This is a genomic window from Sorangium sp. So ce834 (genome assembly GCF_051521425.1).
Classification (GTDB): Bacteria; Myxococcota_A; Polyangia; order Polyangiales; family Polyangiaceae; genus Sorangium; species Sorangium cellulosum_D.
In genome coordinates this window covers 2,133,844-2,190,300 of the sequence record NZ_CP150351.1, presented here as the reverse complement: position 1 = coordinate 2,190,300, position 56,457 = coordinate 2,133,844, and the positions used below count along the sequence as shown (strand labels likewise).

Sequence of the window (56,457 nt, the reverse complement as noted above, 5' to 3'; positions counted from 1 at the left end):
GTGCTGCTCGACGAGGTGGAGGCGGACATCCACCTGACCGATCTTTTCCGGAAGAAGTTCCATGCGGAGGACATCCGCGCCGAGGGCTTCACGTTCCGCATGCGGCTGCTCGTGGATCCGACGAGCGAGCGCGATCTCGAGGCGCCGCACATCAAGGCGCTCCCCCCCATCCCGGAGTTCACGAACCCTCCGCTCAAGCCGGAGCTGCCGCCGAAGCACGATCTCGAGAGCTCGGACGAGGGATACAACCTCTGGACCGTGCACCTGGAGCGCGTGGACACGACGCTCAAGGAGGTCTGGATCCAGCAGGTCCGGTACGCCGGCGGCGGCCGCGTGCGCGGGGGGTTCTACTACAAGCCGCTCCGCTCGGTCCGCGTCGGGCCGGTCGCGCTGGAGCTCCGTTCGGGCGAGGTCCACCTGGCCGACCGCGTCGTCGCGCGGGTCGACGCCGACCTCGACGTCACGATGAACACGTTCGATCCGCGGGACATCGAGGGGCTCGACATCTTCGACACCACCTGGGCGCGCGTGCGCCTCGACGCCCAGCTGCCCGGGCTCGATTTCATCCACTTCTTCACCGGCGAGGACGGAGGGCCGCGGATCGAGGACGGGAGCGGAGGGCTCCGGGCGAACCTCGTCGTGAACCGGGGCAACGTCGAGCCGGGCAGCTCCCTCTCGTACGGCACGAGCCACCTCGCGGCCTCCGCCGGGTCGCTCCGGGCGGCCGTCGCCGCGGACGTGGATCTCCGCGTCGACGAGCGCGGGCAGGCGCGCCTCGCGGTGGCGGTGCCCCGGGCGACGCTCGAGCGCCCTGGCAAGGGGCTGCCGCCCATCGTGGTGGAGCGGGCGAGCGCCGCCTTCGACGCGCCGGAGCTCCACCTCATGCGGCTCCCGCCGGGATTCTCGTCGAAGGTGGAGGTCGTCGCCGCGGCGATCCCGGACCTGCGCTGGCTCAACCCGGACGACGCCGGGCCGGACACGCCGCGGTTCACGGGCGGCGCCGCGTTCGTGCGGAGCAGCCTCGAGGTCGACCCGCTGGGCCGGGGGACGGGGGCGCTGAGCCTCCTGCTCAAGCAAGGGGCGCTCGCGTGGAAGGAGACGCGGGTGAAGGGCGACGTCAAGGCGCGCCTCTCGCTCGACGCGGCGAACCTCCTCGGCCCGACGGCCAGGCTCGGGAAGAGCCGCATCGAGATCGAGGACCTCGCGATCGAGCACGAGGGCGAGGCGTTGCCCGGCTGGTGGGCGCGCATCGACGTCGACGACGCGAAGGTGGGACGTGGCCTGATGGAGGCGGCGATCCGGCTCGAGTGCAAGGACGCGCGGCCCGCGGTGGCGCTGCTCGACGCCGAGGACGCCATCCCCGGGTGGGCCGCGGGGCTGCTCACCATGGAGGGGCTCAAGGCCTCGGCGACGGTGAGGCGCAAGGAGAGCGACGTCGATTTCAGGCTGCTGGAGGCGCAGGGCGGCAACCTCGCCATCCGCGGGCGGCTCACCAAGTCGGACGGGCAGGAGCCGCTCGGCGCGTTCCTCGTGAAGAGCGGCCTGCTCTCGGTGGGGATCGACCTGGAGCGGGACGGGGCCGGCGTTCACCCGCTCGTGGGGGACGACTGGGTGAACGAGAAGATGGCCGCGCTGGGCCGGTGAGGCGCCGCCGGGCGCGCAGCGGCGTCGCCCGGCTATCGTCCCCTCGATCGCTCGGATCAGCGGATGTAGCGATTGACGATGTTCTCGTACAGCTCTTGCTGACCGCTCGTGAGCTTGACCTCGCCGCCGGCGTTGCCGATCTCGGCCAGCTGCTCCAGCGTGAGCTTCCCCTGCTCGAACTCCGCGCCCTTGCCGTTGTCGAACGACGCGTAACGGGTCTTGCGCATCGACTCGAGCGGCGACTTGCGGATCAGGTCGTCGGCGATGATGAGCGCGCGGGCGAACACGTCCATGCCGCCGATGTGGCCGTGGAAGGTGTCGATCAGATCCGTCGAGTTGCGGCGGCGCTTGGCGTCGAAGTTCACGCCGCCGCCCTGGAACCCACCGCTGCGGAGCAGGATGAGCATCATCTCCACGGTCTCGTTGATGTTGTAGGGGAACTGGTCGGTGTCCCACGCGTTCTGGTAGTCGCCGCGGTTCGCGTCGATGCTGCCGAGCATGCCGGCGTCCGCGGCCACCTGCATCTCGTGCTCCATGGTGTGGCCGGCGAGCGTCGCGTGGTTCGTCTCCAGGTTGAGCTTGAAGTCCTTGTCCAGGCCGTGCTGGCGCAGGAACCCGATCACGGTCTCGGCGTCGAAGTCGTACTGGTGCTTGGAGGGCTCCATGGGCTTCGGCTCGATGAAGAAGGTGCCCTTGAAGCCGCGCGAGCGCGCGTAGTCGCGCGCCATGGTCAGGAAGCGGGCGAAGTGCTCCTTCTCGCGCCTCATGTCCGTGTTCAGCAGGCTCATGTAACCTTCGCGGCCGCCCCAGAACACGTAGTTCTCGCCGTTCAGCGCGATGGTGGCGTCGAGGGCGTCCTTGAGCTGGGCGCCGGCGTAGGCCACCACGGCGAAATCCGGGTTCGTGGAGGCGCCGTTCATGTAACGCGGGTTGGAGAACAGGTTCGCCGTGCCCCACAAGAGCTTGATCCCCGACTGCGCTTGCTTCTGCTTGGCGTACTCGACGACGCTCTGGAGGCGGCGCGACGTCTCGGCACGGCTGTCGCCCTCCTCCACGAGGTCGATGTCATGAAAGCAGTAGTGCGTCACGCCGAGCTTGGTGATGAACTCGAAGCTCGCGTCCATCTTCATGCGAGCGCGGCTCAGCGCGTCCTTGCCCTCGTCCCAGGGGAAGTTGATCGTCCCCGGACCGAACGGATCGTGCCCACGACCACAGAACGTGTGCCAGTAACACACCGCAAACTTGAAGTGATCCTTCATCGCCTTGCCGGCGACGACGCGATTGGCGTCGTACCACTTGAAGGCAAGGGGGTTGTCGGACTCGGGCCCCTCGTAGGGGATCTTGCCGACGCCAGGGAAGTACTCTTTGTCTCCAATCACAACGGTCATAACCGGATCTCCAGCTCGTGGTTTGCGTGTGCCTACGTTCAGAGGGCGCTCTCGGCGACGGGGGCCGCGAGGTGAGCCCAAGGGCTCTGGCCTCGGGGCCAGGGGGGAGTCAGGTTCGCCACGTCCAGGTTGGGCCTTCCAAGCACGCTGAGGTAGTTGTGGCTCCGACTCTCCGCACGTCAAGTGAACCGCCGACGCGCGTCAGTTGCACGCGTAGTGGATTTTGTCGGCTAGCAATAACATGGTGACGGGTCGGTGGCTAGGGTCGGCGCCGGCGTCTCTGCCGCTGACCAAAGCTAGCTGAGCCGGAGGCCGCCCGCAGCCATCCCGCGAAACGATTCCGATGGCGCTGTAGCGCCGCACACCTCCACGGCGAGCGGCCGGCCGTGCCGACCCCCGCTCGCCGCAGGAACGACGCGGGCGGCCCCCGATGGAGCGCAGTGTCAAGACGGATGCACCTCGAAGCCGGGCCGGCGCGAGGCGGAGACCTGGAGATGGAGGCGGGGTCAGCGGTCGACGCGGTAAACCGCTTCGCGCCCTACGACGACGACGTGGCCCTCGTCGACCGCGAGCCCATCGGCGAGGAGGAAGCCGGACGCTGTCCTTCGAGCGCCCGTGCCGTCCGTCTTCACCTGCCACAGCTCCACGCAGCCAAAGCCTTGAAGCCAGTAGACCGTATCACCGCTCACGGCGATGGAGGAGGGCTCGGGGTCCGCGTTCGGGACCCTCTCGATGTCGTGGAGGACGTCGATGGCGGCTGCGCCGTCGCGCCACCGGTTGACGGTGTGGAGGCTTGTGTCGGTCCAGAAGACGCTCTCGCCGGCCGCCGCCATCGGCCCGCCGAAGAACACCTTCGCGAGCGGCTCACGGGTGCCGCCTTCGCGCGGCACCCGCTCGAGCTGCTTCGTCTGGAAGTCGAGCCAGTACAGCGCGCCGTCGTGGCTGATCATGCCGAGCGGGTGGCCGCTCGGCACCAGCGCCTCGGGGGCGCTGCCGCCAGCCAGAGCGACCTTCCAGATCGCCTGCGGGTCGCCTTGATCGTAGTAGGCGTTCGTGGCGTCGAGCGCGAGCATGGCAGGAGGGAGGATGTCCTCCGCGAGCACGGTCGAGGCGCTCAGGCTCGTCACCGGCGCGGCGAGCAGGCGCACGTTGCGTTGCGAGCTCAGCGCTTCGGTCCAGACGAGGGTGTCGCCGACGATGGCGTGTCGTCCGCTGGGCAGGTCCCCGAGCGTCTCCGCGGCGCCGCCGGCGACCGGCACGCGCAGGAGCTGGTAGTCCGCGCTGAAGTACACGTACCCCCCCGAGAGAACGCTCCCTTCGATGGATTCCACGGCATCGTCCGTGCGAAACAGCGCCACAGCGCCGCCAGGGCCGACCTCGCCGGGCTGGAGGTCGAGGATCTCGCACTCCCACCGCCCGCCTCCGCCCTGCGCGCCGGCGCCGCCGCCCCCGTCCGCGCTCCCGCCCTCCCCTGGCGCGCCTCCGGCGCCCGCGTCCCCGCCCGTTCCGCCCGGCGGATCCCCCCCATCGGACCCGCAACCCAAAAGCGCCAGCGCCACCAGCACGGCGCCGGCAGCCGCCGCCGCGGTCTGCATCGACACGACCATGTTCACCTCACCTGCCGTGGTGTACGGCCATCGCCTCAGGACACTTCCTCGAACCGGCGAATACACACAGCGTACCAGCGACCCAGCCCGGCGCGCGTGACCGGGCCGTCATCGATCGCGCATGGCAAGGAAACGACCAGCGCCTCGGCACAGTGCCGGCTGACGAATCATGTGCTGCTCATGTGCTGCTGACGACGAACCGCGCCACCGAACCAGCTTGCCTCTCCTTGTCTCCCTCGTGACATTCCTCGTCACCCTGGTCGCGTGCAACTCGAGATCACGGACGGCGGCGGCTCCGGCGGCAGTGGCACAGGTGGCACCGGCGGCACCGGTGCCACGGGCGGCTCCGGCGGAAGCGGCACCGGCGCCGGCGGCGGTGACCCAGGCGGCGCCGGCGGACCAGCCTGTGAGGCGCACGAGCCCAGGGTCTTCGCGTGCACCGACATCGACCTCCCGGAACGGGAGGACCCGAGCGGCTGCAACCTCGGCCTCGCGGTCGTCAGCGTCGCGCCCGCGCCCTGAGCGCCCGCCCCGCGCTCGGGGCACGGGCGAGCCATGCGCGCGTCAGCTCCCGGAGATCCCCGGAGCGGCGAGCGCCCGCGCCTTTGCGAACAGATCGGGGCGCGCCAGGTCGTGGGACCAGCCCTCCGGGTACGAGGCGACCGCCGAGGGGCGGCCCCGCACGCGGCGCTCGTAGGCGTCGAGCGCGGGATGACCGGCGAGCGACAGCCCGCGCCGCTGCATGTAGGCGAGCACGGGACAGAACGCGCAGTCGGCGAGCGTGAAGGCGTCCGACGCGATGAACCGTGTCCTCTGGGCTCGCGCCTCCCACAGCGCGAGCTCGCGCTCCACGCCCGCCAGCGCGCCCACGATGGCCGCTCGCCGGTCCGGCGACAGGGCGTCCGGGCCGGCCTCGAACAGGCTCTCCAGCGGGTCGTAGACGCACGCGGTGGCCTCGGACTCCTGCGCCCGGGCGAGCGCGCGGGCGAGCGCGCGGGCGAGCGCGCCGGGCTCGGCGGGCGGCGGGAGGAGCGGCGGGTCGGGATACCGCATCTCCAGGTACGTGAGGATCGCCAGCGACTCGTTCATGACGGTGCCGTCGGGCTCGACGAGCACCGGGGCCTGGCCGCGCGGATTGAGGGCCAGGAACTCCGCGGCGCGCGTCTCGCGGGGCTCGCGCATCACGCGCAGCCGGCGGGGCTCGAAGGCGAGGCCCTTCTCGCGCACGGCGAGGAGCACGCGCCAGCTCGAGATCGAGCCGTTCACGAAATACACCGCCCGCTGCGCGCTCATCGGTCGCCTCCGGGCTCCTGCAGCGTGCGAAAATTGAGCGCCTCGAAGCCCGCGCGGTACGCGGCGGCGTCGAAGGCGGCGTCGATGTTCTCGGCGCGGAAGAGCTGGAGCATCCGCTCTGCCTCGGCGCGCTCCGCGGCCTCCCGCTCCGGCCCGGGGAGCGCGGACCGGGCCCCGGCGCGCGCCTCGGCCTCGGCGCGATCCGCGGCGGGCGCGCCGACGCCCCAGACAGCGCCGGTCGCCGGATCGTGAAACGTGCCGATATGCCGGAAGGTGAGCGAGATCCGCGACGCCCGGTCCTCGCCCTCCGCGTCGCCCTCCTGCCGGATGGCGTGATAGAAGCGGCGGTTGGTCTCCAGGTCCATGACGAGCAGCGAGCCGTGCGGCAAAGGGACCTTCTGGACGGCATCCCCTTCGGCGGCGCGCTTGGGCCGGAGCACCATGGTGCGCTGTCGTCCGAGCGAGACGTTCACGATGAACGACGGGCGCACGAGGTCGAGCGTCTTGTCGGAGTGCTCGCCGATCCAGTCGCGCCCCGTGCGGTAAAGCTGGAGCAAGCAGTGGTTGAGCGGGTGCCCGACGCGGCGCTCGACCTCCCTGCGGATGCGGTCGACGGCGGGGGTGAAGGCGCCGAGCTCTGGCTGCTCGTCGACCGGGTGGCGGTAGAGCGGCGCGGCGCCGTCGGGCGCGCGCTCGCCCTGGATCGCGACGAGGCGCGGCACCTCCCCGCCGCGGTGGAGCATCGTGGTCCACGCGACCTCGCGCTCGACGGCCTCGAAGGCGCCCGCGCCCCCCGCGAGGCTCTCGTCGAGGGCGCCGCACCACAGCGCCGTCCCGCCCGCGCCGATGCCGGCGACGCGCACCGGCCCGGGCCCGTCCGAGAGCAGGCCGGCCCAGCGGCGGCGCCGGCCGCCCAGGCCCTCGATCTCGCGCAGCGCCGCGGCGTGCTTGCCCGCGGTGCTCGCCGCGGTCGCGTCCTCGAGGACCTCGACCTCGAAGCCGAGCCGGCGCGCGTCGCGGGCGGCGGCGAGGACGCACACGTTGGTCGCGACGCCGCACAGGATCACCGCGGTCACGCCCGCCTCCTCGAGCCGGGCGCGCAGATCGGTGTCGCGGAAGGCCGAATACCAGCGCTTCTCGACGTGCCACTCCGCGGCCCCGGCCGGGCGCTCGGCGCGCACCGGGGCGAGCGCCGGGAACAGCTCGGCGCCCCACGTGCCGCGGGCGCAGCACGCGCTGCCGGTGTGCGTCTGCCCGCGAAGCGCGTCCAGGGGCGCGTCGATCTCGCCGTAGGCCGAGGTCACCCACACCACGGCGCGCCCCTGCGCGCGCGCGGCGCGCACCAGCCAGGCCACGCTCTGGGCGAGCTGATGCGGATCGCAGTGCCGCTTCGAGAACGCGCCCCCCTCCGCGAGAAAGTCGTTCTGCATGTCGATGACGAGCAGCGCCGTGCGCGCCGGGTCGTTGGGGAGTGGTCGCTCTCTCACGTCCTTGACCTCCTGGTATCACCTCGCCGGTCGGCCGACCAAGCGCTCCGGAGCGCGGCGCGCTGCGAGGCGGCCGCGTCGGCGCGCGGAGGCTCGGTGAAGCGACCGGCGCTCTGCTGGAGGGCGAGGGCAGCTCGCGTCGGCGCGTGCAGCCTCATCAGGGTGCGATTCTAGAAAAAGCGCCCCCGCCGGACTCCCGGTTCGGCTACACCCACGAAGGATCCCGATCGAACCCCCGCGCCTGGCCGCGCGGCCCCCGCGCGGCGCGTCTTTGGCGCACCACCTTGAGGAGGTCTGAACATGGCTCACGTACTGGCAAGGCTCACCGGCGCCACGCTCGAGGACGTCAAGCAGCAGCTGGCGGCCGACGCGGCCAGCCACGCCGAACAGGGGATGCACCTGGAGCACATCTGGACGAACGACGACGATCCCAGCGACATCCTGTTCCTCCTCCGGGTCGACGACCTGAGCCACTGCAAGCAGCTCATCAGCCGAGTCCACGCCGAGATCCATCGGGAGGACCCGAGCGCCAAGCTACCTCACATGACGTTCCTGAAGGAGGCGTGAGCGGTCACTCCCCCTCACGACACGCGCACGCGCAGGAGGAGGGGCCCTCCGTGAGCGTCCCGTCGGAGCCCCAGATGCAATATCTCCAGCCCACGGGGCTGAGGCCACAGACGCCATCGAAGCGATGGAGCTCGACGGTCCCGCCGACCTGGCGGTACAGGAGGGGCAGGCCGTCCTCCTGCCCGCACTCCACGCTTCCGGGGCATCCGCCGGGGCCGCCGCGCGGTGTCGCCAGGCAGCGGTGCTCCTCGGTCAGCGCGTCGCAGGACGCGCCGTCGGGGCTCACGGACACGAGCTCCCAGGAGCAGAGTTGGACGTCATCGTCCGATGTCCGAGCTTCGCAGTCTTCCCGGGACAGGCGCTCTTCACAGGGCGTCCGATCCGTTCCAGCGCCGGCGGCGGCGCTCGTCGACCCGGCGGCGGCGCTCGTCGACGCGGTGCCGGCGCTCGCCGCTTCGGGCGCGCCCCCGGCGCCGTCGTCCTCGGGGCCGCCCGACACGCTCGACGTGCAGCCGAGGAGCGACAGCGCGGCCAGCCCCAGGACCGCGCCTGCCCCACGGCTCAGCCGGATGCTGCCGCGCTGGAGCGCCCGTGAGCACGGCGCGCCTCGGTTCGTCGTAGCTCCTTGTTTCATCGCCTCGTTCCTCCGCAGCGCACTCCCGGTCAGCCGGCCTGCCGGCCGTGCGTTCTTGCCAGCGGAGCACGCCGGGCACCGGATGGCTCCGGCGCCCGGCGATGGGCTCGACGCGAGGCGCCGTCGCCTCGTCAGACGCGCCAGGGAGAAGAGTGCGACGAGGCCGATGTGGGGGGCAGAGATCGACCTCGTTTCGCCGAAGTTGCAGCCGCTCCCGGCGGTCACGGGCGTGTCGCTGCCGGTGCCAGCGCCCGCGCTCGTCGACGCAGCGGTCGACTCGCCCCCGCCCGCTCCGCCCGCGCCCGCGCTCGTCGACGCAGCGGTCGACTCGCCCCCGCCCGCTCCGCCCGCGCCCGCGCTCGTCGACGCAGCGGTCGACTCGCCTCCGCCCTCTCCACCAGCTCCCGCTCCGCCCGTGCCCGCGCTCGTCGACGTAGCGGTCGACTCGCCTCCGCCCTCTCCACCAACTCCCGCTCCGCCCGTGCCCACGCTCGTCGACGCAGCGGTCGGCTCGCCTCCGCCCTCTCCACCAGATCCCGCTCCGCCCGCGCCCGCGCTCGTCGACGCAGCGGTCGACTCGCCCCCGCCCGCTCCGCCCGCGCCCCCGTCACCTGCTCCGCCCGCGCCCGCGCTCGTCGACGCAGCGGTCGACTCGCTCCCGCCCGCTCCGCCCGCGCCCCCGTCACCTGCTCCGCCCGCGCCGCCTGCGCCCGTCGCGCAGGCGCCAGCGTCGCTCGGTACGCCGCTACAGATGCCGTCATCGCAGCTGTCGGCTTCCGTGCAGGCATTGGCATCGTCGCACGCTGGACCCGTGAGCAGCGTACACTCTCCCTCGATGGCCGCGCCGGCGGCGATGGAGCACGCATCGCACGGGCCTGCATCGCACGCCGAGGTGCAGCAGACGCCGTCGACGCAGAAGCCGGTCGCACACTCCGCAGAGGAGCCGCAGGGAGCTCCGCCCACGAAGAGGCGCTCGGCGCTCGCGGAGATCTCTCCGTACATGTAGGGCGCCGGCGGAACGGTGCCGCCCGCGATGAGCACGCTGCCGTCGAGGAGCGCCGTCGCCGAATGGCCCGAGCGCTCCACCGACAAGGACGGTCCTGCCGTCCAGCGGTCCGTCGATGGGTCGTAGAGATACGTCGCGTTCGAGTATTCCCTGTTGTAGTAGCAATCTCCCCAGGGGGCGCAGTTTTCGTAGAATTCCTCCATGCCTCCGGAGACGAGCACGCGTCCGTCCTGCAGGACCGTCACCGCCCGTTCCTGCAGGGGGAGGTTTACGCGGCCCTCCGCGTCCCGAGGCGCCCGCAGCGTATTGGGCAGCCCAGGGACGAAGCTCCACGTGTCGGCGGCGGGCTCATAGACTTCCACGTTGCGGTCGGCCATCCCGTAAACCGCAATCGCGAGGACCCTCCCATCAGGGAGCAACGTCACCTCGTAGTCGTTCCCCTCGCCCATCTCCGCCGCGGGGGTCCAGGTATCGTCTGTCGGGTCGTAGATCGCCGCCTGGTTGGTGTCATAGAGGTTCGTCGCCGTGACCAGGATCTTCCCGCTCGGGAGCAGCGTCGCCGAATCACAGCACCCCTCGAGCCCCGGCGCGGCCCCGACCGTCCAGGTATCGGCGATGGGATCATAGAATTGAACGCCGTCCGCGCCGGGGATGACGACCCGCCCGTCAGCAAGCAGCGGAGCATCATGTCCCGCCCTCCAATGGGGCAGGGACGCGACGGCCGTCCAGGTGTTCGACGCCGGATCGAAGACCTCCGCCGTATCGACGGGTGCGGCGATGCGGCGCGAGGTCCAGCTATAACCGCTGGTGACGAGCACCCTGCCATCCGCGAGCAGCGTGACCCCGAAGGCGGATCGGTCGTCCGTCATCGCGCCCGCAGGGGCGAAGGTGTCCGTCGCCGGGTCGTAGATCTCCGTGGAGCCCACCCCGCCGTCTCCGTCGATGAGGAGGACCCGCCCGTCCAGGAGGCGAACGGCCCTGTGATTGAAGCGCGGCCGGGTCATCGACCCTGCCGCCGCCCAGCTCAGATGGCTGAGCCGCGGCGCTCCCGGCCCAGCCTCGAACGCGAGCGCGGCCGACGCACCGTCGACGCCGAGCCGCGTGGGGACAAGCTGCCCGCCAAAGGCGCCATCAAGCCTCGCCACCGCCTGTCCCGAAAACGCCCCTGGCGGCGCGGCGTGCGCCTCCGAGCCGTCGTCACCCGCAGCGCAGCCGAGGCTCGCCCCGAGCGCGACCAGCAGGACGAGCGTCGCGCTGCCCGGCGCAGCGCGCCGCGCGGAAGCCCGCGCCGGCGCCGGACGAGCGCCACCCTCGTGCTCCTGCGCATCGACAGGGCTTTCAGCGCAAGCCGGTTGGACGGCTCGATCGTGCTCCCAGCGGGCTCGGCTTTGACCCATCGCGATCTCCTCAAGCCAGGCGATGCCCGATGTTCCCCGCCAGGCACCGCGATTGCAATCCGGTACGCGACGCTTCGATGCCGCGCGCAGCCGAGCCATTCACGTCGAAAAGCTGCGCCGCGCAACGTCCACCGCGACAATGCTCGCCGAGGGCGACAGCGCGGCTCAAAGCGCGCGCGTCAGCCCTCGCCCGAGAGCACCGCGGCGATCGCGGCGCGCTGCCCGCGCGGCCGCCCGGCCGCGTCGGCGTGGGCCATGTCGAGGGCGGCCAGCACCGTCGAGAGCGTCGTCTGGTCCAGCACCGACGACGCCTCGATGGCGTCGAGGTCCTCTCCGACGAAGTTCTTCGGGCACGCGTCGATGACCGGCAGCGCTCGCCCGCCGGACGGCGCGAACCGGATGGGCAGGCCGTGCGTGCGGCAGATGAGCGGCCGCGCCGCGTAGAGCGCGCACCTCCCCTCCCCGTCGAGCGCCGGGCACACGCCGGGATCGCCCGTCCGCGCGCGGCCGGCGAGCGCCGCGCGATCGGCCTCGGGGAGCGCCGCGAGCGCCTCGCGGAGGGCGTCGGCCTCGATCGACGTCACCGAGAACCGCCGCCGGCAGCAGTCGCTGCACCCCGTCGCGCACGCCATCCGCCCGCCGTGGCGCGCGCTCGCGTTCGCGAAGAACGCGTCGACCTTGGCGAAGAGCTCGCGGAGGCGATCGAGCGGCCGGGGAGTCACGCGCCGGGTTCTAGCACCCGAGCCCCCCGGCGCCCTCGCCAGGGACAGGGAATCGTCCGGCAGGGACAAGGGCCGCGCCGGCTGGGACAGCGACCGCGCCGGCTGGGACAGCGACCGCGCCGGCTGGGACAAGGACCCGGGCCGGACACGACCGAGGGAGCTGCCGCCAGGGACAGGGACGCCGGCGTCAGGGACAGGAGCGAGCGGGCCAGGGACACCGAGCCGCTCGCAGGGACGCGGGGGAACGCGCCAGGGACACCCGGGCCGGCGCTCCCCTGTCCCTGGCGCGACCAGGAGAGCGCACGATCGCCCCGGCCCCGCCGCCCAGGCGCGCCGGCGCCGGACGGGATCGAGGCAGCACGCTCGGGTCGACCTCACCCCGGCTTCAGGGATCGATGCGGAACGGATAGCCGTCCACGGCCACCACGATCGGCTCGGCGCCGGGCGCGCCGCGCGGGCGGACGGCGAGCACGTGCGCTCCCGCGTCGTCGAGCGCGGGAGGATCGCGGTAACCGAACTCCTCGCGGCGTACCTCCCCCTGCGCGTTGAGGAACTCGCATTCCCATCCGACGACGATGCCGTTGTGACGCTTCTCCCGGAGGTCGCGCAACGGGAGCAGCACGACCTCGGGGGAGCTCGCAGCGCGGCGAAGCGCGCGGAGCTTCGACCAGGTCTCGCCCACCAGCTTGAGGCCCAGCACCAGCAGGACGGCGGCGAACCCCGCGCTCCCCGCCGCGATCAGCAGCCGCGGTGTCCTCAGGGCGGGCTCCGCGCTCGTCATGAGCTCGCCCCCGCTCCTCCGTACCTCGATGTCCGGCGACACCCTCGGCGCCCAGGCGACCAGGTAGCTCACCTCCTGCTCCTCGCCGTCGACGCGGAAGCTCACGACCACATCGGTGAGATAGTCGTCGGTCCAGGCGGTGTGGCCGTGAGGCGCCACGGAGACGAGGCCGTCGACGGCCACCGGCTCCGCGGCGGCCCAGCGGTCCGGCTGCGCGAGCACGTCGCGAGCGATCTGGAGTGCGCCCACGCCGGCGATCGCCATCACCGCGCCGTTGAGCGGCGCCAGGAGGACCACGGTCGCGAGGGCGATCAGGAGATAGCGCGGCCGGAGGCGCAGCGCGCCCCGGTCGAGGCGCCGCCGGAGCTCCGCGAGCGGCAGGGCAGCCGCGGCCCGCCGCGCGGCCTGCGCGTCGGCGCGGCGGATGACATAGCCGACGAACCCGACCGCGAAGCACATCGCGGCGAGGCCGAGCAAGGTCCAGGCATCGACGCGCGCCTTGCGCGGACCGTCCCCGAGCGACAGCACGAGCGCGTCCTCGTCGGCCGCCTCGGGCAGCCCCCGGTCCACCAGCAAGGAGCGCTGTCGGCCCGTCAGCGAGCCGAAGGCGCCCGTGAGCGGCTGGCCGGGCGGCGGACACAGCGGCCCGTCCGCGCTCACCAGGGCCACGACCTCGCCGAGCGAGGGCGCGAGCAGACGACCGTACCGCGTGCCTGCGAGCTCCACGCTCCCTTCGCACGAGAACTGCGCGTCGGTCAGCTCCACCCACACAGCCTCCGTCCGGGCGCGGCGCAGCGCCTCCGCCGCGCTGAGCCGCACCGGCGCGTCCCCGAACGCCGCCACCCGCTGCCACGCCCGGACCGAGAGCACGCCGAGCGTGATGCCGGCGATCAGCCCGAGCGCGACGCCGATCCAGGGCCGCCGCTTCAAGCCTCCCGCGATGCGGTTGTTGACGTCGCTCACGCCGATGCTCCTCCGAGGGTGGCAGGCGCGCCGGCCAGGCCCCCCGCGCTGCCCGGGCGCAGCGGCCTCGGCTGGGCGGCCGTTTCAGCAGTTGAGCCGGATGCGCTCCCCGAGCAGCTTCACGTCGTCGTTGGGGTAGTCGTCGACCGGGATCACGCGCGCCGGCTGGCGCTCGCTCGGATCGCTCATGAGAAACCAGGAGGTCGCAACGCGAGCCCGAAGTCAAGCGCCGCGCAGCGCGCCCCCGGCGGCGCCGCGGGAAAGGTGCGTGTCGCCAGGGCGCCTGCGCAGCAAGACGTTCTCTCCCAGGGCCCACATCTCGGCTCCGCTCCCGCGCACCTCGAACAGGGTGCCCCACGTGCCGGACGCCTCGCCTCGCCAGGTCCGGCCGCCATCCGTGGATCGCAGGAGAGCTCCGCCCATGCCGCACGCCCAGAGCGCGCCGCCCTCGTCTCCCCAGATGCTCCTGAGGCTGCCGGAGACCTGGGCCAGCACCTCCCAGGTCGCGCCGCCGTCCCGGGACCGCAGCACGTCGCTGAGGGTCATTCCGCCGACCGCGAAGAGCTCGTCGCCCCTGCCCCAGATCGCCGACAGATCGCGGGAGCTGCCGCTCTCGACGGCCTCCCACGTGGCGCCGTCGTCGACCGTGCGGACGATGGTGCCGCGGCGGCCCACCGCCACGGCGAGCCGCTCCGCCCCTGTCCAGACAGCGCTGAGACGCTGCTCGCGCGGGGCCTCCAGCGCGATCCATCGGTATCCCTCCGCGCTCAGGCGGCAGACCCGGCCATCGAGGACGGCGAACGCCCTCCCTGCGCCCTGGCCGTGCACCGAGGAGCCGCCGGGCGTGCCCGTCACGTCGAACCAGCGATGTCCGCCGTCCGTGGACCGGATCTGCGCGATGCCGCCGCCGACGGCCAGGATCTCCTCGCCGCGAGCCCACACCGCGATCAACGGGCCGCCGTCCTCGTAGGCGCTTTTCTCCCACGTCTGTCCGCCATCGCGGGTCCACGCGACGCTTCCACCGTCGCCCACCAGCACCACCCGCCCGGGTCCCTCCACCCAGAGCCCTCGGAACTTCCCCCGGACAGGCACCTTCTCCCAGGGGCCCTCGAGCGGCGCGTCCCCTGCCTGGACTGGCACCTTGGCGAAGCTCTTGCCACCATCGGTGGATCGGAAGGCGGGGCCGGCCCCAACGCACCAGATCGAGCCCTGGTCGTCGCCCCACAGCGCGTGACGCTGCTGATCGGACCTGAGGGAGGGCCGCGTCCAGGTGCGGCCCTCGTCCTCGCTGACCGCGAGGAAGCCGCCATCGCCGGCCGCGATGGCCTGGCCGGCGGGGCCGAGCCACAGCGCCCGGATGGAGCGCCCGCTCCCGGTGGAATGCGATTCCCAGGAGGCGCCTGCGTCCCGGCTCGTGTGAATACGGCCGTCGCCGTCGCCCACGGCCACGATCCCCCCTCGTGCGCAGAGCGCCCGCGGATGCCGGCCAGGGATCTCGCGGCGTACCCACGTCGCCCCTTGCAGGGTGGCGAGCTCTCCTTCGAGCGCGAGCGCGAGGAAGCGGCCCTCGGCGTCGACGGCGGCGGCCTCCAGGCAGAGGTCCTCGAGGCCCGGCCCGGCTTCCCAGGTCTGGCCGCGATCGCGCGAGCAGAGCACCGTCCCGCCGAGCCCCACCGCGATGCCCTCGCCGTCTTCCCGCAGGGCGACGCCGCGCAGGTCCGCCTCCGCGCCGCAGCTCACGTCGGTCCAGCTCCGCCCCTCATCGCTCGAGGACAGCAGGGTGCCGCTCTGCCCGGCGGCGATCAGCGCCGGACCGGCGCCTGCGAGCGCGCTCAGATCCTGGCGGACGGGCGTCTGCATCCTTCTCCAGCGCTGGCCGCCATCCTCCGAGCGCAGCACGTGCCCAGCGGAGCCCGCGATGATCAGAAGGCGACGTCGCCCCCAGACGGCGCTGTGCCAGATGCTCATTCCGCGCAGGATACCAGGTCCGGCCGCAAGAAATCCGGCCCGGGATGACCGGGCGTCTGCGCGGCTCCGCGGCGGCGTCGCGCGGGAGGGGTTGGCGACCACCGACGGCGTAGTTCACATGTTCACGAAGCCACTTCAAGCGATCGAGGTAGTCGACAGCATCCTTACCGACGACCGTGGCGGGCACCCGTCGCTCCGTCAGCGGCTGGCGCAGCTCCTGACGCGTCATACGAGAGGTTTTGTGGCTCAAATCCTCTAGCGACGTCTGGTGGTCACGCACAGCATCGCGCAGCCGGCATGATAAAGTCAGGCATCGAGGCAATATGGCAATGGAGCGACTCGCACATCGCTCCCGAACGCGCGGCGAGGACAGGCGCCAGCCACGCGCCGGCGCGCGAGGTTGTGCGCTGTAAACCACGAAATCATTGACGCTTATTCCTGCCCTGCCTCATCGTCACGGAAATCCTGGCGAGCTCCCTGACACCCGCGTCTAGCAGTCGAACACCCCGGCCCCCCGCTCGATCTCGCCGAACGGATCCACGAGCGCGCGCACGAGCACGCGCGCCGGCGCGCTCTCGATCCCCGCCGCCGCGCGCCACGTCGCATAGCGGAGCTCCCCGAGGAGCGCCCCGGCGAGCGGCGTGTAGACGAGATCGAGCGCCGAGGGGCGGACGCCGTTGGCCTCGTAGCCGTACTCCCAGAGGTGGGTGCCGGCGATGGCGAAGGCGACCGCGGCCGGCACGCCGAATCTGCAGCTCCGCGCCCTGAAGTAGATCTCGCTCCCGAGCAGGCCGTGACCGATCACGTTGATCGGCCACGGGTCGTGATCCCATCGAAACGCGGGCTGATCGGCGTCGAAGAGCGGCGGCTTCGTGAACGCCTCGCCATAGTGGTATCCCCAGCGCTCCAGGCGGAAGTCGGCGAACGGATCGGGCCACAGCACCGCCTCCACGCTGCGGGTCACCGTGAGCACGGCCAGCGTGTGCACGATCGGCGGCGTCCAGGCGGGCTCCGCGCTCCCGGCCGCGACGGCGCGAGGCCGCGCCCCGGGCGCGCCGGCCCGAGGCGCGCGCCCCGGGTGGGCGGCCGGTCCGGCCGGCGGAGCGACCGAGGGCGCCTGCGGAGCGGCCGAGTCGACCGGCGGAGCCGTCGACGGCGGAGCCGTCGTGACCGGGCCGGCGCACGCGGACGAGAGGACGGCGAGGACAGCGGCGGCGTAAAGGCGGATCGAGGCCATCAAGACAGCGGGCGCGGCGCGCGCGAGGAGCGCGGCGGCCGGACGCGAGTCTAGCGCGCCAGCGACCCCGGCGACGCGCCGTCCTCGCCGTCGACCCGGGCTATCCTCCCCGCCCATGGCCGGGATCATGATCGTCACGGGCGGCAGCCGCGGGATCGGCGCCGCCACGGCGCTGCTCGCCGCGCGGCGCGGCTACGCGGTCGCCGTGAGCTACCTGCGCGACGAGGGCGCCGCCGCCAGGGTCGTCGACGAGATCCGCGGCCGCGGCGGCGCCGCCCTCGCGATCGCCGCCGACGTGAGCGCCGAAGACGACGTCGTGCGCCTGTTCCAGACCGTCGACGGCGCCCTCGGCCCGGTCACGGCGCTCGTGAACAACGCCGGCGTGCTCGACCGACAGGCGCGCCTCGAGGACATGACCGCGGCGCGCGTGCAGCGCATCCTCGCCACCAACGTCGTGGGCAGCTTCCTGTGCGCGCGCGAGGCGGTCCGGCGCATGTCCACGCGCCACGGCGGCGCCGGAGGCGCCATCGTGAACGTCTCGTCGAGGGCGTCGCAGCTCGGCTCCCCGGGCGAGTACATCGATTACGCAGCCTCGAAGGCCGCCGTCGACACGCTGACGATCGGCCTCGCCAGGGAGGTCGCCGCGGAGGGCATCCGGGTCAACGCCGTGCGGCCCGGGATCATCGCGACCGACATCCACGCGAGCGGCGGCGATCCAGGGCGCGTCGAGCGGCTCCAGGCGAGCCTGCCGCTCGGCCGCGCCGGCACCCCCGAGGAGGTCGCGCACGCCATCCTGTGGCTCGCCTCGAGCGAGTCCTCCTACTGCACCGGCACCATCCTCGACGTGGCCGGCGGCCGCTGAGCCGCTCCGGTCCGCCGCTGAGCCGCTCCGGTCCGCCGCTGAGCCGCTCCGGTCCGCCGCTGAGCCGCTCCGGTCCGCCGCTGAGCCGCTCCGGTCCGCCGCCCTCCCCACCCGACCGCCCTCCCCTCAGCGCCTCCCGCCCGCCCCGATCGCCTCGCCCACCACGGCCGCGAGCGTCCGCGCCGCCTCCCCCAGCGCGGGCTCCGCGTGCGCGCCGAAGCCCAGGATCAGCCCCGGCGCGCGCGACGCCCTGGCGCGCCCCGCCGCGCCGCGCGAGAGCGGCATCGCGTCCACCCCCCGCGCCGCGAGCGCCCTCACGATGGCCACGTCGTCCGAGCCCTCGGGCAGATCCAGCGTCAGCACCGAGCCGCCCGCGGGCGCGCGCACCCGCACCGCGCCCGGCAGCACGCGCCCGAGCTCCGCGAGCACGAAGTCGCGGCGGCGCCGCGTCGCCTGCTTCAGCTTCCGCAGGTGGCGCGCGAAATGCCCCTCGTCGATGAAGTCGGCGAGCGCGGCCTGCAGCAGGTACGGCGGCGACCGCGTCGACGCCGCGCGCACCTGGGCCACCGCGCGCACCAGCGCCGGCGGCACGATCATGAAGCCGAGGCGCAGGCCCGGGAACAGCGAGCGGCTGAACGATCCCACGTGGATCACGCGGTCGTTCACGCCCTCGACGTCGAGGCCGAGCAGCGACGGCAGCGGGGAGCCGTCGAACCGCAGCTCGCCCTCGTAGTCGATCTCGACGACCACCGCCGCCGCCCCGCCGGCCCAGGACAGCAGCTCGATGCGCCGCGGGAGCGTGAGCCGCGCGCCGGAGGGGAACGCGGAGGCCGGCGACACGAACGCGACCCGCGCGCGCGGCGCCCGGCGCGCCCCGACGTGCACCCGCAGCCCCTCGTCGTCGACCGGGACCGCGATCGGCCGGGCGCCCGCCATGCGCACCGCCGCGCGCAGGGCGAGCGGCCCCGATGCCTCCACCCACGCGGCGTCGCCCGGGTCGAGCAGCGCGCGGCAGCAGAGGTCCAGCGCGCCCTGCGAGCCCTCCGTGATGAAGACCTGGTCGACCGTCGCGCGCACGCCGCGGGCCACCGCGGCGTGGTGGAGCACCGCGCGCCGGAGCAGCAGCGCGCCCCGCGGATCGTGGTGGAGCGCGCCCTCGGCCGACATCGAGCGGAAGCGGCGCGCGAGGCACCGCTCGAAGATGCGCCACGGGAGCAGCTCGAGATCCGGCAGGCCGACGCCGAACGGGCGCGAGCGCGGCCGGCCGCCGAGGAGCGCGTCGAGCCGGTCGGGAGGCACCACCGCCGCGAGCCGCCGCGCGCTCCGGGACAGCCGCGGCAGGGCCGCCGCGGCCTGGGCGCGGGCGGAGCTCGGCCCCGCCGCGCGCACCGGCACGTGCGCCACGACCGGCGCCCGGCGCGGCCGGACCAGGACCGTGCCGTCCGCCGCCAGCACCTCGTACGCCGCGACGACCGTGTTGCGCGACACGCCGAGCTCCCGCGCGAGCTCGCGCGACGACGGCAGCATGTGGTCGGGCTGGAGGACGCCCTCGAGCACGGCGCGGCGCAGCTGCTCGACCAGCTGGGCGGCCAGCGTCGCCGGCGCGCCGCGCTCCAGGCGGAGGAAGGCGTGGGGGGCGTGGGAGCTCTGGGGCGCTGGCACCATCGAAACCGGCCGCCGTGGCACTTTCCAGGGTGCCAGGTCCGGGTCACGGTGTCCACGAGGAGCCCGCCATGCCGACGCCGACGCCGACGCCGACCGATGACGACGACGACGACGACCTCACGACGCCGGCCGCCGCGCGAACGGAGCCGGCCATCGGTCACCGGCCGCGGGCGCCTCGTCGGCCGCGGGCGCCGGAAGGCGGCAGGACGGGCGAGCTGTCGTCGCGCATCGCGCGCCGCGCGGCCGAGGCGCACGAAGGCCAGCCGCTCGATCGGCTGCTCGCGGAGGGCCTCCCGGGCAACGAGCTGACCACGCTGCTGCTCCATTGCCTGCGCCAGCGCGCGCTGCGGCGGAGCTTCGCCGAGGTCCTCGACCACGCGGAGCGGGCGCCCATGACCCACGCGTCGGCCGCGGACGCCCGGCGGATCCACGCCTTCGACGCGGCGGCGTACGCGGCGGCGGCGGGCTTCGAGGCGGTCGATCTCGCGCCGGTCGGCCCGCTCGGCGCCACGGCGTGCGCGGGCGTCGAGCCGAACAACGTGCTCGCGACGGTGCGCTTCGCCGAGGTCGCCGCCGACCCGACCACCGGGCTCGCGCTGCACGCGGCGCGGCGCCGGCGCGAGACCCGGGGCGGCGAGCCGCTGCGCCTCTGCGCCAGCCAGCGCGTGCTGCGCATGCAGCCCACGAAGCACCCCGGCTTCACGCCGCACTTCCGCCTGTTCGCCCTCGTGACCGCGGCCCGCTCGCCGGGCCGGAGCGAGGACGACGCGTGCGAGCGGCGCGCCCTGCTCGAGCACCTCGTCGTCTGGGCCGACCTCGTCCGCGCCCTGCCCGCGGCCGGCTTCCGCGCGGCGGGCCTGCGCGTGGTCCTCTCCGACACGGCCGTGGTCCGGGCGTGCCTCGGCGCGCGCGGCCTCGACGCGGACGCGCTGGCGCAGCGGGCGAAGGCGCACGAGCCGGGCTCGTCGGAGGCGGCCCTGCGCGAGGCCTCCGTCGACTTGCCGCGCGCCGCGGCGGATTACGTGGGGGCGGCGCGGTCGCTCGGCCTCGGTCCGGAGCCCGTCGCGCGCGCCGAGCGCTGGGTCGCCGAGGTGGGCGAGCCGCTCTCGCGCGCGCGGCCGGAGGTCGAGATCGTCTACGATCTCGCGCGCTTGCAGGGGCTCGGCTACTACGCCGGGCCGTTCGTCCAGCTCGTGGTCCGGCGGGACGACGGCCTCGAGCTCCCGCTCGGGGACGGGGGCGCGGTGCCGTGGCTCGGCGCGCTGCTCTCGAACCGCCGCGAGCGGATGGTCGCGACCGGCATCGGGACCGAGATGGTCGTGAAGCTGTTCGATCGCTCCGCCCCCCGAGCCGGCGAGGCTCGATCGGAGGAACCGACTCCATGATCATCGAGACCCCCTCCCTCACGCTCCGTCCCTGGACCGCGGCCGACGTGGACGCGCTCGTGAAGAACGCGGACGACCGCCGCATCTGGGCGAACCTCCGGGATCGCTTTCCGCACCCGTACACGCGCGCCGACGCCGAGGGCTGGGTGGCGCTGTGCGCCTCGCGCGCGCAGCCGGCCGAGGCGCTGGCGATCGTGGTGGGCGGGGAGGCGGCCGGCGCGATCGGGCTCGAGCGCCTCGGCGACGTGCACCGCTGCACCGCCGAGATCGGCTACTGGCTCGGCGCGGCCTACTGGGGCCGCGGGCTGGCCACCGAGGCGGTGATCGCGCTGACGCGGGCCGGCCTCGAGCAGCTCGGCCTCGAGCGCATCCAGGCGGGGATCTTCGACTGGAACCGCGCGTCGGCCCGCGTGCTCGAGAAGGCGGGTTACGCGTTCGAGGCGCGGATGCGCCGGCACGTGGTGAAGGACGGGCGGGTGGGCGACGTCCTGCTCTACGCGCGGGTCCGGGAGGAGGCGCCGGCCGGCGAGCGGCGATGACGCGCAGGGCGCCCCGAGCGGGGCTCGCGTCCCGACGGGCGCCTCACCCGCCCGCGCGAGGGTCGCTCTCCGCGGGCAGCGCGGGCGCCTCCTCCGCGGCGGACGCCCGATGCGCGGCGGGGTCGGCGAGCGGGAGCGTGACGTAGAACCGGGTGCCGCGCCCGACCTCGCTCTCCACCCAGATGCGGCCTCCGTGCGCGTCGACGATCCCCTTGGCGATGTAGAGCCCGAGCCCGGTGCCCCGCTCCTCGTACGCCTCCACCTTCCAGAACCGCTCGAAGATGCTCGTGAGGTCCTCGCGGGGGATCCCCTGCCCCGTGTCGACGACGGCGAAGCGGGCCATCCTCCCCTCCCGGTCGATCGAGAGGGTCACGCGGCCGCCCTGAGGCGTGAACTTCAGCGCGTTGCCGACGAGGTTCGACAGCACCTGGAGCACGCGCCCGCGCTCCGCGAAGATCACGAGCCCGGGCGCGTTCACGCTCTGCTCGAACCGGACCTGCTTGGATTCGGCGAGCGGCCCGAACAGCTCCAGGGTTTCGCGCAGGAGATCGTCGGCGGCGCACGGCGCGGGCGTCACCGAGAACTTGCTGGCTTCCATCGTCGCCGCGTCGAGCATGGTCCGGATGAGCTGCTCCATCCGCTTGGCGACGTTCTCGATCGACTCCGCCTGCTGCCGTACCTGCTCGGAGTCGGCCGCCCGCCGCAGCCGCGCGGCCTTCAGCGTGATGGCGCTGAGCGGGTTGCGCAGGTCGTGGGCCACGATGCCCATGAGCTCGTCGCGGGCCGTCACCGCCCGGCCCGCCGCCTCGCGCGCCTCCCGCACCTGGTGGTATAGGTTGCCGAGGCGCTTCGTGAAGTACCACGCGATCCCGAGGCCGGCCGACGCCAAGAGGACCAGCAGGCCGTACAGCCGCAGCACGAGCTGAGCTCGCTCCGCCCGCTCACCGGCATAGGCAGCCTCGATGGCAAACTCCTTGTGATCGATGAGGCGCTCGAGGGAGCGATAGAGATCTCGGCGCAGCGGCCGCAGCTCCTCGTCGAAGCGGCGCGCGATCAGGCCCGCGTCGCCGGTCCGCTCCCGGGCTGCGAACAGGTCTCTCTGAAACAGGAAGAAGCGCCCGGCCTCCGCCTCCACTTCCGCGACCAGCTGGAGAGCCGTCGGGCTGAGCGACTGGGCGCGGAGCGCGCGGATGTTCTCGCGAAAGCGCGCCTTGGCGTCCTCGGCCTCGTCGAGGAGCTCTCGATTTCCAGAGATGAGGTAGCCCCTGCCGTGAGACACGATGAGCTCGGTGGTCCACCGGAGCCGCTCCACGAGGGTGATGTTGCGCTCTTGCGCGCTCAGCCACTGGGTCTGAGCGTCCGCCACCGACGAGAACCGTCGAATGGAGAACGCCATGCCGATCGCCAGGATCAGGGTCAGGATGGCGTAGCCCCTCCTCGCCGTGGCCTCGAAGCGCGTCCGCGTCGGCATGACCGAGGTTCCTCCCTGCTCTCGACGGGGCCAGCGGGCCCAGCGGATCGAGAGGGCCCTCGCTCCTTCGTGGCTGGCCCCTCTCAAAAGCTAGGCCGGACGGCGCGGGGAGCAAGCTGCCCCCGGGAGCCGCGCGCCATGACGCTCCTGCGCGGGCGGCCGAGCAGGATGGCTCGGCCGCCCGGCGTTCGCGCGCGAGGGCGGTGACAAGGGTACGTTCCTCGGTGTAAAGATCACGCGCCATGGCCGACCGAGCCGCCAACCGGGTCCGCGAGCGGCGCGAGGCGCGCGGGCTGTCGCAGATCGCGCTCGCGGAGCGCGCCGGGCTCACGCGGCAGAGCGTGGGCGCCATCGAGGCGGGCCGCGCGACGCCGGCGGTCGACGTCGCGCTGCGCATCGCGCGCGCCCTCGATGGCCAGGTCGAGGACCTCTTCGGCGCGCCGGGCGCGGCGGCCGCCATCGCCGCCGAGCTCGACGCCCCGGCGGCGTCGGGCCGCGCCGCGGTGGCGCGCATCGCGGGCCGCTGGGTGGCCTACCCGCTCGACCACGACGCGGCGCGGACGGCGGCGGACGGCATCGTGACCGGCGAGCGGCGCGGGAAGGCGGACGTCGAGCCCCTCCGGGCGCTCGCGGAGGTCGAGGACAACGTCGTCGTGATGGGCTGCGCGGCGGGCCTCGGGCTGCTCGCCGACCGGCTCAACACGCGGCCGGGGCCGGGGCGGTTCCTCTGGTTCCCCCGGTCGAGCACCGCGGCCCTCCAGGCGCTCGGCCGGCAGCGCGCCCACGTCGCGGGCGTCCACCTCGTCGACGCGCGCACCGGCGAGGCGAACGTCGCCGACGTCCGCAAGCTCGGGCACGCCGAGCCGATCGCCCTCATCACGCTCGCGCGCTGGGAGGCGGGCCTCGTGGTCCGCCGCGAGGACGCGGCCCGGATCCGCGGCGCGGTCGATCTCGGCCGCCCCGGCCTGCGCCTCGTCGGGCGCGAGGCGGGCGCGGGCGCCCAGCGGCTCCTCGAGCGCGAGGTGCGCGGCCACGGGCTGCCGCTCGACCTCGCGCGCAGGCCGCCGCTCCGGGCCGCCGGCCACCTCGACGTCGCGCGCGCCGTGGCCATGGGCGCGGCGGACACCGGCGTCGCCACGCGCGACGCGGCGATGGCGTTCGGGCTCGGCTTCGTCGCCCTGGCCGAGGAGCGCTACGACCTCGCGATCCCGCGCGCGTCGCTCGCCGACGCGCGGGTCCAGCGCCTGCTCGACGTGCTCGTCTCGGGCGCGTTCCGCCGCGAGCTGTCGGTCCTCGGCTACGACGTCCGCCCGGCGGGCGAGCGGGTCGCGGAGGTGCGGGCGGCATGACGGCGCGCGCGGGGCGGCGGCCCCCAGGAGCCTTGCGGATGAATCTCGTCCGACGACAGCTGTTGCGCGCCTTCCCGCGCCTGGTCCTCGCGGCATGCCTCGTCGCCCTCGTCGGCTGCGGGCGCTCGGAGCCGACGCCGGCCCCGCGCGAGGACAGGCTCGCCGTCTTCGCCGCGGCTTCCCTCCGGGACGTGTTCACCGCGATGGGCGAGGACTTCGAGCGCGCTCACCCCGGCGTCGAGGTCACGTTCAACTTCGCCGGCACCCAGGAGCTCCGCACGCAGCTCGAGCACGGCGCCGCGGCCGACGTGTTCGCCTCGGCCGATCAGCGCCACATGGAGGAGCTCGTGAAATCCGGGCGCGCCGTGGGCCCGGTCGCCTTCGCGCGCAACGAGCCCGTCCTCGTCGTCGCGCGCGAGAGCGCCGGGACGATCCGGGGGCTCGCCGACCTCCCCGGCGCGGCCCGCATCGTCATCGGCGCCCCGGAGGTCCCGATCGGCCGCTACACCCTGCAGATCCTCGATCGCGCGTCCGCGTCCCTGGGCGCGGACTTCCGCGCGCGCGTCGAGGCCAAGGTCGCCTCGCGCGAGCTCAACGTGCGCCAGGTGCTCACCAAGGTGCGCCTCGGCGAAGCGCAGGTCGGCGTGGTCTACCGGACCGACGCGCAGCCGGCGCAGGAGGGCGTGACCGTCGTGGCGATCCCGCCCGAGGTCAACGTCATCGCCGAGTACCCGATCGCGGTCGTGGCCGGCGCCGCGCACCCCGGGCTCGCGGCCGCCTGGGTCGACCTCGTGCGCTCGGAGGCCGGGCAGAGCGCGCTGCGGCGCGCCGGGTTCCTCGCGCCGTCCGGGGGTGGATCGGGCCCGTGAGCGCGCGCCTGCGCGCGGAGCGGGGCGCCCTGGCCGCGATCGGCGCGGTCCTCGTGGCGTTCCTCGCCGTCCCGATCCTGGCGCTGTTCGTGACGGCCACGGCGGCGGACGTCGAGCAGGGGCTCCGCCACCCCCTCGTCTGGCCCGCGCTGCGCCTGAGCCTCGTCACCACCGCGGCCAGCCTCGCCCTCGTGGTGGTCCTCGGGACGCCGCTCGCCTGGACGCTCGCGCGCGCGCGCGGGCGCCTCGCGCGCGCGGTCGAGACGGCGGTGCAGCTGCCCATCGTGATCCCGCCCGCGGTCGCCGGGGTCGCGATGCTCCTCGCCTTCGGGCGGCGCGGGCTCCTCGCCGGCTGGCTGTATCCGGAGGGGTGGTCGGTGACGTTCACGACCGCGGCGGTCGTCGTGGCCGAGGTGTTCGTCTCGGCGCCGTTCTTCGTGCAGGCGGCGACGAGCGCGTTCCGGCGGGTCGACCCGAAGCTCGTGGTGGTGGCGCGGACGTTCGGCGCGTCGCCGCTCCGGGTGTTCTTCCGCGTCGCGCTGCCGCTCTCGGCCCCGGGGCTCGTCGCCGGGGCGGCCATGAGCTGGGCCCGCTCCCTCGGCGAGTTCGGCGCGACGCTCATGTTCGCCGGGAACCTGCAAGGCCGGACGCAGACGCTGCCGCTCGCCATCTACACGGCGCTCGAGTCGGACATGCGCGCGGCGCAGGCGCTGTCGATGGTCCTCGTCGTCGTGGCGTTCGCGCTGCTCCTGTTCGTGCGGGCCGCGGCGCGGCGCTCCACCGGGCGCGGCGAGGCGGCGCCGTGACGGAAGCGGAGGGGCTGCGCGCCCGCGTGACGGCGCGGATCGGGCGCCTGCGCATCGACGCGGAGATCGAGACCGGAGAGGGGACGCTGGCCCTCGTCGGGCCCAACGGCGCGGGGAAGACGAGCCTGCTCTCGCTCTTGCTCGGCGTGCTCCCCGTGGACCGGGGGCGGGTGGAGATCGGGGGCGCGGTGCTCCTCGACACGGCGGCCGGGATCGACGTGCCGGTCGAGCGGCGCGGGATCGGCTACGTGCCGCAGGACTACGCGCTGTTTCCGCACCTCAGCGTCCGGGAGAACGTCGCGTTCGCGGTGAGGAGCGATCCATCGCGCCGGCGGGGCGCGTCCGTCGACGCGCGGGTGGACGCGGTGCTGCACGACCTCGGCATCGCCGAGCACGCAGGCCGCCGGACCGAGGCGCTGTCCGGGGGCGAGAAGCAGCGCGTGGCGCTCGCGCGCGCGCTCTCCGTGAGCCCGCGGGCGCTGCTGCTCGACGAGCCGCTGGCCGCGCTCGACGTCCACTCCCGCCGCGAGGTGCGGGCGTTCCTCTCGGGGTACCTGGAGGCGCTCGCCCTCCCGACGGTCGTCGTCACGCACGACGCGGCGGACGCGCGGCTCCTCGGGCAGCGCATCGCCGTGCTCGAGGCGGGGCGCGTGACGCAGGCCGGGACGTGGGAGGAGCTGGCTGCCCGGCCGGCGTCGCGCTTCGTGGAGGAGCTCGTCGCGTCGGCGCGCGGCGGGAACGAGTGACCCAGTCGATGCCCTGAGCCACGGCCGACCTCGGAAAACGAGCTGCCGCCCGCGCGCCGCTCCGTCAAAACGAGACGCCCAGGCTGAGCGCGCCCAGGGCTTGAGCGACGATGGGCGCGGAGCGCGCCTGGTCGACGGCGATGACGGGGCGCGGGAGGAGCGCGAGACAGGTGAGCTCGAAGCCGAGGCTCACGCTCGGAAGAAAGAAGAACTGGGCGTTCAGCCCCGCGTCGGCGGCAAAGAAGAAGGATGCCTCGCTGCGCCCCACGAGCGGCAACGCGACGTCGCCGGTGGCCTGGAGGTGATAGGCGCCGATGCCGAAGAGCGGCCCCCACTCCCAGTGAGGACCGGCAGCTGCTTGCCCGAGGTTCCAGCTGGCCCGGAGGAGCGCGAGCTCCTGGCGCACCTGGGCGGCGCCGCCTCGTGCACGGAACTCGGCGCCGAAGAGGGGGCCGCCCAGGAGCAGGCCGAGACGGAAGCTCTCGTCGAGGCGATAGTGCGCCCCGATCTGCACCCCAACGCCGCCGCCGACCGGAGGCGTGAAAAGGACGAGCCCGCCCGTGCGCACCTCGAAGCGGGGAGGCTTCTGGGAAAAGCGGAGCACCTCGGGGGCGGGCGGCTGCGCCTCGACGCCGAGCACGTCCCGCGCGGGGGTTTGGCCCGAGCCGAGCTCGAGCAGGCTTGCGCGCAGCAGATCGACGGCGCGCACGGCGAGGAGCATCGGGCCATCGCTCGAAGGGTCGATGAGGAGCTTGCGCGTCGTCGTCTTGCCCGTCACGCGATCCACGATGCACACCTCGGCGGCCGTGCCGCTGCCGTCGCGGCTCAGCGCGACGGCCGCGAAGGCCTCGCTCTCCTGCGCCTTTCGCTCGAGCTCCTCGGCCCCGGGCGGGCGCGCGGCGCTCCCGAGCACGATCACCTCGAAGGACTGCAGCTCGAGCTCGGCGCAGAGCCGTCCGAAGGCCTCGAAGAGCGCGGCGTCACGCGGGGGCGGCCGCACGACGAGCACCCGCTGCGCCCAGGCCAGTCGAGGGCAGACGAGCAGCAGCAGCAGGACGAGGAGCGTTCGCGCCCGCTGGACCATGGATCAGGGCTGCGCGGCGAGCTGTCGGGCCGTCGTGGCGTGGACCCCGCTCGGAAAGAGGCGCAGGTACTCCTGCGCCACCGCGCGCGCCGCGGCGGGCCCCTCGAGGATCTGGACCGTGCGCATCTTTCCCGCGAGCGCTTCCGCGGCGAAGGGGCCGCTCGGCGCCTCGCGGAGCGCCGTCTCGTACCAGGCCCTGGCGCGCGCGGCGGCGCCGCGGCTCTCGTGCAGGCGCCCGAGCAAGAAGGCGGCGCGGCTCCCTGCGGCCTTCGCGTAGCGCGCGCGCAGGGCGAGCAGGGCCTGCTCGGCGAGCTCGCCCTGCCCCACATAGCGAGCGGCGTCGGCCAGGGCGTTCAGATCGGCGGCGTCACAGGAGGCGAGACAAGCCTGCTCGCCCCGCGCCGCGGCCTCCTGGACCACGCGCCGGAACTCGCCCTGGGAAACGAGCTTGGTCCAGGACGGTCTGCCGCTCGGCGGGGCGGCCAGCGGCGCCGGATCTCCGGAGGAGCTCGGCTCCGGGGAGCTCGCGGGCTCCGGCGGCGCCGGCGCGACCTCGGCTCCCTCTCCCTGCGCGGCGGGAGGCGCGGGCTCGGGGCCGTGCGCCGCGGTGTCGCTGACGAGGAGCGTCCTCGCCGACGCGTCCCCCACGAAGCGCTGCCCCGCGCGCACGCTCACGGCGCCGAAACCGGCGTAGCCCTCCACCTCGACCGACCCCTCGTGCAGGATCACCTCGAGCCGCTCGCGGTCGGCGTCCCAGCGGAGCTCGAAGCGCGTGCCCGTGACGCGGACCGCGAAGGGACCCGCCACGAAGCGCCAATCGCTGTGACCGGTGTGCGTGATCTCGGCGTCGACTCGGCCGCGTTCGACCGAGATGCGGGCGCCGCTCTCGTTCTTGATCTCGTCGATGCGAAGGCGCGCCCCTGCCGCCGCCCGGATCAGCGTCCGATCGGAGAAGGTGATGGCGGCCGGGTGATCGAGGGGCACGCGCACATAGCCGCTCTCGTCCTCCGCCCCTTCAACGACATAGTCGAGGCCTCGCTCCGGCAGCCAGAGGAAGAGAGCGAGCAACACGCTCCCGGCGAGGGCGAGCGGCGCTGCCCAGCGCACGATCGCCCGCGGCTTGCTCGCGCGAGCCTGCTCCTCGTCGACGCGGCGCAGGAAGGCGGCGCGCGCCTCGACGCGCTCCGCCTCGCTCAGCCGAGCGGCGCGCTGCAGGAGCTCCGCAACGGGATCGAGCTGTCGTCCGGGGTCGCTCATGGCCAGAGTCCTTCACGCTGAGACAAAAACTCCTGGAGGGCTGGCTCACGCGCCTTTCGCAAGAGCTCACGTGCGCTCTCGAGCTCCCGGCGCAACGTCGATTCGGACACGCCGAGGGCCGCGGCCGTCTCGAGCATGTCGAGGCCTTGCACGTGGCGCAGCACGAAGGCCATGCGCCGGCGCGTGCTCAGCCTGTCGAGCACGCGGTGGAGAGCGCGGAGCACCTCGCGATGCTCGAAGTCGACGCGCTCGAGGGCGCGCTCGGGGAGCTCCCCGCTCGGGGAAAGGCCCACCCAGCGGCGTATCTTGCGCTTCCGGATCTCGAGCGCCGCCTGCCGCGCCGCGATGGTCGCAAGATAGCCACGGAGGGCCTGCCCGTCCTGGATGCGCGCGGCTCCCTGGATCAGGGACAGGAAGACCTCCTGGACCAGATCTTCGAGGCTTGTATCGGGGCCGAGGGCGCCATAGAGCACACCTCGCACGAGGCCGGAGTACCTATCCCAGATGACGGCCATGGCCTCGCGCTCTCCCGCGGCCACGCCGGCGACCAGGCTCGCGTCCGACCGCTTCTCGGCGGGAAAGCGGGCCAAGGTGGGCACCGGCGGCGGTGGGACGGAGCGCGTGGGGTGAGCCACTCCCTCCTAGTTACTTAGGGGCGTCTCGACCCGCCAGAAAAAATTCGCCCGCTGCCGGCCCGCGGGATCGGCGCAGGAAACTCGGAGCATTTCGCTTGCGCTCCACGGCATGGCCCCCCAGCTTTGCCTCGTTCCTTATGCGCCTCTCCCGCAGCACCTGGGTCCTCGGAGCCGCCGCGCTCTCGGCCGCGGCCTCGGGGTTTTCCTGTGAGGACCAGCTCATCCAGACGGCCACGCGGCTCCCGGGGGACGCGGGCCTCGGCGGCAGCTCTCCTTCCCTCACGGATCTCGCTTGTGAGGGCGAGCCGCCCGACAACGAGCTCCCTCCGGGCGCCGCCTTCGGGGAAGGAGAGGAGCTCGCGCCGTCGCCGCTCGTCAACGAGAGCTATGGTGCGCTCGAGGGCCCCGGTCTCTCCATCGCGGCGCGCGATGCCTTCCGCGTCCATCTCAACGGTGCTCTCATCGCCGTGAGCGAATCGGCGCGCGCCCCGCGCTTCGTGCCCCTCTCCTTGCTCCCGGGTGAGAACGTGATCGCCGTGAGCGTCCATGCCGCCGCGGGGATCCCCGCGGCGCTCGTCCAGCTCGACGAGCTCGAGCGCAGCTACGGGAGCGGCAGCGACTGGAAGCTGAGCACGGCGCCGGAAGGAGGCTGGACGGCGCCTGGCTACGACGACAGCGGCTGGACGGCCGCGCGCGAGCTGGGGAGCGCTGGAGATCTGCCGGGCTGCGATCCCGGGGGTTCCTTTCCATCGAACACGACGGCTCGCTGGATCGGGCCCGCGCCCGGGACGAGGGGGCCCATCGCCCTCCGAAAGGTGATACGGGTCGAGCCGGTCGGCTTCGGCGAGGGCACCACCGGGGGCGCGGGTGCGACGCCCGTGCTCGTCTCGAGCTGGGCCGATCTCGAGAGGCTCGCCCGCTCCGACGAACCGGCTGTGCTCTTGCTCGCCGAAGGCATCCACGACTTCCGCCGCGAGGGTTCGGACGTCGTGGACATCGAGGTCTGTCCGAGCGCCTGCTCGGAGGATGCCGAGAAGACGCTCTATCAGGTCCTCACCGGGGACGCGACCTGCGCGAGCCCGCTCGTCGGCGCGACGCGGGACGATCGCATCCTCCGCTTCGGCCCGAACAAGACGCTGGTCGGGCTCGGACGCGGCGCGGCGCTGCCAGGTGTGACCATGGCCCTCGACGAGAGCCAGAACGTCATCATCCGCAACCTCGCCCTCTACGATCTGAACGCCGGCCTGCTCGAAGCGGGCGATGCGTTCACGCTGACACACCCCTCCAGGGTCTGGATCGATCACGCGACCGTCAAGTGGATCAGCGACGCCTTTACCGACATCCTCGCGGGCACGAGCGCGGTCACCGTCTCCTATGTCCACTTCGACGGGAGCAACGAGGCCGAGTGCGGCGGCCGCGAGCGCTGGGCCTCCACGATCACCGACTCCGAGGTGACGATGCACCACTGTCGCTTCGATGAAACGAGCACGCGCGCCCCCCTCGCGGTCGGATCCCAGGCGCGCGTCCACCTCTTCAACAACGTGTTCTCGAACATCTCGGAGTGGGCGGTCGGCTCTTCGTGCGAGGGGCAGGTGCTGCTCGAGGCGAGCGTGTTCGAGAACGTCGAGGCAGCGACGCGGCGCTCGACCTGCAGCGGCTCGACGGCCATCGGGCTCCTCCTGGCCGTCCCTGGCTCGAACCTCTACCGCGACGAGAGCGGCGTTCACCTGGGCGGCGGGGGCGAGGAGCCAGCCGATGACGTCTTCACGCCCCCCTACGACTACGCGCCCGAGCGGGCGAGCGACGCCTTTCCCCAGGTGATCTCCCGCGCCGGCGCGGGAGGGCCCTGGGCGCTGCCGCTCGCGCGCGAGTAGCGCCCGCTTTTTTTTGACGGGTCCGGCCTCCCTCGAACAACCACCCGTCGTGTTTCCCTTCAGCGCGCTCTTCCGCCATTCCGGCAGCAGTCGAACCTTCCACCATCGTTCACTCGGGGCGGTCGCGTGGATCTGCACGGGCCCTCTCGCTCTCTTTGGCTCGTTCGCCTGCTCGAGCGAGCCGAACGCCGACCCCCTGGCCTCCGCGGCCGGAGGCGGCGCGTCCGCCGCATCCGGCGGGCCATCGAGCGGCACGACCGCATCCGGCGGGCCATCGAGCGGCACGACGGGGAGCGGAGGCACGGTGTCGTCCGGCGGCTCGGGAGGCGCTGGCACCGGCGCGAGCGCCGGCACGGGCGGCAGCTCGGGGACCGGCGGCGACGGCGGCGGCGGTTCAGGCGCAGGTGGCTCGGGCGGCGGCGGCGGCGCGTCCGACTGCAACAGCGTGACAGGTGGGCCGCTCGTGGAGGTGAACCGGGATGGCTCGGGGGATTTCACCTCGGTTCAAGCCGCGATCAACAGCGTCGCCAGGTCGAACACGACGCCCACCGTGATTCGCATCGCCCCTGGGACCTACGCCGAGAAGCTCGTCGTCGACCGCCCCCACCTGACGCTCTGCGGCCAGGCAGGCCGGGCGGAGACGACCGTGCTCACCTACGGCGACAGCGCCAGCACCTCGAACGGCGCAGGGGGCACGCTGGGCACCTCGGGGAGCTTCAGCGTCAATATCTCCGCGAGCGACGTCTCGGTCGAGAACATCACCTTCGCCAACAGCACGGGCCCAGGCATCCAGGCGGTCGCTCTCCTCGTCTCCGGGAGCCGCGTGCAGTTCCGTCGCTGCCGGGCCCTCGGTTACCAGGACACGCTCTACGTGAAGAACGGAACGCAGTACTTCAGGGACTGTTACATCGAGGGCAGCGTCGACTTCATCTTCGGGGGTGCCACGGCCGTCTTCGAGGACTGCACGATGCACAACGCCGCGGGCGGGTCGGCGATCACGGCGCCGAGCACGGACGAATCGAGCCCTTTCGGGATCGTGTTCCTCGGAGGACGGGCCACGGCGGCCGGCTCGGTCAGGTCCGGTTCGGTCGCCCTCGGTCGCAACTGGAGGCCCTACGGCGCGACCGCCTACCTCGGGACCGAGCTCGGCGCGCACATCGCGCCCCAGGGCTGGGTCCGCATGGGCGACAACACGCTCGCGACCGCGCGCTTCGCCGAGTACATGACCACGGGACCTGGCGCGAAGCCGAGCGAGCGAGCCCCGGAGTCCAGGCAGCTCGGCGCGGCCGAGGCTGCGCGCTACACGGTCGAGGGCATGCTCGCGCCCTGGAGGCCCACGTTCGCGGACTGAGCGCGCCTGTCATCGACCCTCGTCACCCGAGACCAAAGAACGATCAAAGAGCGATGAAGCACGACCTCTTCGCCTCCTTTCTCCTCGCGCTCTCCCCTCTCGGCCTCGCCCTCGCCTGCGGGACTTCGGAGCCCGACGGCCCGGGAGGCATCGACTCGCTGGCAGGGGGAAGCGGGAGCACGGGCGCGACGACGGGCGGTGCGGCGAGCGGAGAGAGCTCGGCCGCCGGAAGCTCGGTCACGGGTGGAGATCCGAGCCCCGGAGGCACGGGGGGCGGCGGATCGGCGAGCACCTCGGGGGGAGCGGGCGGCGGCGAGCCGAGCGCGGGGTCGGGTGGTGCGGGCGGCGACGGAGCCGGAGGCGCGGACGGCGCGGTCGACAGCGAGGGTTGTCCCCTGACCCTGGAGGGCTTTGCCAGCGTGAGCGGCGAGGGCCAAGACGGGACCCATGGCGGACGAGACGGAGAGACGGTCACGGTGACGACGCAGGCCGATCTCGAGAAGTACGCCGGCGCGTCCGAGCCCTATGTGATCCGGGTCCAGGGAAAGATCACGATGTCCCCCAGGGGCAAGGAGATCTCGGTCGCGTCGGACAAGACCATCGTGGGCGTGGGCGCGACGGCCGAGATCTCCCAGGGGGGGTTCTTCCTGGGGAGCGGCGTGCACAACGTCATCCTGCGGAACCTGACCATCGGGGACACCTTCGTCGAAGGAGACTGGGAAGGGAAGACGCAGGACTTCGACGGGGTCCAGATGGACACGGCCCACCACGTCTGGATCGACCACTGCCGCTTTCACCACATCGGCGACGGCATGATCGACAGCCGCAAGGACACCTCGTACTTGACGGTGTCCTGGAGCATCCTGAGCGATCACAACAAGGCGTTCGGGATCGGCTGGACGGAGAACATCACCGCGCAGATGACCATCCACCACAACTGGTTCCGCGACCTGAACCAGCGCAACCCCAGCACGGACAACGTGCTCCGCGCCCACCTCTACAACAACTGGCTCCAGCGCATCAGCTCCTACGGCAACTACGCGCGCGGCGGCACCAACATGGTGCTGGAGAACAGCGTGTTCGACACGGTGAACCGTCCGCATTATTATGACGACGGCACGCTGGTCGCCGCGGGGAACATCTACCGTTCCACCTCGGGGGACAAGGAGTCGAGCGGCTCCACGTATTCGTTCTTCGATCCGAGCGACTTTTACGAGTACTCCCTCGATCCCGCCGACCAGGTCGAGGCCCTGCTCACCAGGTGCGCAGGTCCGAGGCCCGAGCTCGGCCTTTGAGCCGCCCGCGGCGCCGCTCTCCGCGAGGACCAGCTCGGTGACGCGGATCTGCGCGCGGAACGCCGGATCCGTCGGGGATCGCGGCCGACCGGCGAGCGAGGTCACGCCCTCTGACGACGAGCCCGGAGCGGCTCGGGCGCGCCTCCTGAGGCGGCCTTCGGACGGCCGCCGACGAACGCCGCCAGGTGCTCGCCGGTGAGCGTCGACTTCGCCGCCACCAGGTCGGCCGGGGTGCCTTCGAACACGATCCGCCCGCCGTCGTGGCCCGCGCCCGGCCCGAGGTCGATGATCCAGTCGGCGTGCGCCATCACGGCCTGGTTGTGCTCGATCACGATGACCGACTTGCCGGCGTCGACCAGCCGGTCCAAGAGCCCGAGCAGCTGCTCGAGGTCGGCCAGGTGCAGCCCGGTGGTCGGCTCGTCGAGCACGTAGACGCCGCCGTCTTCGCCCATGTGCGTCGCGAGCTTGAGCCGCTGCCGCTCGCCGCCCGACAGCGTGGTGAGCGGCTGGCCGAGCCGGAGGTAGCCGAGCCCCACGTCGGCCATGCGCTGCAGGATCGCGTGCGCGGCCGGCGTACGCGCCTCGCCGGCGCCGAAGAAGCGGGCCGCGTCGTCGACCGACAGGTCGAGCACCTCGGCGATGTTGAGCCCGCCGAGCCGGTAGCCCAGCACCGACGCCTGGAACCGCCGGCCTTCGCACTCCTCGCAGACCGTGGCGACGCCGGCCATCATCGCCAGATCGGTGTAGATCACCCCGGCGCCGTTGCAGGTCGGACAGGCGCCCTCGGAGTTGGCGCTGAACAGGGCGGGCTTCACGCCGTTGGTCTTCGCGAACGCCTTGCGGATCGGCTCCAGCAGGTCGGTGTACGTCGCCGGGTTGCTCCGCCGCGAGCCGCGGATCGGGGTCTGATCGACCGACACCACCCCTTCCCGGCCGCACACCGAGCCGTGGATGAGCGAGCTCTTGCCCGACCCGGCCACGCCAGTCACCACCACCAGCACGCCGAGCGGGATGTCGACGTCGACGTTCTTCAGGTTGTGCGTGCGGGCGCCGCGCACCTTGATCACCCCCGATGACGTCCGCACCGACGGCTTCAGGGAGGCCCGATCGTTCAGGTGGCGCCCGGTGAGCGTGCCGCTGGCCCGCAGCCCGTCGACGGTGCCCTCGAAGACCACCTTGCCGCCGGCGGTGCCGGCGCCGGGGCCGAGATCGACGACGTGGTCGGCGAGCGCGATCACCTCCGGCTTGTGCTCGACCACGAGGACGGTGTTGCCCTTGTCGCGCAGCCGCCGCAGCAGGTCGTTCATCCGCTGGATGTCGTGGGGGTGCAGCCCGGCCGTCGGCTCGTCGAAGACGTAGGTCACGTCGGTGAGCGACGACCCGAGGTGGCGGATCATCTTGGTGCGCTGCGCCTCGCCGCCCGACAGCGTGCCGGACGGCCGGTCGAGGCTGAGGTAGCCCAGCCCGATCTCCACGAACGAGTCGAGCGTCTCCCGCAGCGTCGCCAGGAGCGGCGCGACGGACGGCTCGTTCAGGCCGCGCACCCACGCGGCGAGGTCGCTGATCTGCATCGCGCAGGCGTCGGCGATGTTGATCCCCTTGATCTTGGAGGACCGGGCGGCCTCGTTGAGCCGGGTGCCTCGGCACTCGGGACAGGTGGTGAAGGTGACCGCGCGCTCCACGAACGCCCGGATGTGCGGCTGCAGCGCGTCGACGTCCTTCGACAGGTACGACTTCTGGATCGACGGGATCAGCCCTGCGTAGGTGAGGTTGATGCCGTCGACCTTGATCTTGGTCGGCTCCTTGTGGAGCAGGTCGTGCAGCTCCTTCTTGCTGAACTTGCGGATCGGCTTGTCCGGGTCGAAGAAGCCGCAGCCCCTGAAGATGCGGCCGTACCAGCCTTCCATGCTGTAGCCGGGGATCGTGATCGCCCCCTCGTTGAGCGACTTCTTGTCGTCGTACAGCTGGGACAGGTCGATGTCGGAGGCCGAGCCCATCCCCTCGCATCGCGGGCACATGCCGCCGTTGACCTCGAACGTGCGCGACTCGGTCTTCTTCCCGCCGGCCTTCTCGACCACGATCTGCCCGGCGCCGCGGACCGAGGGGACGTTGAAAGAGAAGGCGTTGGGCGACCCGATGCGCGGCTTCCCGAGCCGGCTGAAGAGGATGCGCAGCATGGCGTTGGCGTCGGTGGCGGTGCCGACCGTCGACCGGGCGTTGGCGCCCATCCGCTCCTGGTCGACGATGATCGCGGTCGTCAGCCCTTCCAGGACGTCGACCTCGGGCCGGGCCAGCGTCGGCATGAACCCCTGCACGAACGCGCTGTAGGTCTCGTTGATCAGCCGCTGCGACTCCGCCGCGATGGTGCCGAACACCAGCGACGACTTGCCCGATCCCGAGACGCCGGTGAACACGGTCAGCCGCCGCTTGGGGATCTCGACGCTGACGTCTTTCAGGTTGTTCTCCCTGGCGCGCTGGACGCGGATCAGGTCGTGGCGGTCTGCGGGGTGCTGGCTGGAGGCGGTCATGTTTCGCGATCCTGTCATGGAGGTTCGACGGTTGTGAAGAGATCCCCCCCGGTCGGCCGCCCGTTTAGCCGGCGCGCCGCCCGCTGCGCCACTTGGTGGCATACGGCAGCACGAACAAGTACAGACCGGTGAACAGCAGGAAGGCGAGCGGGAGCAGCGGCGAGTAGGTCACCCAGGCGGGAGGCTGCCCCTGTCCCGAGGCCAAGGCGACGAAGTTGGCGATGACGGCCACCGTGAAGGCGATGGACACCCAGCGGTGGCTCTCTCGAACCAGTTTGTTCACGGGAGCCTCGCGAGCAGCTCGACGAGCTTTCCGCCCATCATCTTCCAGCCGTAGCGCGCGCCGCCGAAGTTCTGCTTCTGGTCCGGCTTGAAGCCCGACTGCTCGAGCGACAGGCGGGTGCCCGACGCCGTGGGCGTGAGCGTGAAGGTCACGACGGTGTCGAGGAAAGGGACGTTCCACGTGTAGCTGATCTTCCTGTGCGCCTCGATCTCGAGGATGCGACAGTCCACGGTGCCGTCCCAACCGGGGTACGGCTGCGTCTTGAACGTGAACGCGGCCCCGGGATCGAGCTTGAACCCGACGGCGGGCAGGAGCCACTCCGCGAGCAGCTCGGGGTCGGTGAGCGCGCGCCACACCTTCTCCGGTGAATGGCGCAGATCGAATTCGAAGGAGATGGATTCGGTTTGCGACGGGGCGGTTTTGTCGATGAGGCTCATTCGTCCATTTTCTCCAGCAGTGCTTCGAGGCGATCGATGCGGTCCGTCCAGAAGGCGCGGTAGTGTGCGATCCAGTCGATGAGCGGCTTCATCCCGCGCGGCTCCACCCGGTAGTAGACGCAGCGCCCTTCGCGCCGGGCGTTCACCAGGCCGGCGTCCTTCAGGGTGGCGAGGTGCTGCGAGACCGCCGGCTGTGAGATGTCGAAGCGCGCCGTGAGGTCCTTCACCGCCGCTTCGCCGCGCGTGAGCGACTCGAAGATCGCCCGGCGGCTGGGGTCAGCCAGCGCCTGGAAGATCTTGTCTTCGGCCGCGGCCGCGCGCTGCATGCTCAACCTATAAGCCGACGCTTATGGGTTGTCAAGCGCGCGGATCGGACCGCGAGGGCTCCGCGGAGCAGGGGTCATGACCCTCACGCTCCTCCTCGGGCAGCACGTCGCAGGCCACGTCGACGCCGACGGGATGGACACCAGCGTCGCCCCCGCCGACGACTTCCTCGCCTTCACCAGCGGCGCATGCTCTCCGAGAGCGGCCCCTCCGCGTGAGCTACGTCACGCCGAGGGGCGCAAGGGCATCGAGTACGACGCCAGCCGCGAGGAGAATCATCGGGGACCTCGGACCTAACCAGCGCGGGTCCGCTCCGGCGCCCTCGTCAGTCCGTCTCTCTCGCTCGCTCCAGCACCGCGCGCCAGACAGGTGCGGCCAGACGAAACCCGAACGTTTGCAGGCGCTCCAGCTCGGGGCCGATCCTGTCGACGAGCCCGCGCTCCTTTGCGACCAAGAGCACGCCAACCGTTCCGGTGATGTGCAGGCCCAGGGATGCTGCGATCTTTCGCGCGTAGCCGTCGTCCAGGAGGACCAGCGACCCGGGGAGCGACCGCGACAGCGCGATGCCCTCGGTTTCCCCGGCGCCGAGGCCGTCGATCCCCTGCAGCGCGTGAGCCGGGGGCGATCTCAGCTCGATCCAATCCAGGGTGGTCACGTCGGGCAGGTCCCTGCCCAGACGAAGCCCCGTATTGAGCTCTGCCACGACGGCGGGCGGAACGAGCAGGTGCCGATAGAGTTGCTGCAGAACGTCGAGGCGCCCGAGCCGGTGAAGGTAGCTCAGCGGCCCCGTGTCGCTGATCACCGCGACGGGATGCGTCATCTTGTCGCCGTGCTGGCAGCATCTACATCGGCCGGGTCGAACGCGGCGGTCGAGATGCCGGCCTCCGCGAGTTGGGCGGCGAAGCGAAAGCGCTCCACGCACGCGATCTCGGCGGCCTTGGCCAGCGACACACGACCCTCCTCGTAGAGCCGAACCGCTGCGGCGAAGGCGATTTCGGACGCCAGCCGCTCGGCTGGCACCTGGAGCGCTGCGCAGAGGTCGTCGGGTACGGTCAGGGCGACGATGGTCATGCCTCTCAGGTATCGCCGAAGGTGCCCCGTGTCGAGGCTGGCTCGCAGACGGCGGCCAACCCCGCGATGCCACAGCGGCGCGCCGGGCTGCCGCGCTGGCATGGTCACCTTCGTAAGCTACGGACGACGGCCTCGTCAGCATGCAGCGTCGCGCTCGCCGAGCACGCACACGCGGCCAGGACGTAACACCACGGCGGAGCGAGCGGGCGGAGCGGAACCAGCATCCGCCGCCGCCTCGCCCCAAAGGGCCCCGTCCTCCTCCTGGAACCGGAGCTCGGATGTCCCCGGATCCCAAGAGCCAACGGCGGTTCCTCCGCGCCCTCGTCGTCGCACGCTTAGGGGGTCGGCAGCCAAGTCTCGCTCGACGCGACGTTCTAGCCGGCGCGCGCGTAGCGGCTCGGAGGCTGGCCCACGTGCCGGCTGAACGCCGTGCTGAAGGTGCTCGCCGAGCCGTAGCCGACGCGCTCGGCGACCTCGGCGATCCCGAGGTCGTGGCGCCGGAGCAGATCCCTCGCGACGGCCATGCGCAGGGCGAGCAGGTATTCCATCGGCGGCAGGCCCACGGCGCGGGTGAAGCGCTCGAAGAACGTCGAGCGCGAGAGCGCCGCCGTCTTCGCGAGGTCGGCCACCGTCCACGAGCGCGAGAGCTGGCCGTGCATGTGCCGTATCGCTGGCGCGAGGCGCGCATCGGCGAGCCCGCGCAGGAGCCCCGGAGGCGCGTCGTCGCCTGACGTCGACCGCAGCGCCTCGATGAGCATCACCTCCACGAGCCGCGTGAGCACGAGGTCGCGACCGGCCTTCTGCTCGTTCGATTCCTCGCCGACGAGCCGCACGAGCACCGAGAGCCGCTCGACCCCGCGCACGTGCACCAGCGCCGGCAGCAGCGACACCATGAGGGCCGCGTCCGGCGAGTCGAAGACGAAATAACCGCCGAGCAGCCGCGCGTCCGGGCGGCCGCCGCGCGTGCCGTGGCGGACCTCGCCCGTCGGCGCGGGCGTGACCTTGGGGTCGACGCGCTCTGGCCTCACCGGCTCGAAGCCCGACAGCGTGAAGCCCGGCGTCGCCGGCAGGAGCACGAAATCACCTGCCTCGAGCGTGACGGCCCGCTGACCGTCGACCGCGAGACGGCAGCGGCCCTCGAGCACGGCAGAGAAGCTCGGCTGGCCAAAGTCCGAGTAGCGAACACCCCAGCGGCCGGCTCCGCTGATGACCTTCGAGAACACGGCGCGCGGCTGGAGCAGCGCGATGACCTCCGAGAGCGGATCGTTCACGCCCGGACTCTAGCAAACGAAATACGGACTGTACACGATAGATCGTCCGGCTTACCGCGACTACTTTACCCCCATGAACGCCGCGCGCACCGCGGTAAAGAAGTCGACGTGAACACAATGAATGCATTCCGCGCAACAATGACCGCACGCCCCGAAGAGGCGACGAGCTGGGAGGTAACGCGATGAAAACGGTGCTCATTACTGGCTGCTCTTCTGGCTATGGCCTCGAGACGGCGCGCCACTTCCACGCGCAGGGCTGGAACGTGGTCGCCACCATGCGAACGCCGCGCGAGGGCGCCCTGCCCCGATCGGACCGGCTGCGCGTGGTCGCGCTCGACGTGACGAAGCCCGAGAGCATCGCCGCCGCGATCGAGGCGAGCGGGCCTGTCGACGTGCTCGTCAACAACGCGGGCATCGGGCTCTTCGGCGCCTTCGAGGTCACGCCGATGGCCACGGTGCGCGAGGTGTTCGAGACCAACACCTTCGGCGTGATGGCGATGACGCAGGCCGTGCTGCCCCAGCTCCGCGCGCGCAGGTCGGGGGTGATCGTGAACGTGACCTCGAGCGCGACGCTGGCGCCCATGCCGCTGGTGGCCGTGTACACCGCGAGCAAGACGGCCATCGAGGGGTTCACCGCGTCGCTCGCGTTCGAGCTCGCGGAGTTCGATGTGCGGGTGAAGCTGGTCGAGCCGGGCTATGGCCCGAGCACGAGCTTCACGAGCAACGGCGGGGCCCGCATGCAGGGGCTGCTCCCCGAGGCGTACGCGCCTTTCGCGCAGCGCATCTTCGCCTCTCTCGGGCAGCCGTCTGCGGTGACGAGGGAGTCCGACGTGGCCGAGGTGGTGTGGCGCGCCGCGAACGACGCGACCGGGAAGCTCCGTTTTCCGGCCGGTCCCGACGCGGTGGCGCTGGCTCGCTCGACATAAGCACCGTCGACGGGGCGCGGGGGCCGTCGCGAGCCGCGACCGGGACGCCGTCGCGCGCGCCTTCTCGGGGCTGCCGCTGGCCCGGGTCAGCCCGGGTGTGCGGGCTGCCGGACCGAGTACTCGGTGCCCGAGCGGAAAGGCACCGTCATCGACGCGAAGCCGTGGCGCGGATCGCGCACGTAGGCGACGTAGTCGCGGTAATCGGCCTTGAAGACGCCGACGTTGTCGGTCACCACCACGGCGCCCGGACGCAGGGCCGGGGCGACGAGCTTCAGCACGTCGAGGGCTCGCAGGGGAAACCCATCGTTGAGCATGAAGTCCACCTCGCCGAGGTCGGCCCGCAGCGTCTCCGTCGCGTCGCCCACGCGGATCTCGGCGAAGGACGCGAGCCCCGCCTCCTCCAGGTTCGCCTGCGCGCGCCGCGCCTTCTCCGGCACGAGCTCGGTGCCGATGACGCGGCCGCCGCCGTTGTCGCGCACCGCCGCCGCCAGCCACAGCGTCGAGACGCCGAAGGACGTGCCGAACTCGACGATCGTCCTGGCGCGGAGCGCCCGCGCCGTCAGGTAGCAGAAGGCGCCCTGGTCGCTCCCGATCGCGAGGTATTTGTCGGCGTAGTCGAGCTCCGTGCCCGGGGCGTCGATGCGGCGGCCGAGGAGCATCCGCGGTAGCTTCGGCAGGAGGTGGAGGACGACGCCCGGCACCTGCCGGTCGGCGTCGTCGTGGAGGCGCCGCAGCACGGCGCGCACCCGCCCATCGGGCAAAACGGCGAAGGGATCGGATTTCATGGGAGGAGAGCCTAAGCGACCGGCGCCTTGACCGCATTGCGCAATCAAGACAAATTGTTGTTCAAAACGGTCATGGCAGCGAAGCGGCGGAGCTCGGGGGCGACACGGATTGCGTATCCGACGGGCTGGACGATCCGTGGAGACGTCCAGGTGGCGAACGAGCCCCGTGGCGCGGCGGCGTCGTTCGAGTCGCTCGCGACCCGTTTCGCGCTCGAGGCGCGCGGGCGGTGGAAGACCGCGGTCGCGCGGCCGGTGAACGCGATCGGGCTCAGCATGGCGAGCGGCGGGCTCGAGAGCGAGCCTCACGCGCACCGCGAATCGCAGCTCGTGTACCTGGTGCGCGGAGAGATGGTCTGCGAAGCGTCGAGCGCCCTCTGGATCGTGCCGCCGCAATCGGCGCTGTGGATCCCCGCGTCCGTGACGCATCGGATCCGCGCGCGCGCGCCGCTCGAGGGCTACGGCGTCTTCGTCGAGCCCGGCGCGGCACCGAGCCTTCCGCAGGATTGCTGCGCGGTGTCGGTGACGCCGCTCCTCCGCGAGCTGTTGCTGCGCCTGGCGACGCGCCCCGCGCTCTACCATCTCGATGGGCCGGACGCGCGCCTGGTGAGCGTGCTCCTCGACGAGCTCGCGACCGTCTCCATCGAGAAGCATCGCCTGCCGATGCCGACCGATCCGCGGCTCCGTCGTCTGGTGGACGCGATGACCGCCGATCCGGCGAACGGCGCGACGACGAAGGCGTGGGCGAAGCGAATCGGCGTCGGCGAGCGCACCTTGAACCGTCTCCTGGTCGAGGAGACGGGCTTGAGCTTTGGCCGTTGGCGCCAGCAGCTCCACATCATCCTCGCCATCCAGAAGCTCTCCCGCGGCGCGACCGTGCAAAGCGTGGCGCTGGATCTCGGCTACGAGAGCGCGAGCAGCTTCGTGACCATGTTTCGCAAAGCGCTCGGGACGTCGCCCGCGCGGTACATGGCGGGCCGCCTGGCCGCGCTTGCTTGAGCGTGTGCCACGGGTACCACGGCGCAGCTGGTGTGGACGCCGCCGCCAAGCGGCGGCTGGAGCCGGCGCGCCCGCGCGAAGGCGGGCGCTCCGAGACGGGAGTCGCCGCGCTACCGCAGGATCTCCTCGAGCAACGCGTTCGGCGCGCCGCGGCGATCCTCGCCGAACGACGTGACGCCCAGGCCGTAGTACTGGTTCATGATGGTGAACCACAGATCGCGGAGCTGGCGATCGCTGCCGAGGGCGCCGTAGGCGACGTGCGCGTCGTTCAAGAAGACGCCGTCGCCGCCGAGGAGCACGATGGGCAGGTCGTACCCGTCGTGATCGTGCGAGCGCATCTCGCTCATGTGCACCATGACGCAGTGATCGAGCACCGTGCCGTCGCCCTCGGGGATCGCGTCCAGCCGCTGCGCGAGCTGCGCGCTCTTCTGGTTGAGCCAGCAGTTGATCGCCGCGTAGTCGAGGTTGCTCTGCTGGACGATCTTGTACCGGCCATCCTGCGTCGCCCGGTCCAGGTTGCCGGCGGCGTGCTGGGAGGAGTGGTAGTGCAGGCTGCTCTCCCTCCTGTACGCGAGCCCCACCTTGGCGCGGACGTCCTCCGGGATGCACCGATACTCGAACTCGGAGCGCATGTCGTCGTGCATGTGGGTGATCACGCGCGTCACGTCGCATTGAATGGCCATGACGATGAGGTCGATCATGACCTTCGCGTGATCTTCGTGCTTGTACGGGCCGGCTCCCGTGTTGTCGTTCTCGTTGAGCCCCTCCGCCTGGCCCGGCGGCTCGGGGACCACGCCGGGCTGGCTGATCGGGCTGCAGCCCAGGCCCGCCGGCGTCATCGTCGACTGGACGCGGGTCGCGTTCTTCTCGATCTCGCGCAGCGAGTCCAGGTATTGCTGGACGATCTTGCGATCTCCGGAGCCGACCCGGTTCATGAGCGAGTTCGCGTCCGCGAGCACGCCGTCGATGACGCTCTTCTCGGTCGCCGCGCGGCGTTCCGCCTCGATCCTGGCCTCCTCGTCGCTCTGCCCTGGCACGCCGGACCCCGCGCCCGCGCCGACGAGCGCGTCGAACACCGCCTTCGGGTTGACCGAGCGCTTCAGCGGCTCGCGCGGGCTCTTCCAGGAGAGAACCTGGTTGTAGGCGTAGCTGCGCTGGTCGAAGAAGCCGGGCTTGACCCCGAGCCCCGTCTGCAGCGACGGGATGCGGGTCGCCTGCTCCGGGCCTGCCTTCTGGACGATGAGCTGGTCGACCGAGACGCCGTTGCCCACCCACTCGCCGAGGTCCTGACGCGCCTCCCTCCCCAGCTGATCGGCGTCCACGCAGGTCGAGAGCGCCGCGCCGAGCCGCGAGTGGGAAGGCTCGATGTAGGGGTGCTGCTCCGTGCTCCACGTGTAGTTGCCGAGGCGGCTTATCATGAGCATCTTCGACTTCACCGGCGCGAAGTGCTCGAGCACCCTCGGCAGCTTGAAGTCGGCGCCCTTCAACGTCTTTCCGAACGCCGGGGCCGTCTCCCACCAGTGATGGGGCGCCCCGTTCGGGAAGGTGCAGAGCAGGAAGCGCTTCGGGGTGCCGGGCTCCCCCGCGCGCGCCCCGCGCGGCGCGAGGCTCTCGAGCCACGGCAGCGCCAGACAGACGCCCGCGCCGCGCAACAGGTTCCTGCGTGTCATCAAGCGTTTCATGTGCCCATCGCTCCTTCGTGCCTCGTCTCGTGCAGAAACAACGCGCGCGGCCTCACCGCGCCTTGCCCTTCGCTCGAAGGCGGAACGCATCGCTGGTCACCACCTGCTTCACCAGATCCGCGATCGTCCCCCCGCCCCAGCGCTCGGCGATCTCCTTGAGCCTGGTCCTGTCGTCGCCGCTCGGGCGCCGGCGCAGGGCATAGCTGAAGAGCTGCTCCGAGGGGCACGCCCCCGACCGGGCGCCCTCGACGAGCGCCGGCACGAGGCCGGAGATGTCCTTGAACGGCACGCCCTCGTACACCCCCGTCGCGTCGACCGGGTCGCCGTTCGGGTACGCGGTCCGGTAGGCGCCGATCGGATCGAAGTTCTCCAGGCTCAGCCCGATCGGGTCGAGCACGTCGTGGCAGCTCGCGCAGTCGGGCGACGCGCGGTGCTTCTCGATCGCCTGGCGCACATTTTCCACGGGGCCCTCGTCCCCGCCCGCGTCGCCGAGCTCCGGGATGTCCACGTTGGCGGGCGGCGCCAGGGGCACGCAGAAGAACTGCTCCAGGATCGTCTTCGCGCGGGACGTGGGAGAGGTCCGGTCGGCGCGGGACGACAGCGTCAGGAACGCCGGGAGCGTGAGGAACCCATGGCGCACGCCCTCGGGGTCGTTCGCGTAGAGCGGCTCGACTAGCCGGCTCTCCGGGTGGGGCGCCGTGAGGAACTCGGACCAAGTCCGTCCGCCGGTCGTGAATTCGGCGAAGTAGGCGTTGACCTGGTCGAGCATCGCGCCCTTCACCTCGTCGTTCCAGCGCGGGAACCGGGTCGCGTCGGCGTTGTGGCTGGGGAGCGTGCGCGTGCCGAGCCACTGCCCGAAGAAGTTCTGGAAGAAGGCGGCGCTCTTCGGGTCGTCCAGCATGCGGTCCACCTGCTCTCGGAGCTCGCCCTCGGTGGCCAGCTGATCGGCCTCCGCCGCGTCGAAGAGCGCCTCGTCCGGGAGCGAGCTCCAGAGCAGGTAGGAGAGGCGCGACGCGATCTCGTAGCCGCCCAGGGCGCCCGGCGATTTTGCCGAGTCGGGGCCCAGCTCGATCCGGAGGAGGAAATGCGGCGACGTCAGCAGGGTCCGGACGACGTGCTGCACCGCCTGGACGGCGGACATCTCGAGGGCGGTCCGCGCGTGGGTGTACTGCGCCGCGTACCGCTCGACCTCCGCCGCCTCGAGCGGGCGCCGGAACGCGCGCAGCCCGAAGCGCTCGATGATCTCGCGCGCGCACCCGTCGTCCGCGCCTTGCGCCGGGTCGCACACGAGGATCTTGGCGCGCTGCGCCTCGTTCGAGAACGCGTCCTCGGCGAGGTTCCTGGCGGCGTCGTAATACCCCTGGACCAGGACCTGCGAGAGGTTCGAGAGCGCGCTCACGTTCGCGTCGAAGCCCTTCGCGCCGAAGGCCGGGAAGCCGTCCGCGGGCCTCAGCCTCGTTCCCAGGAGGTGGGCGACCGTAGAATTGTACTCCGAAGCTGTCATATGGTGCAGAGGCATCCCGTCTACGGCCAGGGCGGCGTCCTGCTCCGGGACGTCATCGCTCTGCCCCGGAGCGTCATCGCTCCCGAGGGTGCCAGTGCACGAGATGCTCAGGAGGCATCCCCCGGCGGCGAGCCAGGGACTCGCGAACACTCGGTCCAATCTGAACGTCATCATCGGCTCCCGCGTCTGGAATCGGCTATTCCCCCCTAGTGACCGGTGCGCGCGGATTTCGTGATCAAATCGACCTCGCGGCCTCGAGAAGATCAGGCCGTGCCCTGCGCGCAGAAGACTACGGTGATGGTGTTGCTCCTCGCGCTGCCCGGGTGTGGGGCGGACGTGGAAGGCCTCCTCGGATCCTGGCGTGGTGGCGATGCACCGCGTCGGAAAATGCCTGTCGAGCGGCCCTCAGCCGCGCATACACGGTGTTGATGTTCACCCCGATCCCCTCCGCGATCTCCGCCGCCGGCATCTCTTCCAGCTCGGCGAGGAGGAGCACCACGCGCTTCTCCTCGTCGAGCGACGCAAGGAGGTCGTGCACCACGCGCGCGGTCTCCGCCCTCGCCATGGCCTCGTCGGGGCTGAGGTTGCTCGGCCCTGCGAGCTGCTCGGGATCCACGATCTCGCCTGTCCCGCGGTGGGCCGGGCTCTGGCGGCGCAGCGACCTCCGGTGCGCCTGCACGACGTTGGCCACGATCCCGAAGACCCACGTCTTCAGCGACGAGCGGCCCCGGAACTCCGGGAGCCGTCGGTGCACGACGACGAACACCTCCTGGCACACGTCCTCGTGCGCCGAGGCGTCCACGCCGAGGCGGCGCACGGTCCGCCCGACGAGGGGAAAGAGCTTGCGGTACACCTTAACGAAGTCGAGCGGCGCGGCCTCATCGTCGGAGACGGCGGAGACCGCGTCGGCGGGCGGAGCCGTCGACGGAGCGACCGCCGCGCCGGTCGCGTCGGAGCTCGCCAAGGTACCGATCGAGGACAGACCTGTCGCCATCATGCCAATGCGCCGCGGTGACATCGACGCGGCAGCCTTCGCACGCACCATCGATACGAACGCAACCCTCTCGGGGTCGGAGCCGAGCTCGATCCCGATGACGAAGGAGCCGGTATGCATGGCGACCCCCCTCAGGGCAAAGCCGAAGTACGAACCCATATTGTGAACGCTCACATTTTTCATGTCAACGAGGATCTGTTCATCCGCGGCCAAGCCCGACATCGTCGACGTCCGATGGCTGGCAAGTCCTCCTCCGGAGCGGCGCGTCAAGAGGACGGGCGCAGGGTCACGGTATTGTTCGATGTGGATTCCAATTTCTGGATCGAGGCTCGCCTCGCGCCGGTTCGGTTCATTTGAGTTGACATGAACGATGTTAACGCTCACAATTTCGCCTCAGGGGTGCCCTTCCGCTTTGTCCCGGGTGGCCGTCGTGCGCACCGGACTCTTGGTCCTTGGTACCGGGCTCGATCTCTGGGCTGACCCGGCTCGGGTGTCGTAAACGCAAGCCATGGCGGGATCGCGGGGGCTCGCCCGCGCTGCGCTCGCTCGGGTGGAGCCGATCCAGGTGAGCCGATCCTGGCGGAGGGAACAGCATGGCGAACTGTGGGACGAGATCGTGGCTCGGATTGACGATGACGGCGTGCATCGCCGCCGCATGCGGCGGCGCGCGGACCGTCGACACGCCCCCTGCGGCAGCGCCGCCGGCGGCGGCCCCCGCGACGGACGCCTCTCCAGCGGCCCCGGCCGCCACATCCGAGCCACCTGGTGGTGAAGCCGTGAACGCAAAGCCCGCTTCCGTCTCCAAGGCGCCCTTCGGCAACGCCGATGGCAAAGAGGTGCTCCTCTACACGCTCACGAACGCGAACGGCCTGGTCGCGAAGGTGATGACCTACGGCGCGACGGTGACCGAGCTCCACGTCCCCGACAGGACGGGGAAGATGGGCGACGTCGTCCTCGGCCACGACAACCTCGACGGGTACCTGAAGAGCAGCCCGTACTTCGGCGCGACGGTCGGCCGCGTGGCCAATCGCATCAAGAACGCGCAGTTCCAGCTCGATGGCAGGACCTACAAGCTCTCCGCGAACAACGGCGCCCACACGCTGCACGGCGGCAAGAAGGGCTGGGACAAGGTCGTCTGGGACGCGGAAGCGACCGAGACGCCGCAGGGCCCGTCCATCAAGCTCACGTACGTATCGAAGGACGGGGAAGAAGGCTACCCCGGCACGGTCAGCGCAACGGCGACCTACACGCTCACCAACGAGAACGAGCTCAGGGTCGAGATGTCGGCCACGACCGACAAGACCACGATCGTCAACATGGCCCACCACAGCTACTGGAACCTGGGAGGGCACGGCTCGGGCTCCGTCGCCGACCAGGAGCTGACGCTGCACGCCGACAGCTACACCCCGCCGGACGCCACCGACATCCCCTCGGGCCAGATCAAGCCGGTGAAGGGGACGCCGCTCGACTTCACCGCCGCCAAGCCGATCGGCAGGGACCTGAAAGCCGTGGGCGGCAAGCCGGTCGGATACGACCACAACTTCGTCGTCAGCGGCGACCCCCACAAGCTCCGCGAGGCGGCTCGGGTCAAGGATCCGAAGACCGGTCGGGTGCTGACGGTCGAGGCCGATCAGCCGGGGATCCAGTTCTATACCGGCAACTACCTCGACGGGTCGATCAAGGGCAAGGGCGGCGCGGTCTACAGCCAGTACAGCGGCTTGTGCCTCGAGCCGCAGAAGTTCCCGAACTCGATCAACGTCCCGGCCTGGAAGAACGAGGTCATCCTCCAGCCCGGCCAGCGCTACGCGCAGACGGTCGTCTTCCGGTTCACCACCGAGTAGCTCGTCGACGGTCACCGGCGCTGCCCGGCGGCGCCGGCGCGCTCACGCGAACGTCACGATCGGCTTCACGTCCGCCGACCGGCGCAAGGAGGATCCATGATCCGCTCGAGCACATTCAGTATATCGCTCCTCGTCGCGCTCTCAATCGCTGCTTGCGGGTCCGACGACGGCGCCGCCGACGGCTCGGGCGGCAGCGGAGGAAAAGGGAGCGGCGGCTCTTCGAGCAGCAGCAGCAGCAGCTCTTCGACCAGCAGCAGCAGCAGCTCTTCGACCAGCAGCGGCAGCACCTCGGGCACGGGCGGCACAGACGACCCGAACCCGAACGGCGGGGGAGGACAGGGCGGGACGGTCGATCCGGTCGGCACCGAAGGCGACGGCGATTTCGAGATCGGGCCTAACTACCAGGACGCCCCGGAGATCAAGAGGATCGACGGCGTTCCCCAGGGGCGGACGTTCACGTTTTCCCTGTCATCCCGGGAGAGCAAAATCTTCACCGGCCACGATCCGACCTTGAACGACAACGCCAAGGGGGATTTCAACCGCCGCGTGGAGGTCGCGATCCCCGCGACGTACGTCGACGGCGCGGAGGCGCCGTTCATGGTCGTCCAGGACGCGCGCGACAGGAACGAGATCATCAACACGATCAACAACCTCGTCGCGGACCCGAACAGCCGTTTCCCGAGCGTCATCGCCATCTTCGCCGCGAGCGGAGGGGGCGACTCGTACGGCAGCGAGCGGGGGCTCGAATACGATACCATGTCGGACGCCTATCAGAGGTTCGTCGATACGGAGCTCCTCGAGGCGGTCAAGAACGACCAGGCCGTCCACGCCGCGTACCCCAACCTGAAGTTCACGAGCAACCCGGACGGTCGCGCCACGTACGGATGCAGCTCGGGCGGGGCGGCGGCGCTGACCATGGGCTGGTTCGGCCACGACACCTACCGCAAGATCGTCACCTACTCCGGCACGTTCGTCGACCAGCAGAACCCCCGCGCGCCCACCGAGGCCGAGTATCCCGACGGCGCCTGGGAGTACACGGAGGGGCTCATCCGGGAGAGCCCGCGCAAGCCGCTGCGCATCTTCCTGCAGGTCGGCGACAACGACCTCGGCAGCACCAGGGATGAAGCCAGCCACCACAACTGGGTGATGGCGAACCAGCGCGTGGCGGCGATCCTCAAGGAGAAGGGGTATCATTACCGCTTCGTCTACGCGAAGGGCGCCGGCCACTGCGAAGGGAGAGTGATCAAGCAGACGCTCCCCGACACGCTGCGCTGGATGTGGCGGGGCTATCCGATCGATTGACGCACGGGGGTCCAGCGCGTGCTGGGCCCCGCGGGCCGTGGGTCTACGAGCGCGCGCGGAGCTCGGGGAGCGCTGTACTAGGGCTCCCGCGCGGGCTCGTCGGCTTCGTCGTCGCCGAAGAGCACGCCGACCTGCAGCGGGGTCGCCTCGAACGGCTCGGCCCGGACCTGCTCGCCGCGCTCGGCGGCGAGGATCTCGACATAGCCTTCCTGCGTCCAGCGGTAGACGGCCAGGGTCTCTTCCTCGGGGTCGATGATCCAATAGTGTGGAACCTGGTGCCGGTGATAGACGCGCTTCTTCTTGATGAGGTCGTTCCGCTTGTTCGTCGAGAGGATCTCGCAGATCCAATCGGGGCGCACCATGATCGGGATACCGCGCGGGCGCTCCGGGACGCGCTCTCGCCGCCAGCCGACCACGTCGGGGCGGACGGTGTTCGCGGCATCGAAGTGGACATCGACCTCGGTGGCGAACCACCAACCCCCGGGCCTGCGCCCGCCGGGCCGCTGATCGTAGGGATCGACGTAGGCGGAGAGCTTGCGCTGCACGGCCCCGTGCTCTCCGGTCGCGGCCCCCTTCTCGACGATGCTGCCCTCGATGAGCTCGTGGCGCCGCTCTTCCTCCGGGATCGCGAGGAGATCCTCCAAGGTCGCGGGGCGGGCAGCCTTCGGCGCGGATGCGGTCATGCCCGAGGATAGCAAATCCCCCCGGGCAAGCGCGCCATCCGTCGCGCGGCCGCGCCCGAGGAGATCGCCGAGGTCGTCGCGTTCCTGGCGTCCGACAAGGCGAGCTTCATGGTCGGATCCATCGTGATGGCCGACGGCGGATACTCCGTCGCCATCCAGCCAGGGGATTGAGCGCCGGTGCCCCAGCTGGACGGCGAGCACGCGCTCTACCCCCGGGATCGCAGCCGCCGCCGGCTCGGCCTCCAGCGCTGCGGCGACCTCCGCCGCGAGCGCCGCGTCCGCCTCGACGATCACGGCGTCCGGATCGGACCGGCGGATCAGCCCCGCGACGCGCGCGGCCTGCGACGAGCCGAGCACCTACGTCCCCAGCTGCGCGCGCTGCGCTTCCACGAGCCGGCCCAGCGCGTCCTTGCCCGCCTCGCCCGGCGAGAGCGGCCACGCGGCGCCTCCGCCCTCCCCCTGTCGAGCCCGACAGGCGGGCTTTACGCTCTGTCATGTCGCCTGCTATGCGTGAAGATCTGATGATGACGCGCTCGAACACGCGGCGCCCGCGCCGGGGTCCGGCCGCGACGCCGGGCTCCGCGGCGGCGCATCATGGCCGCGCGGCGCGCCGCTGGGTGGCCGCGGTCGCGTCGCTCGGGCTCGCGGCCTGCGAGAAGGCGCCGCTCGACGCCGTCGCGCCGGCGACGACGACGACGTTGACGCAGGACCTTGTCGCGTACTGGCCGTTCGACGAGGGCGAAGGGACGGTCGTGACCGACCGGTCCGGCAACCGGCGCCACGGCGAGCTCACCGGCGGCACGTGGGTGAAGGACGGCCGGTTCGGGCGCGCGCTGCACTTCGACGAGGGCGAGTTCATGACGGTGGGCGATTTCCCGAACGCCACCTCGAGCTGGACCGCCTCGGCGTGGGTTCGCGTGTTGACCGACCAGCCCCCCGCCGACGACACGCTGAGGACCGTGATCAGCACGGAGAACGCCGGCGGATGGGAGCTCAGCGTCGACTACGACGGCGAGGCGCCAGGCATGCGCTTCGGGTTCTGGAAGGGGCCCGAGATCTCCGACGACCACGCCATCCTATGTTCCTGCCTGGAGCTCCAGCGGTGGACGCACGCCGTCGGGGTCGTCGACGGCGAGGCGCTCACCATGAGCCTCTACGTCGACGGGCGGCTCCACAGCACCGTGCCCATCGAAAAGACGATCTCGCCCGGCCCCACCAGCCTCTACGTCGGCCGACGGCCGCAGGAGGGTCGGCTCCTCGTCGGGGACGTCGACGACATCGCGATCTACAGCCGAGCGCTCGCCCCGGCGGAGGTCGCCGAGCTCTTCCAGCACGCCGTCCCGGCGGAGGTCGAAGCGGACATCTCGACGGGCACCAACTACACCCTGGTCGGCGTCCAGAGCGGGCTCTGCGTGGACGTCGACGCCGCCGTCATCACGGCCGACGATGTCGTCCTGCAGCTCTGGGCTTGCAACGGCGGCACCAACCAGCAGTTCCGCTTCGAGGCGGTGGACGGCGGGTATTACCGGATCCGCAACGTCCACAGCGACAAGTGCCTCGACGTCCGCAGCGCGTCGACCGCCGACGGCGCCGCCATCGTGCAGTACACCTGCCACGACAACCCCAACCAGCAATGGTCCGTCACCGAGGCAGGCGGCGGCGCCGTCCGCATCACGTCGCGCCTCAGCGGCAAGGTCATCGACGCTTACGGCTCCCCGCCCTCCAACGGCACCGCCCTCGTCCAGAGGGCTTCCAACGGCGGCGCCAGCCAGCAGTTCAAGCTGACCCCGCTCGAAGCCGGCACCGGCACCAGCGGCGCGGGCCCGTGACGCCCGGCGCCTCTCCGCAGGCGAGCAGCCTGCTCAGCGACATCGACAGCCGATGAGCATCCACCGCCAGGCGCGCGGGGCGGCCGTCCTCCGAATCACAGCCACCCCACGAGGCTGAGGCTGCCGAGCAGCGCCGGGCGCGCGACGCGCGCCGCCTCGGTCTCGACGAAGCGGACCACCGGGTACGGGTGCGCGACGAGCGCGTGCGCCTCGACGACGACGTCGAGCCGCCGCACGATCCCGAGCTCGACGCCGGCGCCGGCGTCCGCGGCGAACGCCCATTGCGCGCTGTGGACCCCCCGGTACGGCCACGACGCCTCGCCGTCCACGGCCACGTGGAGCACCCCGAGGCCGGCCGAGAACCTCGGGCGCAAGCGGAGCTCGGGCCAGGGGAGCGCCGCGAGCTCGACGAGCCCGAACCGCTGCTGCACGGTCGCGCTGCCCTGCGGCCCGGCGACGCGCGGCGCCGTCCCGAGCCCGGCGAGCGAGAGGCGCGCCTCGATCGGAGCGAGCGGCGCGACGCGCAGGCGCGCGACCCCGAGCAGCGCCGGGCCGATGCCGCCCGGGCTCACGAGCAGCCCGCCCCCCAGCTCGACGCCCCACATCGTCCGGCGCGGCGGGTCGAGCGGCCGCTCTGCCGGTCGAGGCGCCTGCGGGCTCACCTCGCCCGGGGGCGGCGCGGCGGCGGGCGCCGCGGAGCGCCGCGAGGACATCAGGAGCTCGAGCTGGCTCGCGCGGAGCAGCTCGACGGCGCGCACCGCGAGCACCTCGGCGATGTGCTCCGGCGCCTCGCCGCGCGTGTCGATCCGGCGCACGAGCGTCTCGTTCGTCCGCGGGTCGACCACCCAGAGCTCGGCGGCCTGACCGTCCGGCGCCAGGAACAGCCCGATCAGGGCCGCGGAGCCGGCCAGCTGCCCGGCGTCGTCCATCGCCGGCCGGGGGGCGGAGGCCGACGGCGAACCGAGGAGCTCCACATCGAAGCCATCGGCGACGAGCTCCCCGTGGATGCGGATCAGCGCCTCGGAGATCGACGGGTCGGCGGCGCTGGGCCGCACGAGGACCACGCGCGCAGGCTCCGCCGACGCCGCGGGGCTCGCGGCGCAGAGGAGGAGCGCGAGGGCCCCGGAGAGCGCTTTCGCCCGCGCGAACCTCACGGCTCCCGAGCGAGGGTCCGCGCTGCCTGGGCGTAGGTCCCGCCGGGGAACCGGCGCAGGTACTCCCGGGCGACGATCTCGGCTTGCGCATCCCCGTGGAGCCGCCGCACGATCTCCATCTTGCGCCCGAGCGCCTCGGAGGCATAGGCCCCTTGCGGCGCTTCCTTGAGGTACGTCTCGAACCACGGGAGCGCCGCAGCGCCTCCCTCCTGGGCCTCGGCGAGGCGGCCGAGCAGGAAGGCCGCCTCCCGGGCGCGCTGGGTCGCGGGGAAGCGCCGGCGCTGCGCGAGCAGCGCCCGCCGCGCGACGTCGCCCCGCCGCGTGTAGCGCGCCGCGTCCGCGAGCGCCGAGAGCTCCGCGCTGCTGGACGCCGCGAGGGTCTGGTCGAGCCCGCGGCGCTGCGCCTCGTCGACGATGGCGTCGAGCTGCCCGGCCGCGAGCTGCCCGGCCCAGTCGCGCTTCGGCGCGGCCGCCGCCTCCGCGCGCGGGGCCGCGGGCGCCTCGCCCTCCGGCGGCGCGCCGGGGAGCTCGGCGCCCGCGCCGGGGAGCTCGGCGCCCGCGCCGGGGAGCTCGGCGCCGCCCGAGGGCGGGGCGGAGCTCGGCGCCGCCTCCGCGCCCTTCTGCGCGCCGAGCTCGCGCAGGAGAACCTCGCCGGTGCGCAGCCGCACGGTGAGCCACTGCCCGGCGCGCATGGCGATCGGCTCGCCGGACAGCGGCCCGCTGACGGTGACGGCGCCATTCTCGAGCCGCAGATCGAGGCGCTCGTCCTCCGGCGCCCAGGCGAGCGCGAAGGCCGTCCCGGTCACGGTCACCACGAACGGCCCCGCGTCGAACAGCCACTGCGTCCCAGACCGGTGGACCACGTGCGCGCGGACCTCGCCCCGGTCGAGCGCGACCCGGGCGCCCTGCCCGGTCACCGACGCGAGATGCGCGCGCGCGCCCTCGGCGAGCTCCACCTCGGTGCCGTCGGAGAACCGGAGCTTCGGCCGGCTCGCCGCGTCGGCCTGGAGCGAGCCGTCCTGCGAGGCGACGCCCCCCTCCACCTCGTAGGACAGGAGCTCGGAGGGCGCCCTGCGTTGCCACCGCCCGAAGGCGACGAAGCCCGCGGCCGCCACGGCGATCGAGAGCGCGACCGCCCCGAAGGGCGAGAGCCGGAGCGCCCGGCGCGACGCCGTCCGCTCCGCGACGCGGAGCAACCCTCGCGTCCGCTGCTGGTGGGACATCTCGCCGAGCGACCGGCACGCGAGCCCGACGAGGCGCGCGGCGTTCGCGCTCAGCTCCGGCTCTCTCCCCTCGTCACGGTTCATCTCGCGCCGTCCCTTTCTTGTAGTAGCCGGCGAGGGACGCGTCGTGCTCCACGCGCGACGACACGAGCTCCGTGGCCCGGCTGAGCCGTCGCTTCACCGTGGCCAGCGACACACGGGCCGCCTCCGCGATCTCCGGCAGGCTCATGCCCTCCATGTGCCGGAGCACGAACGCGGTCCGGTCGTCCGCGCTCAGCGTGTCGAGGATCGCGTAGAGGCGCCCGAGCGCCTCGCGCGCCTCGCTGTCCACCGGCTCCACCGCCTGCTCCGGGAGCTCCGCGCTCTCCGAGAGGTGGAGGATCCGCCGCACGCGCCGTCGCCGGAGCTCCCACTTGAGCATCCGGAGGGTGACCGACACGATGAAGCTCCCGAGCGCGTCCGGATCCCTCAGCCCGGGCACCTTGAGGAAGACGCTCACGAACACGTCCTGGGTGAGGTCCTCGGCGTCGGCGCCCGGCCCGAGCACCCGCGCCACGATCCGGAACACCTTCGGCGCGTGCCGGTTCCACACCGCCGCCGCCGCCCACGGCTCCCCCGCCATGAGCGCGCGCACCAGCGCGCGGTCGTCGGGGCCGCCCCGCTCGGCTTCCGGAGGAGCGATGGCAACGCTGGCTCTGCGCACGACGGCATCGCTCCGGGGGCTCATGATCCCCGCACAGCGACCGCGCGGGGGAGCCACGGTATCGAGCCCATGTCTCCGTTGCAAGGAGCTCGTCGCACACGGCCGGAGGCCATCGCAGCGGTGTTCCCCGGTGTGGATTGCATGGCTGCCACCCGCGGCGACACCACGCCACGCCGGCAAGACCCCACGGGGTTCGGCAGGCTCCCCGGCCGGGCTGGCGAAGCGCATGTCAGGCAGTAGCGAGACCACGCCGAATCGGCTCACCGCGCGCGCGGGTGGATGAGCCGGTGGCCTACGGTGAGCTCGCCCACGGGCGCGACGCGCAGGCTCACGCTTCGACAGGAAAACTTCACCTCGGCGATATTCGCTCACGTTGTGAGCCGGTCCGAGGGCGATCCGCTACTGCATGGCGGGCGCTCCACTTGCTCTTCCTGATCGCTTCGTCCTCCCGATCGGTCCGCACCACGGGCGGGACGCCCGAGCCCGGCGGCGGCGGGTCGGCGAGGGTGCGCCCGCCGGATGGCAGCACGTCCCGAGATTCGATTCCTCATTTCTATCGATGGAACACGGATCCGCCAGAGCGATCCCGGTAGTCCCTGCTTCGCCGTGAGCCCCGCTGGTGGGGCCGGCGCGATGATCCTGTGATCCTCTTGTAAAGAAAGCCTGTTGTTCGATGAGAGAACTTCAGCATGCCCGGAGCGGGCGAGGAGCGACAACGATGTCCAGGTCCTCACATCACGAGCAGGCGCGTCCTCTCCGAGGCTCTCGGTCGGCGATCCTGGGCGCGTTGCTCCTGGCCAGCGGCTGCATCGGAAACGTGGGTGGTCCTGGCTCCGGCGCCGAGCCCGGCGACGAGCCTGACGTCAAGGATCCCACCACCGGGGCCCCGCTCGCGTGCAAGGACGGCGTGGTGTACCCCGGGCGAGCGCCGCTGCGGCGGCTCACGCGCACCGAGTACAACAACACCGTCCGCGATCTCCTGGGGGACACGACCAACCCCGCCTTTTCGCTGCCCAGCGAGGACGTGGGGAACGGCTTC

49 protein-coding genes and 1 pseudogene (2 of these 50 cut by a window edge) are annotated in these 56,457 nt (G+C 72.1%); 21 read left to right on the top strand and 29 right to left on the bottom strand.

Going from position 1 to position 56,457, the window contains the following annotated elements:
* Positions 1-1,644 carry the 3' portion of a hypothetical protein gene (locus WMF20_RS07905; protein WP_437612043.1) on the top strand. Its footprint begins 225 nt before the window's first position, so the window shows 1,644 of its 1,869 coding nt (coding positions 226-1,869); the start codon falls outside the window, past its left edge; it ends in the stop codon at positions 1,642-1,644.
* Between the two features lie 56 nt (positions 1,645-1,700).
* On the opposite strand, the gene xylA is transcribed toward WMF20_RS07905, so the two are convergent.
* Both xylA and WMF20_RS07895 read right to left on the bottom strand, forming a co-directional pair.
* Entirely contained in the window at positions 1,701-3,032 is a 1,332-nt protein-coding gene (gene xylA, locus WMF20_RS07900; protein WP_129573771.1) for a xylose isomerase, read from the bottom strand.
* A 506-nt stretch (positions 3,033-3,538) separates the two neighbouring features.
* A complete protein-coding gene (locus WMF20_RS07895) occupies positions 3,539-4,633 on the bottom strand; it encodes a hypothetical protein (RefSeq protein ID WP_437612041.1) in 1,095 nt (364 codons plus the stop codon).
* Positions 4,634-4,903: 270 nt separating this feature from the next.
* On the opposite strand from WMF20_RS07895, the gene WMF20_RS07890 reads away from it, so the two are divergent.
* Positions 4,904-5,161, top strand: coding sequence for a hypothetical protein (locus tag WMF20_RS07890; protein ID WP_437612039.1), 258 nt, complete (start codon positions 4,904-4,906; stop codon positions 5,159-5,161).
* 42 nt (positions 5,162-5,203) lie between these two features.
* Here WMF20_RS07890 and WMF20_RS07885 read toward each other — a convergent pair whose 3' ends face one another.
* Positions 5,204-5,932 carry a glutathione S-transferase family protein gene (locus WMF20_RS07885; protein WP_437612036.1) on the bottom strand — a complete coding sequence of 243 codons (729 nt, stop codon included), beginning with the start codon at positions 5,930-5,932 and terminating at the stop codon, positions 5,204-5,206.
* The gene (locus WMF20_RS07880; protein WP_437612033.1) at positions 5,929-7,419 is read right to left on the bottom strand and encodes an isochorismatase family protein; all 1,491 of its coding nucleotides are present in this window, start codon (positions 7,417-7,419) and stop codon (positions 5,929-5,931) included. The genes WMF20_RS07885 and WMF20_RS07880 overlap by 4 nt, the downstream gene beginning before the upstream one ends.
* 300 nt (positions 7,420-7,719) lie before the next feature.
* Here WMF20_RS07880 and WMF20_RS07875 point away from each other — a divergent pair, with 300 nt between their 5' ends.
* Positions 7,720-7,986 (top strand): hypothetical protein, encoded by a 267-nt coding sequence (locus WMF20_RS07875; protein WP_437612031.1) that lies wholly within the window; start codon positions 7,720-7,722, stop codon positions 7,984-7,986.
* A 4-nt stretch (positions 7,987-7,990) separates the two neighbouring features.
* Here the strand turns inward: WMF20_RS07875 and WMF20_RS07870 are convergent, their stop codons facing one another.
* The 5 genes from WMF20_RS07870 to WMF20_RS07850 all read right to left on the bottom strand — a co-directional run bounded on the left by WMF20_RS07870 (position 7,991) and on the right by WMF20_RS07850 (position 16,694).
* A complete protein-coding gene (locus WMF20_RS07870) occupies positions 7,991-10,771 on the bottom strand; it encodes a Kelch repeat-containing protein (protein WP_437612029.1) in 2,781 nt (926 codons plus the stop codon).
* 431 nt (positions 10,772-11,202) lie between these two features.
* The gene (locus WMF20_RS07865; protein ID WP_437612027.1) at positions 11,203-11,745 is read right to left on the bottom strand and encodes a YkgJ family cysteine cluster protein; all 543 of its coding nucleotides are present in this window, start codon (positions 11,743-11,745) and stop codon (positions 11,203-11,205) included.
* 385 nt (positions 11,746-12,130) lie between these two features.
* Positions 12,131-13,489, bottom strand: a complete 1,359-nt coding sequence (locus tag WMF20_RS07860; protein ID WP_437612025.1) for a hypothetical protein — start codon at positions 13,487-13,489, stop codon at positions 12,131-12,133.
* Between the two features lie 222 nt (positions 13,490-13,711).
* Positions 13,712-15,349, bottom strand: a complete 1,638-nt coding sequence (locus tag WMF20_RS07855) for a WD40/YVTN/BNR-like repeat-containing protein (protein WP_437612023.1) — start codon at positions 15,347-15,349, stop codon at positions 13,712-13,714.
* A 598-nt stretch (positions 15,350-15,947) separates the two neighbouring features.
* Positions 15,948-16,694, bottom strand: a complete 747-nt coding sequence (locus tag WMF20_RS07850; protein WP_437612021.1) for a DUF3943 domain-containing protein — start codon at positions 16,692-16,694, stop codon at positions 15,948-15,950.
* Positions 16,695-16,809: 115 nt separating this feature from the next.
* On the opposite strand from WMF20_RS07850, the gene WMF20_RS07845 reads away from it, so the two are divergent.
* The gene (locus WMF20_RS07845) at positions 16,810-17,556 is read left to right on the top strand and encodes an SDR family oxidoreductase (protein WP_437612019.1); all 747 of its coding nucleotides are present in this window, start codon (positions 16,810-16,812) and stop codon (positions 17,554-17,556) included.
* Between the two features lie 126 nt (positions 17,557-17,682).
* On the opposite strand, the gene WMF20_RS07840 is transcribed toward WMF20_RS07845, so the two are convergent.
* Positions 17,683-19,221 carry a PLP-dependent aminotransferase family protein gene (locus WMF20_RS07840; protein ID WP_437612017.1) on the bottom strand — a complete coding sequence of 513 codons (1,539 nt, stop codon included), beginning with the start codon at positions 19,219-19,221 and terminating at the stop codon, positions 17,683-17,685.
* Between the two features lie 68 nt (positions 19,222-19,289).
* Here WMF20_RS07840 and WMF20_RS07835 point away from each other — a divergent pair, with 68 nt between their 5' ends.
* Together WMF20_RS07835 and WMF20_RS07830 are read left to right on the top strand one after the other, a co-directional pair.
* Entirely contained in the window at positions 19,290-20,606 is a 1,317-nt protein-coding gene (locus tag WMF20_RS07835) for a hypothetical protein (RefSeq protein ID WP_437612015.1), read from the top strand.
* A complete protein-coding gene (locus WMF20_RS07830; protein ID WP_437612013.1) occupies positions 20,603-21,145 on the top strand; it encodes a GNAT family N-acetyltransferase in 543 nt (180 codons plus the stop codon). The genes WMF20_RS07835 and WMF20_RS07830 overlap by 4 nt, the downstream gene beginning before the upstream one ends.
* A gap of 43 nt (positions 21,146-21,188) precedes the next feature.
* Here WMF20_RS07830 and WMF20_RS07825 read toward each other — a convergent pair whose 3' ends face one another.
* On the bottom strand, positions 21,189-22,616 hold the full coding sequence (locus tag WMF20_RS07825; protein ID WP_437612011.1) for an ATP-binding protein: 1,428 nt from the start codon (positions 22,614-22,616) through the stop codon (positions 21,189-21,191).
* A 242-nt stretch (positions 22,617-22,858) separates the two neighbouring features.
* Here WMF20_RS07825 and WMF20_RS07820 point away from each other — a divergent pair, with 242 nt between their 5' ends.
* From WMF20_RS07820 to WMF20_RS07805, 4 genes are read left to right on the top strand one after another with little or no spacing between them, the layout of a single operon-like run.
* A complete protein-coding gene (locus tag WMF20_RS07820; protein WP_437612009.1) occupies positions 22,859-23,965 on the top strand; it encodes a substrate-binding domain-containing protein in 1,107 nt (368 codons plus the stop codon).
* Positions 23,966-24,003: 38 nt separating this feature from the next.
* The gene (modA, locus tag WMF20_RS07815) at positions 24,004-24,834 is read left to right on the top strand and encodes a molybdate ABC transporter substrate-binding protein (protein WP_437612007.1); all 831 of its coding nucleotides are present in this window, start codon (positions 24,004-24,006) and stop codon (positions 24,832-24,834) included.
* Entirely contained in the window at positions 24,831-25,640 is an 810-nt protein-coding gene (locus tag WMF20_RS07810; protein WP_129573734.1) for an ABC transporter permease, read from the top strand. Before modA ends, WMF20_RS07810 begins: the two co-directional genes overlap by 4 nt.
* Entirely contained in the window at positions 25,637-26,386 is a 750-nt protein-coding gene (locus WMF20_RS07805; protein WP_437612005.1) for an ABC transporter ATP-binding protein, read from the top strand. The genes WMF20_RS07810 and WMF20_RS07805 overlap by 4 nt, the downstream gene beginning before the upstream one ends.
* Positions 26,387-26,450: 64 nt before the next feature.
* Here the strand turns inward: WMF20_RS07805 and WMF20_RS07800 are convergent, their stop codons facing one another.
* From WMF20_RS07800 to WMF20_RS07790, 3 genes are read right to left on the bottom strand one after another with little or no spacing between them, the layout of a single operon-like run.
* Positions 26,451-27,470: a hypothetical protein gene (locus WMF20_RS07800; protein WP_437612003.1), complete on the bottom strand. Its 1,020-nt coding sequence runs from the start codon at positions 27,468-27,470 to the stop codon at positions 26,451-26,453.
* 3 nt (positions 27,471-27,473) lie between these two features.
* Positions 27,474-28,727 (bottom strand): FecR domain-containing protein, encoded by a 1,254-nt coding sequence (locus WMF20_RS07795; protein WP_437612001.1) that lies wholly within the window; start codon positions 28,725-28,727, stop codon positions 27,474-27,476.
* A complete protein-coding gene (locus WMF20_RS07790) occupies positions 28,724-29,362 on the bottom strand; it encodes an RNA polymerase sigma factor (RefSeq protein WP_437611999.1) in 639 nt (212 codons plus the stop codon). Before WMF20_RS07790 ends, WMF20_RS07795 begins: the two co-directional genes overlap by 4 nt.
* A gap of 137 nt (positions 29,363-29,499) precedes the next feature.
* Here WMF20_RS07790 and WMF20_RS07785 point away from each other — a divergent pair, with 137 nt between their 5' ends.
* From WMF20_RS07785 to WMF20_RS07775, 3 genes are all read left to right on the top strand, one after another.
* A complete protein-coding gene (locus WMF20_RS07785) occupies positions 29,500-31,236 on the top strand; it encodes a hypothetical protein (protein ID WP_437611997.1) in 1,737 nt (578 codons plus the stop codon).
* A 304-nt stretch (positions 31,237-31,540) separates the two neighbouring features.
* A complete protein-coding gene (locus tag WMF20_RS07780; protein WP_437611995.1) occupies positions 31,541-32,587 on the top strand; it encodes a pectinesterase family protein in 1,047 nt (348 codons plus the stop codon).
* A 53-nt stretch (positions 32,588-32,640) separates the two neighbouring features.
* Positions 32,641-33,882, top strand: coding sequence for a pectate lyase family protein (locus WMF20_RS07775; protein ID WP_437611992.1), 1,242 nt, complete (start codon positions 32,641-32,643; stop codon positions 33,880-33,882).
* Positions 33,883-33,983: 101 nt separating this feature from the next.
* On the opposite strand, the gene WMF20_RS07770 is transcribed toward WMF20_RS07775, so the two are convergent.
* From WMF20_RS07770 to WMF20_RS07755, 4 genes are all read right to left on the bottom strand, one after another.
* Positions 33,984-36,410 (bottom strand): ATP-binding cassette domain-containing protein, encoded by a 2,427-nt coding sequence (locus WMF20_RS07770; protein ID WP_437611990.1) that lies wholly within the window; start codon positions 36,408-36,410, stop codon positions 33,984-33,986.
* A 64-nt stretch (positions 36,411-36,474) separates the two neighbouring features.
* A complete protein-coding gene (locus WMF20_RS07765) occupies positions 36,475-36,693 on the bottom strand; it encodes a hypothetical protein (RefSeq protein ID WP_437611988.1) in 219 nt (72 codons plus the stop codon).
* On the bottom strand, positions 36,690-37,130 hold the full coding sequence (locus tag WMF20_RS07760; RefSeq protein WP_061624546.1) for an SRPBCC family protein: 441 nt from the start codon (positions 37,128-37,130) through the stop codon (positions 36,690-36,692). The genes WMF20_RS07765 and WMF20_RS07760 overlap by 4 nt, the downstream gene beginning before the upstream one ends.
* A complete protein-coding gene (locus WMF20_RS07755) occupies positions 37,127-37,456 on the bottom strand; it encodes an ArsR/SmtB family transcription factor (RefSeq protein WP_020733615.1) in 330 nt (109 codons plus the stop codon). Before WMF20_RS07755 ends, WMF20_RS07760 begins: the two co-directional genes overlap by 4 nt.
* A 76-nt stretch (positions 37,457-37,532) precedes the next feature.
* On the opposite strand from WMF20_RS07755, the gene WMF20_RS07750 reads away from it, so the two are divergent.
* Positions 37,533-37,751: a hypothetical protein gene (locus tag WMF20_RS07750; RefSeq protein WP_437611985.1), complete on the top strand. Its 219-nt coding sequence runs from the start codon at positions 37,533-37,535 to the stop codon at positions 37,749-37,751.
* Positions 37,752-37,779: 28 nt separating this feature from the next.
* On the opposite strand, the gene WMF20_RS07745 is transcribed toward WMF20_RS07750, so the two are convergent.
* The 3 genes from WMF20_RS07745 to WMF20_RS07735 form a co-directional block, all read right to left on the bottom strand.
* Entirely contained in the window at positions 37,780-38,274 is a 495-nt protein-coding gene (locus tag WMF20_RS07745) for a DUF3368 domain-containing protein (protein ID WP_437611983.1), read from the bottom strand.
* Positions 38,271-38,525 carry a UPF0175 family protein gene (locus WMF20_RS07740; protein WP_437611981.1) on the bottom strand — a complete coding sequence of 85 codons (255 nt, stop codon included), beginning with the start codon at positions 38,523-38,525 and terminating at the stop codon, positions 38,271-38,273. Before WMF20_RS07740 ends, WMF20_RS07745 begins: the two co-directional genes overlap by 4 nt.
* Positions 38,526-38,899: 374 nt before the next feature.
* On the bottom strand, positions 38,900-39,796 hold the full coding sequence (locus tag WMF20_RS07735; protein ID WP_437611979.1) for a cupin domain-containing protein: 897 nt from the start codon (positions 39,794-39,796) through the stop codon (positions 38,900-38,902).
* 182 nt (positions 39,797-39,978) lie between these two features.
* Here WMF20_RS07735 and WMF20_RS07730 point away from each other — a divergent pair, with 182 nt between their 5' ends.
* On the top strand, positions 39,979-40,722 hold the full coding sequence (locus WMF20_RS07730; protein ID WP_437611977.1) for an SDR family oxidoreductase: 744 nt from the start codon (positions 39,979-39,981) through the stop codon (positions 40,720-40,722).
* Between the two features lie 86 nt (positions 40,723-40,808).
* Here WMF20_RS07730 and WMF20_RS07725 read toward each other — a convergent pair whose 3' ends face one another.
* Positions 40,809-41,507 (bottom strand): O-methyltransferase, encoded by a 699-nt coding sequence (locus WMF20_RS07725; protein ID WP_437611975.1) that lies wholly within the window; start codon positions 41,505-41,507, stop codon positions 40,809-40,811.
* A 150-nt stretch (positions 41,508-41,657) separates the two neighbouring features.
* Here WMF20_RS07725 and WMF20_RS07720 point away from each other — a divergent pair, with 150 nt between their 5' ends.
* Positions 41,658-42,503 carry an AraC family transcriptional regulator gene (locus tag WMF20_RS07720; protein ID WP_437611973.1) on the top strand — a complete coding sequence of 282 codons (846 nt, stop codon included), beginning with the start codon at positions 41,658-41,660 and terminating at the stop codon, positions 42,501-42,503.
* A 110-nt stretch (positions 42,504-42,613) separates the two neighbouring features.
* Here WMF20_RS07720 and WMF20_RS07715 read toward each other — a convergent pair whose 3' ends face one another.
* The 3 genes from WMF20_RS07715 to WMF20_RS07705 all read right to left on the bottom strand — a co-directional run bounded on the left by WMF20_RS07715 (position 42,614) and on the right by WMF20_RS07705 (position 47,067).
* Positions 42,614-44,185 carry a DUF1552 domain-containing protein gene (locus WMF20_RS07715; protein ID WP_437611971.1) on the bottom strand — a complete coding sequence of 524 codons (1,572 nt, stop codon included), beginning with the start codon at positions 44,183-44,185 and terminating at the stop codon, positions 42,614-42,616.
* Positions 44,186-44,237: 52 nt separating this feature from the next.
* A complete protein-coding gene (locus WMF20_RS07710; RefSeq protein ID WP_437611969.1) occupies positions 44,238-45,689 on the bottom strand; it encodes a DUF1592 domain-containing protein in 1,452 nt (483 codons plus the stop codon).
* Between the two features lie 289 nt (positions 45,690-45,978).
* Positions 45,979-47,067, bottom strand: a complete 1,089-nt coding sequence (locus WMF20_RS07705) for an RNA polymerase sigma factor (RefSeq protein ID WP_437611967.1) — start codon at positions 47,065-47,067, stop codon at positions 45,979-45,981.
* A 392-nt stretch (positions 47,068-47,459) separates the two neighbouring features.
* Here WMF20_RS07705 and WMF20_RS07700 point away from each other — a divergent pair, with 392 nt between their 5' ends.
* Together WMF20_RS07700 and WMF20_RS07695 are read left to right on the top strand one after the other, a co-directional pair.
* Complete coding sequence (locus WMF20_RS07700) at positions 47,460-48,524, top strand: aldose epimerase family protein (RefSeq protein ID WP_437611965.1); 1,065 nt, start codon at positions 47,460-47,462, stop codon at positions 48,522-48,524.
* Positions 48,525-48,620: 96 nt separating this feature from the next.
* Positions 48,621-49,826: an alpha/beta hydrolase gene (locus tag WMF20_RS07695; protein WP_437611963.1), complete on the top strand. Its 1,206-nt coding sequence runs from the start codon at positions 48,621-48,623 to the stop codon at positions 49,824-49,826.
* Positions 49,827-49,903: 77 nt separating this feature from the next.
* Here the strand turns inward: WMF20_RS07695 and WMF20_RS07690 are convergent, their stop codons facing one another.
* Positions 49,904-50,509 carry a Uma2 family endonuclease gene (locus tag WMF20_RS07690; protein WP_437617090.1) on the bottom strand — a complete coding sequence of 202 codons (606 nt, stop codon included), beginning with the start codon at positions 50,507-50,509 and terminating at the stop codon, positions 49,904-49,906.
* A 24-nt stretch (positions 50,510-50,533) separates the two neighbouring features.
* On the opposite strand from WMF20_RS07690, the pseudogene WMF20_RS07685 reads away from it, so the two are divergent.
* Positions 50,534-50,680, top strand: a pseudogene (locus WMF20_RS07685) (SDR family oxidoreductase); the annotation flags it as partial.
* A 335-nt stretch (positions 50,681-51,015) separates the two neighbouring features.
* Positions 51,016-52,338, top strand: coding sequence for an RICIN domain-containing protein (locus tag WMF20_RS07680; RefSeq protein ID WP_437611961.1), 1,323 nt, complete (start codon positions 51,016-51,018; stop codon positions 52,336-52,338).
* Positions 52,339-52,433: 95 nt separating this feature from the next.
* Here WMF20_RS07680 and WMF20_RS07675 read toward each other — a convergent pair whose 3' ends face one another.
* From WMF20_RS07675 to WMF20_RS07665, 3 genes are read right to left on the bottom strand one after another with little or no spacing between them, the layout of a single operon-like run.
* Positions 52,434-53,492, bottom strand: coding sequence for a hypothetical protein (locus WMF20_RS07675; protein ID WP_437611959.1), 1,059 nt, complete (start codon positions 53,490-53,492; stop codon positions 52,434-52,436).
* Positions 53,489-54,799 (bottom strand): FecR domain-containing protein, encoded by a 1,311-nt coding sequence (locus tag WMF20_RS07670; protein WP_437611956.1) that lies wholly within the window; start codon positions 54,797-54,799, stop codon positions 53,489-53,491. The genes WMF20_RS07675 and WMF20_RS07670 overlap by 4 nt, the downstream gene beginning before the upstream one ends.
* Complete coding sequence (locus WMF20_RS07665; protein WP_437611954.1) at positions 54,789-55,418, bottom strand: RNA polymerase sigma factor; 630 nt, start codon at positions 55,416-55,418, stop codon at positions 54,789-54,791. Before WMF20_RS07665 ends, WMF20_RS07670 begins: the two co-directional genes overlap by 11 nt.
* A gap of 817 nt (positions 55,419-56,235) precedes the next feature.
* Here WMF20_RS07665 and WMF20_RS07660 point away from each other — a divergent pair.
* Positions 56,236-56,457 carry the beginning of a DUF1592 domain-containing protein gene (locus WMF20_RS07660; RefSeq protein ID WP_437611952.1) on the top strand. 1,401 nt of this gene lie beyond the right edge of the window, so only the first 222 of its 1,623 coding nucleotides appear in the window; the start codon lies at positions 56,236-56,238; its stop codon lies off the right edge, out of view.

Excerpts from the sequence above, each read along its gene's own strand:
- WMF20_RS07770 (WP_437611990.1), bottom strand. The coding sequence starts at position 36,410 with ATGACCGCCTCCAGCCAGCACCCCGCAGACCGCCACGACCTGATCCGC.
- WMF20_RS07840 (WP_437612017.1), bottom strand. The coding sequence starts at position 19,221 with ATGGTGCCAGCGCCCCAGAGCTCCCACGCCCCCCACGCCTTCCTCCGC.
- WMF20_RS07875 (WP_437612031.1), top strand. The coding sequence starts at position 7,720 with ATGGCTCACGTACTGGCAAGGCTCACCGGCGCCACGCTCGAGGACGTC.
- WMF20_RS07850 (WP_437612021.1), bottom strand. The coding sequence starts at position 16,694 with ATGGCCTCGATCCGCCTTTACGCCGCCGCTGTCCTCGCCGTCCTCTCG.
- WMF20_RS07825 (WP_437612011.1), bottom strand. The coding sequence starts at position 22,616 with ATGCCGACGCGGACGCGCTTCGAGGCCACGGCGAGGAGGGGCTACGCC.
- WMF20_RS07695 (WP_437611963.1), top strand. The coding sequence starts at position 48,621 with ATGATCCGCTCGAGCACATTCAGTATATCGCTCCTCGTCGCGCTCTCA.
- WMF20_RS07820 (WP_437612009.1), top strand. The coding sequence starts at position 22,859 with ATGGCCGACCGAGCCGCCAACCGGGTCCGCGAGCGGCGCGAGGCGCGC.
- WMF20_RS07715 (WP_437611971.1), bottom strand. The coding sequence starts at position 44,185 with ATGAAACGCTTGATGACACGCAGGAACCTGTTGCGCGGCGCGGGCGTC.
- WMF20_RS07885 (WP_437612036.1), bottom strand. The coding sequence starts at position 5,932 with ATGAGCGCGCAGCGGGCGGTGTATTTCGTGAACGGCTCGATCTCGAGC.
- WMF20_RS07730 (WP_437611977.1), top strand. The coding sequence starts at position 39,979 with ATGAAAACGGTGCTCATTACTGGCTGCTCTTCTGGCTATGGCCTCGAG.
- WMF20_RS07670 (WP_437611956.1), bottom strand. The coding sequence starts at position 54,799 with ATGAACCGTGACGAGGGGAGAGAGCCGGAGCTGAGCGCGAACGCCGCG.
- WMF20_RS07740 (WP_437611981.1), bottom strand. The coding sequence starts at position 38,525 with ATGACCATCGTCGCCCTGACCGTACCCGACGACCTCTGCGCAGCGCTC.
- WMF20_RS07845 (WP_437612019.1), top strand. The coding sequence starts at position 16,810 with ATGGCCGGGATCATGATCGTCACGGGCGGCAGCCGCGGGATCGGCGCC.
- WMF20_RS07690 (WP_437617090.1), bottom strand. The coding sequence starts at position 50,509 with ATGACCGCATCCGCGCCGAAGGCTGCCCGCCCCGCGACCTTGGAGGAT.
- WMF20_RS07800 (WP_437612003.1), bottom strand. The coding sequence starts at position 27,470 with ATGGTCCAGCGGGCGCGAACGCTCCTCGTCCTGCTGCTGCTGCTCGTC.
- WMF20_RS07795 (WP_437612001.1), bottom strand. The coding sequence starts at position 28,727 with ATGAGCGACCCCGGACGACAGCTCGATCCCGTTGCGGAGCTCCTGCAG.
- WMF20_RS07775 (WP_437611992.1), top strand. The coding sequence starts at position 32,641 with ATGAAGCACGACCTCTTCGCCTCCTTTCTCCTCGCGCTCTCCCCTCTC.
- WMF20_RS07785 (WP_437611997.1), top strand. The coding sequence starts at position 29,500 with ATGCGCCTCTCCCGCAGCACCTGGGTCCTCGGAGCCGCCGCGCTCTCG.
- WMF20_RS07710 (WP_437611969.1), bottom strand. The coding sequence starts at position 45,689 with ATGACAGCTTCGGAGTACAATTCTACGGTCGCCCACCTCCTGGGAACG.
- WMF20_RS07835 (WP_437612015.1), top strand. The coding sequence starts at position 19,290 with ATGCCGACGCCGACGCCGACGCCGACCGATGACGACGACGACGACGAC.
- WMF20_RS07755 (WP_020733615.1), bottom strand. The coding sequence starts at position 37,456 with ATGCAGCGCGCGGCCGCGGCCGAAGACAAGATCTTCCAGGCGCTGGCT.
- WMF20_RS07855 (WP_437612023.1), bottom strand. The coding sequence starts at position 15,349 with ATGCAGACGCCCGTCCGCCAGGATCTGAGCGCGCTCGCAGGCGCCGGT.
- WMF20_RS07680 (WP_437611961.1), top strand. The coding sequence starts at position 51,016 with ATGCGTGAAGATCTGATGATGACGCGCTCGAACACGCGGCGCCCGCGC.
- modA (WP_437612007.1), top strand. The coding sequence starts at position 24,004 with ATGAATCTCGTCCGACGACAGCTGTTGCGCGCCTTCCCGCGCCTGGTC.
- WMF20_RS07830 (WP_437612013.1), top strand. The coding sequence starts at position 20,603 with ATGATCATCGAGACCCCCTCCCTCACGCTCCGTCCCTGGACCGCGGCC.
- WMF20_RS07750 (WP_437611985.1), top strand. The coding sequence starts at position 37,533 with ATGACCCTCACGCTCCTCCTCGGGCAGCACGTCGCAGGCCACGTCGAC.
- WMF20_RS07725 (WP_437611975.1), bottom strand. The coding sequence starts at position 41,507 with ATGAAATCCGATCCCTTCGCCGTTTTGCCCGATGGGCGGGTGCGCGCC.
- xylA (WP_129573771.1), bottom strand. The coding sequence starts at position 3,032 with ATGACCGTTGTGATTGGAGACAAAGAGTACTTCCCTGGCGTCGGCAAG.
- WMF20_RS07745 (WP_437611983.1), bottom strand. The coding sequence starts at position 38,274 with ATGACGCATCCCGTCGCGGTGATCAGCGACACGGGGCCGCTGAGCTAC.
- WMF20_RS07760 (WP_061624546.1), bottom strand. The coding sequence starts at position 37,130 with ATGAGCCTCATCGACAAAACCGCCCCGTCGCAAACCGAATCCATCTCC.